The organism is Saccharothrix sp. AJ9571 (assembly GCF_021725495.1).
GTDB lineage: Bacteria > Actinomycetota > Actinomycetes > Mycobacteriales > Pseudonocardiaceae > Amycolatopsis > Amycolatopsis magusensis.
The window spans coordinates 5,560,896-5,618,566 of sequence record NZ_CP091382.1; the positions used below are offsets into that span (position 1 = coordinate 5,560,896).

53 protein-coding genes (2 of these 53 cut by a window edge) are annotated in these 57,671 nt (G+C 66.8%); 17 read left to right on the forward strand and 36 right to left on the reverse strand.

Translation table 11 applies throughout. The annotated features are described in order from the left end of the window. The 4 genes from L3Q67_RS25775 to L3Q67_RS25790 all read right to left on the reverse strand — a co-directional run. Positions 1-2,505, reverse strand: the 5' portion of a protein-coding gene (locus L3Q67_RS25775) for a hypothetical protein (RefSeq protein WP_499184043.1). It extends 762 nt beyond the left edge of the window; the window shows 2,505 of its 3,267 coding nt (coding positions 1-2,505); its start codon is at positions 2,503-2,505; its stop codon lies beyond the left edge, outside the window. Continuing rightward, positions 2,502-4,763: a hypothetical protein gene (locus tag L3Q67_RS25780; protein ID WP_499184044.1), complete on the reverse strand. Its 2,262-nt coding sequence runs from the start codon at positions 4,761-4,763 to the stop codon at positions 2,502-2,504. Before L3Q67_RS25780 ends, L3Q67_RS25775 begins: the two co-directional genes overlap by 4 nt. A gap of 43 nt (positions 4,764-4,806) precedes the next feature. Continuing rightward, positions 4,807-5,706: a hypothetical protein gene (locus L3Q67_RS25785; protein ID WP_499184045.1), complete on the reverse strand. Its 900-nt coding sequence runs from the start codon at positions 5,704-5,706 to the stop codon at positions 4,807-4,809. 183 nt (positions 5,707-5,889) lie between these two features. Then, positions 5,890-8,253, reverse strand: coding sequence for a type IA DNA topoisomerase (locus tag L3Q67_RS25790; RefSeq protein ID WP_499184046.1), 2,364 nt, complete (start codon positions 8,251-8,253; stop codon positions 5,890-5,892). Positions 8,254-8,348: 95 nt separating this feature from the next. Between L3Q67_RS25790 and L3Q67_RS25795 the strand changes: the two genes are divergently transcribed. Beyond that, complete coding sequence (locus L3Q67_RS25795; RefSeq protein ID WP_499184047.1) at positions 8,349-8,516, forward strand: hypothetical protein; 168 nt, start codon at positions 8,349-8,351, stop codon at positions 8,514-8,516. Between the two features lie 260 nt (positions 8,517-8,776). Here the strand turns inward: L3Q67_RS25795 and L3Q67_RS25800 are convergent, their stop codons facing one another. Next, complete coding sequence (locus tag L3Q67_RS25800; protein ID WP_499184048.1) at positions 8,777-10,018, reverse strand: IS110 family RNA-guided transposase; 1,242 nt, start codon at positions 10,016-10,018, stop codon at positions 8,777-8,779. 426 nt (positions 10,019-10,444) lie between these two features. Between L3Q67_RS25800 and L3Q67_RS25805 the strand changes: the two genes are divergently transcribed. Next, positions 10,445-10,660, forward strand: a complete 216-nt coding sequence (locus L3Q67_RS25805) for a hypothetical protein (RefSeq protein ID WP_499184049.1) — start codon at positions 10,445-10,447, stop codon at positions 10,658-10,660. Between the two features lie 945 nt (positions 10,661-11,605). On the opposite strand, the gene L3Q67_RS25810 is transcribed toward L3Q67_RS25805, so the two are convergent. The 9 genes from L3Q67_RS25810 to L3Q67_RS25850 form a co-directional block, all read right to left on the reverse strand. Then, positions 11,606-12,835 carry an MFS transporter gene (locus L3Q67_RS25810; RefSeq protein ID WP_499184050.1) on the reverse strand — a complete coding sequence of 410 codons (1,230 nt, stop codon included), beginning with the start codon at positions 12,833-12,835 and terminating at the stop codon, positions 11,606-11,608. After that, positions 12,832-13,911, reverse strand: coding sequence for a pyridoxal phosphate-dependent aminotransferase (locus L3Q67_RS25815; protein WP_499184051.1), 1,080 nt, complete (start codon positions 13,909-13,911; stop codon positions 12,832-12,834). Before L3Q67_RS25815 ends, L3Q67_RS25810 begins: the two co-directional genes overlap by 4 nt. 376 nt (positions 13,912-14,287) lie before the next feature. Beyond that, positions 14,288-14,815, reverse strand: a complete 528-nt coding sequence (locus tag L3Q67_RS25820) for a hypothetical protein (RefSeq protein WP_499184052.1) — start codon at positions 14,813-14,815, stop codon at positions 14,288-14,290. 107 nt (positions 14,816-14,922) lie between these two features. Continuing rightward, a complete protein-coding gene (locus tag L3Q67_RS25825) occupies positions 14,923-15,285 on the reverse strand; it encodes a hypothetical protein (protein WP_499184053.1) in 363 nt (120 codons plus the stop codon). A gap of 313 nt (positions 15,286-15,598) precedes the next feature. Then, positions 15,599-16,594, reverse strand: a complete 996-nt coding sequence (locus L3Q67_RS25830; RefSeq protein WP_499184054.1) for a L,D-transpeptidase — start codon at positions 16,592-16,594, stop codon at positions 15,599-15,601. A gap of 693 nt (positions 16,595-17,287) precedes the next feature. Then, on the reverse strand, positions 17,288-17,830 hold the full coding sequence (locus tag L3Q67_RS25835; protein ID WP_499184055.1) for a cupin domain-containing protein: 543 nt from the start codon (positions 17,828-17,830) through the stop codon (positions 17,288-17,290). 43 nt (positions 17,831-17,873) lie between these two features. After that, positions 17,874-18,932, reverse strand: coding sequence for an alpha/beta hydrolase (locus L3Q67_RS25840; protein ID WP_499184056.1), 1,059 nt, complete (start codon positions 18,930-18,932; stop codon positions 17,874-17,876). Positions 18,933-18,988: 56 nt separating this feature from the next. Further along, entirely contained in the window at positions 18,989-20,152 is a 1,164-nt protein-coding gene (locus tag L3Q67_RS25845; protein WP_499184057.1) for a hypothetical protein, read from the reverse strand. Then, a complete protein-coding gene (locus L3Q67_RS25850; protein WP_499184058.1) occupies positions 20,152-21,108 on the reverse strand; it encodes a hypothetical protein in 957 nt (318 codons plus the stop codon). Before L3Q67_RS25850 ends, L3Q67_RS25845 begins: the two co-directional genes overlap by 1 nt. A gap of 981 nt (positions 21,109-22,089) precedes the next feature. Here L3Q67_RS25850 and L3Q67_RS25855 point away from each other — a divergent pair. After that, positions 22,090-23,304 carry a cytochrome P450 family protein gene (locus tag L3Q67_RS25855; protein WP_499184059.1) on the forward strand — a complete coding sequence of 405 codons (1,215 nt, stop codon included), beginning with the start codon at positions 22,090-22,092 and terminating at the stop codon, positions 23,302-23,304. A 54-nt stretch (positions 23,305-23,358) separates the two neighbouring features. Then, positions 23,359-23,748 carry a hypothetical protein gene (locus L3Q67_RS25860; protein ID WP_499184060.1) on the forward strand — a complete coding sequence of 130 codons (390 nt, stop codon included), beginning with the start codon at positions 23,359-23,361 and terminating at the stop codon, positions 23,746-23,748. A gap of 39 nt (positions 23,749-23,787) precedes the next feature. Here L3Q67_RS25860 and L3Q67_RS25865 read toward each other — a convergent pair whose 3' ends face one another. The 3 genes from L3Q67_RS25865 to L3Q67_RS25875 form a co-directional block, all read right to left on the reverse strand. Continuing rightward, positions 23,788-24,243 carry a helix-turn-helix transcriptional regulator gene (locus L3Q67_RS25865; protein WP_499184061.1) on the reverse strand — a complete coding sequence of 152 codons (456 nt, stop codon included), beginning with the start codon at positions 24,241-24,243 and terminating at the stop codon, positions 23,788-23,790. Positions 24,244-24,261: 18 nt separating this feature from the next. After that, positions 24,262-25,383, reverse strand: coding sequence for an IS630 family transposase (locus L3Q67_RS25870; protein ID WP_499184062.1), 1,122 nt, complete (start codon positions 25,381-25,383; stop codon positions 24,262-24,264). A gap of 71 nt (positions 25,384-25,454) precedes the next feature. Next, positions 25,455-27,473, reverse strand: a complete 2,019-nt coding sequence (locus L3Q67_RS25875) for an ATP-binding protein (RefSeq protein ID WP_499184063.1) — start codon at positions 27,471-27,473, stop codon at positions 25,455-25,457. An 862-nt stretch (positions 27,474-28,335) separates the two neighbouring features. Between L3Q67_RS25875 and L3Q67_RS25880 the strand changes: the two genes are divergently transcribed. Beyond that, the gene (locus tag L3Q67_RS25880) at positions 28,336-29,397 is read left to right on the forward strand and encodes a hypothetical protein (protein WP_499184064.1); all 1,062 of its coding nucleotides are present in this window, start codon (positions 28,336-28,338) and stop codon (positions 29,395-29,397) included. Positions 29,398-30,030: 633 nt separating this feature from the next. On the opposite strand, the gene L3Q67_RS25885 is transcribed toward L3Q67_RS25880, so the two are convergent. Beyond that, positions 30,031-30,222, reverse strand: a complete 192-nt coding sequence (locus L3Q67_RS25885; protein WP_499184065.1) for a hypothetical protein — start codon at positions 30,220-30,222, stop codon at positions 30,031-30,033. A 183-nt stretch (positions 30,223-30,405) separates the two neighbouring features. Here L3Q67_RS25885 and L3Q67_RS25890 point away from each other — a divergent pair, with 183 nt between their 5' ends. Continuing rightward, entirely contained in the window at positions 30,406-30,846 is a 441-nt protein-coding gene (locus tag L3Q67_RS25890) for a phage terminase small subunit (protein WP_499184066.1), read from the forward strand. 405 nt (positions 30,847-31,251) lie between these two features. On the opposite strand, the gene L3Q67_RS25895 is transcribed toward L3Q67_RS25890, so the two are convergent. The 3 genes from L3Q67_RS25895 to L3Q67_RS25905 all read right to left on the reverse strand — a co-directional run bounded on the left by L3Q67_RS25895 (position 31,252) and on the right by L3Q67_RS25905 (position 33,202). After that, a complete protein-coding gene (locus L3Q67_RS25895) occupies positions 31,252-31,572 on the reverse strand; it encodes a hypothetical protein (protein WP_499184067.1) in 321 nt (106 codons plus the stop codon). A 563-nt stretch (positions 31,573-32,135) separates the two neighbouring features. Further along, a complete protein-coding gene (locus tag L3Q67_RS25900) occupies positions 32,136-32,927 on the reverse strand; it encodes a hypothetical protein (protein WP_499184068.1) in 792 nt (263 codons plus the stop codon). Continuing rightward, complete coding sequence (locus L3Q67_RS25905) at positions 32,924-33,202, reverse strand: hypothetical protein (RefSeq protein ID WP_499184069.1); 279 nt, start codon at positions 33,200-33,202, stop codon at positions 32,924-32,926. Before L3Q67_RS25905 ends, L3Q67_RS25900 begins: the two co-directional genes overlap by 4 nt. Positions 33,203-33,836: 634 nt before the next feature. Here L3Q67_RS25905 and L3Q67_RS25910 point away from each other — a divergent pair. Next, a complete protein-coding gene (locus tag L3Q67_RS25910; protein ID WP_499184070.1) occupies positions 33,837-34,046 on the forward strand; it encodes a hypothetical protein in 210 nt (69 codons plus the stop codon). Between the two features lie 236 nt (positions 34,047-34,282). Beyond that, a complete protein-coding gene (locus L3Q67_RS25915) occupies positions 34,283-34,555 on the forward strand; it encodes a hypothetical protein (RefSeq protein WP_499184071.1) in 273 nt (90 codons plus the stop codon). Positions 34,556-34,695: 140 nt separating this feature from the next. On the opposite strand, the gene L3Q67_RS25920 is transcribed toward L3Q67_RS25915, so the two are convergent. Both L3Q67_RS25920 and L3Q67_RS25925 read right to left on the reverse strand, forming a co-directional pair. Further along, positions 34,696-34,863 (reverse strand): hypothetical protein, encoded by a 168-nt coding sequence (locus tag L3Q67_RS25920; protein ID WP_499184072.1) that lies wholly within the window; start codon positions 34,861-34,863, stop codon positions 34,696-34,698. 277 nt (positions 34,864-35,140) lie between these two features. Next, a complete protein-coding gene (locus L3Q67_RS25925; protein ID WP_499191642.1) occupies positions 35,141-35,317 on the reverse strand; it encodes a DUF2188 domain-containing protein in 177 nt (58 codons plus the stop codon). Positions 35,318-35,533: 216 nt separating this feature from the next. On the opposite strand from L3Q67_RS25925, the gene L3Q67_RS25930 reads away from it, so the two are divergent. Then, positions 35,534-36,394 (forward strand): hypothetical protein, encoded by an 861-nt coding sequence (locus tag L3Q67_RS25930; RefSeq protein WP_499184073.1) that lies wholly within the window; start codon positions 35,534-35,536, stop codon positions 36,392-36,394. 23 nt (positions 36,395-36,417) lie between these two features. Beyond that, positions 36,418-38,490, forward strand: coding sequence for a tetratricopeptide repeat protein (locus L3Q67_RS25935; RefSeq protein WP_499184074.1), 2,073 nt, complete (start codon positions 36,418-36,420; stop codon positions 38,488-38,490). Positions 38,491-38,746: 256 nt separating this feature from the next. Here the strand turns inward: L3Q67_RS25935 and L3Q67_RS25940 are convergent, their stop codons facing one another. Then, the gene (locus L3Q67_RS25940; RefSeq protein ID WP_499184075.1) at positions 38,747-39,130 is read right to left on the reverse strand and encodes a hypothetical protein; all 384 of its coding nucleotides are present in this window, start codon (positions 39,128-39,130) and stop codon (positions 38,747-38,749) included. 386 nt (positions 39,131-39,516) lie between these two features. On the opposite strand from L3Q67_RS25940, the gene L3Q67_RS25945 reads away from it, so the two are divergent. From L3Q67_RS25945 to L3Q67_RS25970, 6 genes are all read left to right on the forward strand, one after another. Next, positions 39,517-39,678, forward strand: a complete 162-nt coding sequence (locus L3Q67_RS25945; RefSeq protein WP_499184076.1) for a hypothetical protein — start codon at positions 39,517-39,519, stop codon at positions 39,676-39,678. A 310-nt stretch (positions 39,679-39,988) separates the two neighbouring features. Next, entirely contained in the window at positions 39,989-40,648 is a 660-nt protein-coding gene (locus L3Q67_RS25950; RefSeq protein ID WP_499191643.1) for a hypothetical protein, read from the forward strand. A gap of 106 nt (positions 40,649-40,754) precedes the next feature. Then, on the forward strand, positions 40,755-40,913 hold the full coding sequence (locus L3Q67_RS25955) for a hypothetical protein (RefSeq protein WP_499184077.1): 159 nt from the start codon (positions 40,755-40,757) through the stop codon (positions 40,911-40,913). A 439-nt stretch (positions 40,914-41,352) separates the two neighbouring features. Further along, the gene (locus L3Q67_RS25960) at positions 41,353-41,484 is read left to right on the forward strand and encodes a hypothetical protein (protein ID WP_499184078.1); all 132 of its coding nucleotides are present in this window, start codon (positions 41,353-41,355) and stop codon (positions 41,482-41,484) included. Beyond that, positions 41,485-42,648, forward strand: coding sequence for a methyltransferase domain-containing protein (locus L3Q67_RS25965; RefSeq protein ID WP_499184079.1), 1,164 nt, complete (start codon positions 41,485-41,487; stop codon positions 42,646-42,648). 247 nt (positions 42,649-42,895) lie between these two features. After that, positions 42,896-43,138 (forward strand): DUF3558 domain-containing protein, encoded by a 243-nt coding sequence (locus L3Q67_RS25970; protein WP_499184080.1) that lies wholly within the window; start codon positions 42,896-42,898, stop codon positions 43,136-43,138. Here the strand turns inward: L3Q67_RS25970 and L3Q67_RS25975 are convergent. From L3Q67_RS25975 to L3Q67_RS25995, 5 genes are all read right to left on the reverse strand, one after another. After that, the gene (locus L3Q67_RS25975; protein ID WP_499184081.1) at positions 43,135-43,680 is read right to left on the reverse strand and encodes a DUF4360 domain-containing protein; all 546 of its coding nucleotides are present in this window, start codon (positions 43,678-43,680) and stop codon (positions 43,135-43,137) included. The genes L3Q67_RS25970 and L3Q67_RS25975 overlap by 4 nt on opposite strands. A 1,117-nt stretch (positions 43,681-44,797) precedes the next feature. Continuing rightward, entirely contained in the window at positions 44,798-45,121 is a 324-nt protein-coding gene (locus tag L3Q67_RS25980) for a hypothetical protein (protein WP_499184082.1), read from the reverse strand. Positions 45,122-46,375: 1,254 nt separating this feature from the next. Further along, a complete protein-coding gene (locus L3Q67_RS25985) occupies positions 46,376-46,819 on the reverse strand; it encodes a hypothetical protein (RefSeq protein ID WP_499184083.1) in 444 nt (147 codons plus the stop codon). A 384-nt stretch (positions 46,820-47,203) separates the two neighbouring features. Then, positions 47,204-47,749 (reverse strand): DUF3558 domain-containing protein, encoded by a 546-nt coding sequence (locus tag L3Q67_RS25990; RefSeq protein ID WP_499184084.1) that lies wholly within the window; start codon positions 47,747-47,749, stop codon positions 47,204-47,206. A 621-nt stretch (positions 47,750-48,370) separates the two neighbouring features. Further along, positions 48,371-48,787, reverse strand: coding sequence for a histone-like nucleoid-structuring protein Lsr2 (locus L3Q67_RS25995; RefSeq protein ID WP_499191644.1), 417 nt, complete (start codon positions 48,785-48,787; stop codon positions 48,371-48,373). 1,132 nt (positions 48,788-49,919) lie between these two features. Between L3Q67_RS25995 and L3Q67_RS26000 the strand changes: the two genes are divergently transcribed. Further along, on the forward strand, positions 49,920-50,321 hold the full coding sequence (locus tag L3Q67_RS26000) for a nuclear transport factor 2 family protein (protein ID WP_499184085.1): 402 nt from the start codon (positions 49,920-49,922) through the stop codon (positions 50,319-50,321). 280 nt (positions 50,322-50,601) lie between these two features. On the opposite strand, the gene L3Q67_RS26005 is transcribed toward L3Q67_RS26000, so the two are convergent. The 7 genes from L3Q67_RS26005 to L3Q67_RS26035 form a co-directional block, all read right to left on the reverse strand. After that, a complete protein-coding gene (locus L3Q67_RS26005) occupies positions 50,602-51,801 on the reverse strand; it encodes an NB-ARC domain-containing protein (RefSeq protein ID WP_499184086.1) in 1,200 nt (399 codons plus the stop codon). Continuing rightward, positions 51,798-52,943 (reverse strand): protein-L-isoaspartate O-methyltransferase family protein, encoded by a 1,146-nt coding sequence (locus tag L3Q67_RS26010; protein WP_499184087.1) that lies wholly within the window; start codon positions 52,941-52,943, stop codon positions 51,798-51,800. The genes L3Q67_RS26005 and L3Q67_RS26010 overlap by 4 nt, the downstream gene beginning before the upstream one ends. Positions 52,944-53,007: 64 nt before the next feature. After that, on the reverse strand, positions 53,008-53,460 hold the full coding sequence (locus L3Q67_RS26015; RefSeq protein WP_499184088.1) for a hypothetical protein: 453 nt from the start codon (positions 53,458-53,460) through the stop codon (positions 53,008-53,010). 122 nt (positions 53,461-53,582) lie between these two features. Then, positions 53,583-54,014 carry a hypothetical protein gene (locus L3Q67_RS26020; RefSeq protein ID WP_499184089.1) on the reverse strand — a complete coding sequence of 144 codons (432 nt, stop codon included), beginning with the start codon at positions 54,012-54,014 and terminating at the stop codon, positions 53,583-53,585. Positions 54,015-54,300: 286 nt separating this feature from the next. After that, complete coding sequence (locus L3Q67_RS26025) at positions 54,301-55,593, reverse strand: hypothetical protein (RefSeq protein WP_499184090.1); 1,293 nt, start codon at positions 55,591-55,593, stop codon at positions 54,301-54,303. Between the two features lie 29 nt (positions 55,594-55,622). Then, positions 55,623-56,573: a hypothetical protein gene (locus tag L3Q67_RS26030; protein ID WP_499184091.1), complete on the reverse strand. Its 951-nt coding sequence runs from the start codon at positions 56,571-56,573 to the stop codon at positions 55,623-55,625. Positions 56,574-57,006: 433 nt separating this feature from the next. Beyond that, on the reverse strand, positions 57,007-57,671 hold the 3' portion of the coding sequence (locus tag L3Q67_RS26035; RefSeq protein WP_499184092.1) for a hypothetical protein. It continues 73 nt past the right edge of the window; 665 of the gene's 738 nt are visible here — the last part of the coding sequence; the start codon falls outside the window, past its right edge — the gene reads right to left on this strand; its stop codon occupies positions 57,007-57,009.

Sequence of the window (57,671 nt, forward strand, 5' to 3'; positions counted from 1 at the left end):
GCCTTCCAGGGCGAGCGTCTGGGTCCCTGCCGTGAGGGATTTGGGGTCGCCGTTGGTGCCACCCGCGTTCGGTGACATCGTCGTGCCACCAGGCTTGGGGCCGCCTGGGGTCCGGGAACCGCCGCCGAGCTTGCCGCCGAGGCCCGAGGCGAGTTTGTTGCCCATGGCCATCCCCGCGCCCGCGCCGACACCCGAGGCCAGGGCAGGGAGTATCCCGCCCTGGTTCGGCGCCGGGGCAGTGTTCGTGTCGAGGAACTTGTCCACGAGCTTGGTGAACACCTCGTCCAGCGCCTGCAGCACCACCTTACGCACCCGGAGAAGCGCGAAGGTGACGCCCATGACCAGCAGCGAGGAGATCAGGGTCAGGATCACCACGACGATCCCGCCGAGTACCGCGCTGCCGAAGAGCCCGTCCGGGGACATCAGGCTCGATATGGGCCCGGCGATGAGGTCGGGGATCGAGATCAGGAACTCCGAGACGAACTGGTAGATGAACAGCGTCACCAGCACCTCGAGGATCAGCGCGGCCGAGTAGATGATCACCTTGCTGATCGCGGCGAGTGCGCCCAGTGTGGCAAACGGGATGGCTGCGACGAGGCTGAAGGTGCGCTTGACCGCGCCCACCAGCATGCCGATGGCGTACCAGAAGCCGAGCAGGGCGATGGAACCGAGCACGGTGGCCGCGTTGTGCCAGTACATGAACTTCGCCGGTCCGGTGCCTACCTGGCTCACGGTCATGTGGTTCTCGCGGGTGAAGCCGCTGGTGGCGTTGTTCGAGGAGTACATGGTCATCGAATCGGGGCCGAAGCCGGTGTTGAGGTAGTTGTACATCGACAGCGCCGAGAGGTTGCAGGAGGCGGGCGCCTCGTTGGTCCAGACCGTGAACCCGCACCCGCTTTTCGTACCCGGTGTCGTGTAGGTCTTCGCAGGGCCACCTGGACTGTTCGAGGTCAGGCCGCCGTCGCCGACGGAGAGCACCGGGTGGTTGGTGGGGCCGTAGTCGGTCTCCTCACCGAAGTCATCCAGGTCGCCGTAGCCGTCCTCTTCGATGAACCACTCCTTTTTGTCCTCGGTGTCCACGCCGAGCTTGGTGATCGAGTTCTTGATCCCGGACTCGAAGTCCGAGGCCGCGACCTCGCTACTGGTGATGTAGTCGCCGATGATCCCGAAGGTCGTGAACACCGCGGTGGCGTCGTCGGTCGCCGTGCGGCCGACCCCGGTGGTGCCGTCACGCCAGGCTGCTTCTGCGTCCGTGGCCTTCTGCCCGACGTGGAGGCCGGCGTAGGTGTCTCCGTGCGACTGCTTGTTAATCGCCAGTGCGCTGGTGCGTACCGACATCAGTGCCTCGGAGCTGGCCTGCCCGTTGTTCCACGCGATCGATGCCGCATCGGGGATCCCCAGCCGGTCGCGCATCGCCCAGGCCTCGAAGTCGACGTAGGTCGAGAGCACCACGCGGGTGGGGCCGGAGTGCTGGCCCAGCAGCGAGTCGTCGAACTTGTCGAGCACACCGGTGTACAGCGAGCCGAGCAGCGGCAGGCCCACGCCGATGAAGACGAGGCGCACGACGAGTTTCTTGATCGCCGCGCCCCGGTCCATCTTCTTGAACAGCACCAAGGCGATGACGGTGAAGGCGAGGAACAGCGGGACCAGCACTTCCCAGGCGATACTGGTGAGTACCCCGTACCAGTCGCTGATCCAGGTCTGCAGGCCTGCGAGAGCTCCGCCGCCGGTGTGGCAGGTCTCAGCGCCGGTACTGTCGGTCGCGCAGACCATTCCCTGGCCGAAGGTCTCGTTGACCGCGGAGACAGCCTGGTAGAACCACATGAACGGGTTGACGAGCTTGAGCAGTTGGATGATCAGGTAAAACAGCGTGCCCGCGGCCAGTGCCAGGGCGTAGAGCACCCAGATACCTGATCCGCCGATCATGCTGACGATCAGGCCGCCGATGCCCGAGGACATGGTGTCCAGCCCGAGGTCGGCGTTCGTCGCGCCGAAGTGGGCGTAGTCGAGCATGCCCGCGTAGATGTCCGCACCGTCACCGTCGCCGTCGGCAGCGGTGAGCGTCCCGTACCCGATGGTCTGCGAGGACCCTGACATCTCAGCGAAGAGCCAGCCGACGACGTCGCCCAGGCTGAACTCCGGGTCGGCGTAGCCGAGCATGTCGCCGCCTGTGGCGGGGCTGCTCGTGACCTTCTGCCAGTCCTCAGTCATCCGGTCCGCGGGATCGGCTTGGCCCTCCGGGGAGTTCTCCTGGCTGAAATACGACGATGCGTTCGATGCCAGCTGGTAGAGCGAGTAGTTGTCGCGCTCATCCTCGTCGTCGGCGGCTGACGTCGCTGGCGCGAGCGCCGTCGCCAGTAGCGGGACGGTCAGCACCGCGAGCAGCCCGAGAACGAGCACACGCGCGAGGACGATCCGGGCGTGCGCGCCGCTGCGCGATCGGGCCCGCCTTCCGCGTGCGATGCCCGTGTCCTCACGGTCTCGTGGTGCTGCGATCCGGCTCATCGCTTCGCCGGCTTCCGTGGGGCCTTCCGCGTGCCGGCGGGCTTGTCGGCGGTGATCGTGCCGGTGCCGCCTGCTGGTTGTTCCGGGACCTGCGCGTGGCTGGCCGTGCGCCGCGGCCGGCTTTCCTGGAGGTCACCGTCGGCCTCGGCCATCCGGACGCTGGTGAGGTTCGCACCCGCCACCGGCGTGTCGTCCATGATCGCGTCCATCCGCGCGGCCTCCTCGGCCTTGGCCGCCTCGAGCCGTACCTGCCTGCGCTGGGCTTCACGGTGGGGGTTGATCCCCAGCGCGAGGTCGAGGTGGAACACGACGTTGGACACGTCACGGCGCAGAAACGTGAGGTTCTCGCCCTTCGTGGTGATCAGCTGGGCAAGGTCCGGCGGGATCTGCTGGTGCAACTGCTTCTGGTACTCGGCCACTGTCCGGTCGCGCATCGGGCCGAAGAGCGTGTAGTCCGCGGCGTCGAACTTGTTGAAATCGGAGTCCTCGAGCATCGTGTCGACATCGTTGTAGCTGTAGACCACGCGGCCGCCGCGCTCGTGTAGATGGTCGAACTGGGTACGCAGGTAGTTCTTCACCCGGTCGTCGATCAGCTCGGTGCCATGGATGATCACGGTGTCACCCAGGCCCACCTTGCCGACGGCGAACCCGACGATGTTGACCAGCTGTGCCATGGCCACGCCCTTGCCGCGGCGCATCAGCCGCGAGAAGTCGTAGATCACGCGTGGGGAGTCCCGGACGCCGTCGACCGCACTGGCGGTGTGGTTGTTGAACAGGTCGCCGTTCGTGCTCAGCATGGTGTTCGCGATGCCCCGCAGCACGTTGTACGCCCGTAGCTGATCCGGATCCGTCTTCGACGAGTGGAGCAGCGTCTTGTGGGCTGTGGCCAGGTAGGAGACGAACATCTGCAGGCGGGGGGCCTGTTCGTGCGGGATGTTCACCACGCGCAGGCGGTGGCGCTGTTCTGTGGCGTTGTGCCGCCACATTCCCTGTTCGACGTAGAAGTCCGTCGCGGTGTCCTCGAGCGCACTGCGGATGATCGAGCCGATCGCGCCATCAGTGGTCTCGTAGAGCTGCTCGAACATCAGCTTGAGCTTCTCCATCTGCGCGGCGAAGACGGTCAGCTCCTCGGCCTCGTCGCCGAACATCTCGAACATGTTCACGTCGCCGGCGTTGAGGTCGACGCGCGAGGTGAGCCGGGCGAACGTCGGGCCGAGCTTGTCGAGATCCACCCCGTCGAGAACGAGATGGACAACGTTGCCGTTGCCGAGCAGGCAGGCTTGCGAGAGTTTCGAGCACCACATGTTCGCGACCCGCTGGCGGTCGAGATAGTCGCTGAGCGTCGCGTCCGCCACGACAAGATGGTGGGCGTAGGTGTTGACGTCCATGAGCACGGCGGAGTTGTTGACGTCACCGACCATGTAACCGACGTACTCGCCGGCCTTATCGTTGAGACCGTTGGTCACCAGCGAGTACGAACCGGCCAGCTCGGTCGAGGTGAAGTGAAAGCCCCTGCCGCGCTTCTTGTCGTTGTTCTTCCAGAGGCTCGACAGCTCCTGGCGTTGCTCACCGGCGTATGCGGCTGTCGTGAGCGTGCCGAACCGGTCGATGTACAGGCGCGTGATCCGATCGATCGAGTCATCCAGGGTCTCCAGGTCGGGTGCCTTGAGGAAGAGCCGGTTGTGCACCGAGAGGTAGCTCGCACCGTCCTGGATCTCGCCGATGGTGATCTCCAGGTCGGAGGAGATCTTCGCGGCCTTGCGCCTGGAGGAGGTCGTGCCCGTTTCCTCCTGCTCGGTCGCGTCGAGCCTGTCGAGCTTCTCGGACTGCTTGGTGAACGAGTCGATCCACTTGTCGTCTCGACGCCGCACCTGCTCCAAGACCACCGCGGTGACCCGATCGTCGAGGCCATCCGGGATCCGGTCGATGCCCCAGAAGGCAGCGAAGTTGTCATGTGCCGCGTCGTCGTGGAAATACGCCAGCACACAGGCGACTGAGCCGTCGACCTCGAAGTAGTCGGAGCGGAAGAGGTACTTCTCCTTCGGCTTGAGCGCCAGCAGGTGCGGGTGCGCCTCGAAGCCGCCCGCGAGCGTCTTTTTCTCCTGGCGTCGCCGCCACCAGTTCTTCGTGGACTCGGCCGCGTCGTCAGGTTTCGCGGCAGCCGGGGAACTACCCGGTGATGCCCTGGAAGGCGTTGCGTCGTGCGTGTTCTGCCCCGGGATGCCCAGTTGCGCCCGGGCCTTTGTCCTCAGCGCCATGGTGTCCTTCGTCTGCTCGTCGTTCGCGCTGTCGTCCGCGTGGTTAGCGCAGCGATGCTGTGAGGGACAACGGCTCGTCGTCGATGCCCTGGTAGAAGACCCGCAGCATCGGCTCGGCCTCCGCGCGATCGAGGACCGTCGCTTCCTTGATCATCAGGGAGGATCCTTCGACTTCGGCCTGGAGAACCATGCGTCCCCGGCGCAGTGCGTCCGCGCTCTTGCCTTTGAGTAGCAGGTACTGGTGGATGGAGGTGAACTTCCCGCCCACGTGCTGGGTCAGGATGTCGTACTGCTCGTTCTGCAGCTCGACCAGATCGGGGTCGCGGACCGCCAGCGCCTGGTTGCGCTTCTCCAGAATCGCCACCTGGTGGTAGATCCGCTGTGGCTCCTTGGTGGTGATCGTCAGCCACTCGCAGCTGGTGTCGACCTTGCGCCAGAACGAGTCGGCCCGGTCGAGGATCCCGATCCGGTCGGCGTCGAAGAGCAGGTAGCTCGCCGAGCCGACGACCAGGAAAATCTGCCCCTCGCTGTGATCGGAGAAGTGGATCCGCCCGTCGGCGTCGATAGCGTCGATGCCGACGATCGAGTGGAAGTCCGAGGGGGCCGAGCTGCGGCGGGTGTAGACATGCCGTGCCTTCACCGGTGCGTACGCCAGGAGCGCGGGCAGGGTCATCGCTCGCAGCTGCTTGGTCTTCGTCATCCCGCCGAAGTAGATGATCACCGCCAGCCCCCAGATCACGAACAGCGTGATGAAGACGGGGGATGCGCTCGAGATGAACGTCGAGGTCGTCACCCACAGGAGGATGAGACCGCCGCCGCCGAAGAAGAACAGCTGCTTGATGGGTGAGGGTTTCGCCGCCCATCCGCCTTTGCTCAGCGTGATCTCGTGATCCAGGAATGACCTGTTGATGCTCGTCGGCACCTTGTAGGACATCTTCGCCATCGGTGTCTCCCCGTGAGTACGCCTCTCGTCGTGCCGCTTGTCCGAACGCCCTCCTTCGTGAGGAGCACCTGAAATGGCCTGTGGGGTATGGGGGCGCGTGACAGGTCAGCCGGTGCGGATCTGGCGCGGTCATCCCCAGCCCGTCCAGGTCACCTGCACGGGGCGGCGTCGGGCGCGCCGGCATCAGTCGAACGACGGAACAAGCTTCTTCGTCCCGTTCTCGTCCTTCCACGTCAGCCGCGCATTGAACTTCCTGCCCTTCCTCGACACGAACCCTGTGCCCTCGATCGTCTTGCCCGCTGCCAGGTCCTGACGCTGCGCGTCAGTGAAGGTCACCCGGCACCAGGACGACGGCGGCATCCCAACGTCGGGCACGATCTTGTTCGCCGTCGGGTCCCAGCGCACCGAGCAGCCGAAGTTGTTGCCGGTCCTGGGACTGACGAAGTTGTCGATCGTGAGCGACTGCCCGGCTTCGAGCGCTGTGATCTCGGCCGCGGTGAAGGTCCGCCCGCACCACGTCGTCGGGCCGCCCGGAGCGTCGAGCTGGAAGCCAACGTACGTGCGTCCTTTGAACGTGCCTATGCCGAGCTTGCCGTGGGCGGTGAAGGGCGTGCCTGAGTGGCTTGTGGCCTGGAACGAAACCTGCTTACCGGCAAGCAGCCTCGTGACCTCGTCGTCCGAAAATTCGTGGTCCGACCAGATCTTCTTGAACGCGACCTTCTTCGGACCGCCGGGCGCGGTCTGCCACACACCTTCGGCGCGGGTGGATACCTGGGTCTTGCTCAGTCCCAGTGCCGAGCGCATCGTCGCCGCGTTCGTCTGCATCGTGGCGATGTCCTCGACGACCCAGCCGGCGACGACCTTGAGGCACTGCTCGGCCGTGGTCCTTCCCGCGGCGATGTCGCGCATGTCGGCGTAGACCTTCTCGGTGAGTCCGAGGTCACCGATCCGCGTGCCCGGCAGCAGGTGCCAGCTAATCTCACCGGCCTTGGCCAGCAGGAGCTTGCGCCCCTTTTCCACGAGCAGCGGATACTTCGCCGTCGTCGAGGTCACGTCGGAGTATGTCGAGGTGCGTGTCGCGCCGGTCCCGACATCGCGCCGCTCCAGTTGCTTCATCAGCCACCGCATGCTCGGATGCTCAGGGCGTTTGTTCGCGCCTTCGAAGACGAACGGTTCGGCCTGGCAGCCCAGGCCTTTCGCCGACTCGTTCTCGTCGTCGGCGGCGTCGCCCGCGTCGGGATCGAAGACCTGCTTCCATCCCAGCGACAGCGGTACGTGGGCGACGCCGAGGAAGGCCGGGTACTTCTCGACGTGGCCCTTCTGCTGTTCGTAGAGGTGATCCTCGGCGATCATCGCCAGGTAGTTCTTCGCCAGTGTCTCGTAGATCAGCCGTCCCGCCTTGCCGTACTTCTGCTCGACCGCGTCGAGCGACGCGGGCACCGCCGGGCCTGGGCGGTTCGCGCCGTGTGCGCCCTTCGGCTTCACATGCGTGGATCGGGGCGCGCGATGCGTCAGAAGTTTCGGGTCGACGCCCACCACGCCCGCAATCCTGTCGACCAAGGGAGCGAGTTCGTCGAACTGCCCGGGCGTGATGGTCTTGTCCTCCGTACGCGGGTACGAGACGACCTGGTCCTCGTACATCTTCTGATAGGTCGCGAGCACGAGCTTCGCCTTGACGTTCTTGCCGGCCAGTAGCGCGGACAGCGCGGCCAGGTCCAGCAGCCTCGGGGGAGCGGTCCGCTTCACGGCCTTGTCGTCGAGCACCACGGGCGAGGGCCCGTACTGCCGCGGGACCTGCTCCTTGCGGCCGAACCGCGGCTCGTCGGGGTTGGTGTACATCACGTCGTTCTCGTCACGAAACCGGTTCTGGAAGAACGGCTTCTTCACATAGTCGTTGTAGGCCTTGAGCTGGTCGCCGACGAGCTTGATCATCGCCGACTTCAGCCGTCCCTGGCGCAGCACGGTGTTCTGCCCGGACGACCGCGCCATGGTGGTGGCGATCCGCGTGAACTGCATCGAGAGCAAGTCGAACTGTGAGCGGTAGCGCGCCTTCTTGTACTCGTCGAAATCCCGCAGTGACGGGACTACCGTGCGACTCGTGAACGCCCTGCGCAGCGAGGCCACGGTCTCGTCGGTGAAGTACATCCGTGACCAGATCCTGGGCTTCAACCCCAGCTCCAGGAAAGTGTTCACGGCGATCATGCCGCCCTCCCCGGTGGGATCCACGTCGGTGGCGATGACAATCTCGTCGCAGCCACCCAGCGCGCGCTGCACGTCCCGCGCGACCGGGCCCGCGTCCTTGATGAGCTCGAGCTTCCAGTCGAGGTCATCCGGGTCCCACGGCAGATTGCCCAGGTCCCACTGCTGATACTTCTGCGCCAAGCCCCGGCCACCGACCATCTTGTGCGGCTCGGCGAACTCGTACAGATGGCCCCGGGCATGGGCGATGACGAACGGTTCGCCGGAGTACGTACCACTCATCCCCCCGAGGGCCGCGGCGACGTGCCGCGCCGCGCTCGGCTTCTCCGTGAGGATCCCGACAACCATCGTGACTCCTTCTCGCCGGCTACTCGGAAGCGAGTACCAGCCTACCCTATAAGCCTATCGAAAAGGTATTCGAATAGTAGTCGAAAGGAGGTTGGGTGCTGGTGCCGGGACAGGTGCTGGGCCTCGATGAGGACGAGGTGCTCGCAGTCGTGCATGCGCCTCCATTGCAGGATGCCTGCGTGAGACTGTCGTTCTGGGTCTCCGGCGCCGGACACGACAGTTCACGCGCGGAGGCGCGAATCGGCTGCCACCTGTCGTGGTAGCTGGACTTCCTCAGGGTGCGGGTCTGCAGCGGTGATGCAGTACAGCCCGCAGGCATCGCGCCGAAGCCCAGTTCGTCATAGCAGGTCCGCGCGACCGCACCCCCCGGCGTCAGCGGTCCCTGCGTGAGTTCGCCCACGAGGCCGGTGCAGTGGCGCGGCGGCCGGGCAGGGGATCGCCGGCACCGCTCCCGCTCAAGGGCTCATTGGCCCGGGGTGGTTCCAGGTGTGTTCCGGCGATCTCCTGCCCGGCCGCCAGACGATCATCCCAGTGTTGTCTGGCCGGGGTGTTCCCAGGCAGTGCGTTCGTCGTAGTGACGGCCGTGGAGCAGACAGTGGTGCAGGCACGAGAGCAGCCGACCGGACAGCTTGCGCAATGCGGCGGCGTGGGTGTCACCGCACTGCCGGCGACGATCGTAGTAGTCCCGGCAGCCTGGTGATTGCCGCAGCGTCGCGAACGCCCAGAGGAACGCGGTATCTTTCAGCGTGCGGTTGGCGACGTGGCGGTGGGTGACCTGCCGGGCGCTCCCGCTGGCCCATGTCAGTGGCGCGGCGCCGGCGTAACCTCGCAGGCCCCGCGCGGTGGCGAACCGCGAGGGATCGTCCCCGATTTCGCCGAGGAGTCGAGCGCCGGTCAGCGGGCCGACCCCGGGGAAGGACAGGTAGATCGGGGCGTGCGGATGTTCGGCGAACGCGGCGGTCGCCGCGACGGTCAGGTCGGTGATTGTGCCCGCGCGATGCCGCAATTCGGCGACAGCGGCACGGACCTGCGTTCCCAGCGCGGCCTCAGTCGCGGATTTCTGGCGTAGCCAGGGTTGACGGACCAGGGCATGCAAGCGCGCTGCCTGCTGGTCCAAGCAGCGGGTGCGCCCGGCTTGGGCGAGGAGGTGACGCCATCGGACTACGGTCAGCTTGGTCGCTTCGGCCGGGGTGGCGGCGCAGGCCAGGACGGCGAGGGCTTCTGGTCGCAGCAGGCCGCCGCGATAACCCTGCCAGGCCTGGACCATGGCCGGGTGGAACTGCCGCAACAGCGACCGCAGTCGTAGTCCCTGCCTGCGCTGCGTGCGGGCCTCGAAGTCCTGGGCATGAGCGAGAACGCGGATCGCGGCGGCAGAGTCGCTGTTGGCCGGCGGAAGACGGTGGTGGTGGCGGTCGGTACGCAGGATATTCGCGAGCACAACAGCGTCGCCTTTATCGCTTTTCCGCTTGGTGGGGTGGAGTCGTCCGCGGTAGCCCGCCACGACCGCGGGGTTGAGGGTATAGACAGGCTGGCCAGCCTGCCGCAACGCTGTGACCAGAAGACTACCGCTGGCCTCGATAGCGACTGGCACCCCCTTGCGTCGATGTCGCGAACTGGTGCTGACACCGGACAACAGGCTGAGTATGTCTCGCACACCCTGTGGCGACTCGGGAACACGCAATCGCGCAACGACGGTACCGCTGTCGTCGACCACGGCAACGTCGTTGAGCTTCTCGGACCAGTCGATTCCGGCGTAGAACCTCACCGTGCTCCCGCCGCGGTGGGACGGCCTGCAGCGGGCAAGCTGGGGCGATAGGACATTGATTTCACTCCTGGCGCGTCGACGTAGGCAGGCTGGCGTGCCCGGCACTGACCTCGGAGGCCGGGTAGCCGCACAACCCCCGCTGGCGCAGGGAAAACGAGGTCCCTGCCACGGTATCGGTGTCGATGGACGGTGATCAAGGCGGTCCGGAGCCACGGCGATCAGCCGGTCCGGCGGCACGGCACATGCCCGGTTCATCGGCCAGTCAGGACTCGCTCCGTCCAAAGCCAGGATCGCCGGGGCGTCATTGCTACTGTTGGAACATTGGCGACAAGTCAGGAGCTTTGGCCCTGGCAGCCCTGATGACCCTCTCTCGGAAATCCGGCGCTTGAAGTGAGGAACGATGACCAGTCCCTCGAGGAGAACACGATGAACGAGCCTGGTGCCAACCACCTGGCTCGGAAACGCGATGAGTCGATCGATACCGGCCAGCCGACTGCGAGGTTCGCCGCGAGCGGTGAGCGCATTCGCGCTGCGGAGGTCTACGTGGTGGCGCCCGACGGCACACCGAATCTCAACAGGCCGCAGGAGTACCTGTTCATTCAGCCTGATCATCTCTGGCGTGCGAGTTGGCTTCCTGAGTGAGCTGGCTGGGTCAGCCTGATTCGTGATGACGAAAATGGTCTCTTACCATCCGGCGTGGTCACCCGCGCCCGGGCTATTGGGCGTGTGCGCATATGCGGACGGCGAGATTCTCCTCGGGCGCGGGAAGGATCTACTGGCAGCGACAGCGAACACTGCCGCCACGTTGAACAACTCGTCGCCCGCCTCCATGGCCGCCGTGTCTGTGCCAGCCGGTTTCATCGTGAACTGGTCCACAGCACGCTCGGCGAGCACCGGCGCGTCGCGCTGGGTTTGGACTCCGATCCGGGCGCATGATCTTCCGGACACTACTCGGAGTCTTCCGAGAATCCGCCGTTGCAAGTGAGCAATGTTGAGCGTTGGTGATGCCACTGTCCCCATCGGGCCGCGGGCCAGCACGGATCAACGCCACCCAATCCGTGAGGGCCGACACGCTTGTGACCGGATTGGCGGAATCCCGGGTCGAGCCTTACCGCCCGGAATTTGTGGACGACTGGGCCAGGCCTTTACGCGTCCCCCCGAAGTGAAGCGCCACAGTTGCCGCGAGGTTGTTGAGTTCATGCGTACGGGCCCGCACTGCTCAGTGAACTGGTGAGTGGACCGCTACACCTTTCACGAAGGCGTCCCACTCCGACGGCGTGCAGATGAAGATCGCGCCGTCGGGGTTCGAAGGCTGCCACAGCGCGGTGTACGTGACACCGTCGGAGTGCGGAACATGGGCATACGCGATCACCGCTCCGGGGGTTGGGCCGATGTCGGGGTCAGCACTCAGCCACGTCACGCTCCGCGGCTTAGGTGGCTGACGAACGTTGGGTTTCTGGTCTCGTTGATCTTCTTGCATCGACTCGTCTGCTCCTTTCGGCCAGTCCGCTCACGTGGTCATCGGACTTCGGCGACGGTGAGGACCTCCTGCAGGGGCATGCGTCCTGGTGCGGCTTCGGTTTCGACCTAGCGGATATCATTACTGGTTGGTGGTTGAACGCGGCCGGGGGTGGAAGTCGCGTGGCTGCCGACGTGTGGTGCTCGCTGGCGCGGCGCGCGTCCCGCCGCTGCCACCCCGCAGGCTGCTATCGCGAGCGCTGCGGCAGCCGGGGCGAGGACGGCGACGCCGGCTTCGGCGACGAGGACTCCACCGAAGATGCCACCAGCGGCGTTGCCGAGCTGGATCGCGGATCCGCCGAACGGCAGAAGCAGGCCAGGGTGTGCAGGTGGTGCCAGGTCGAGAAGCCACCGGGCCACCGGCGGATTGAGCGCCCAGTACGCGGAGCCCCACACCGCTGCGATAACGGCAGCGGCGCCGATCGCACCGTCGAACAGCGGTAATGCGGCGAGCGCCACTGCGCACACCGCGGTGCACACCAAAACGGAGCGGCGTCCGCCGTAGCGATCCGCGGCACGGCCACCCAGCAGAGTGCCGAGGACGCCACCGAGGCCGAACACGGCTAGCAGCACGGTGACGGTGTTCGCGTCAGCGTGGAACAGTTCGTCCAGCACGGGGGACAGGTAGGTGTAGAGAGTGCTGGTTGCCATGCAGGCCAGCACGGTGGCCAAGAGGCTTGCTGCGACACGGCGGTCCGCGACCGCCGCGCGACGTTCCCGTGGGGGCATCGGTACGGGCACGGCCACGCTCGGCACGATCACCGCGATCGTGGCGGCGATCGCCACGCACAGCCCGCTGACCAACCAGAATGCCCCGCGGAAGCCGATGCGCTCGCCCAGCTGCCCCGATAACGGGACACCGATCAGGACCGCCAGCGCAAGCCCGACGAACACCACGGCGCTGGCCCGCGCGCGGTCCGCCGGCCGGTTCAGCGCCGCCGCCACCGCGGTGGCGGCGGGAATGAACGCCGCCGCGCCCAGCGCGGTGATGACGCGGCCGGCGACCAACACCGGATACGCCGGGGCCAGCGCCGCCACGGCGTTACCGACCGCGGTCAGGGCCAGTGTGCCTGCCAAGAGCCGGCGTCGTCCCCACCGACTCGTCACCGCCGCGGTCGCCGGCGCTGCCAGGCCGCACACGAGCGCGAACACGGTGGCCAGCTGCCCGGCGGCGGCCGGGCTGACATGCAGTTCGGCAGTCACCGACGGGAGAAGCCCGGTCATGATGTAGCCACTGGTGCCCACGGCGATCGTGCCCAGCCCCAGCGGGTAGGTCCGTGCATCCAGCCGCTCGGTCATGATTGGCCCCCGCGTGGCCCGGGCACGTATCCGACCGTCGGTGTGCTGGCTCTGTGGTTGGCCCAACTGGCCGCGGCGGCCAGCAATCGCTCTGCTCCATGCCGGGAGCCAGCGGTGACACGCACCCCGTGCCCGGGAAAGAGCGCGACCGTCAACCGGAAGGCACGGCAATGCCGCGCGAACGACGCGGCTTCCTCCCGTAGCGGCAGCCACAGAAAGTTCGCGCCCGACACCGGGTAGCGCACACCGAGGTCGGCCATGCCGGCATGCATCTGCTCGCGCACGGACCGGACATTCTGGATCTGGCTCTGGAGCTGGCGGGGAGCGGCGAGACTGGCCAGTGCTGCCACAACAGCGGCTGAACTGACCTCGTAGGGCACGGCGAGCGAGGCCGCGCGCGCAGCTATGCTCTCGTGAGCCAGGGCGTATCCGACCCGAAGGCCAGCCAGTCCGTACGCCTTGGAGAACGTCCGGGTGACCACCGTCCGAGACGTCCAGCGGGCCCGCTCTCCGGCGTTCTCGATCAGCTCGGGCTCGAACTCGCTGTACGCCTCGTCGAGTACCAACCTCACCGGTTCGGGCAACCGCAGGCCGAACTCCCGCAGCCGCGCGAGTGGCGTGACGGATCCGGTGGGATTGTGGGGATTGGCGACGATGACCGCGGAGGTGGACGAGCCGACCGCCGCCCGCATCGCGGACAGGTCGCAGCTACCGTCGGGGGCCAGCGGCACGGCCACCGGCACTCCTCTGGAAAGCCTGATGATGTGCGGGAACGCTGTGAAACCGGGTTCGGCGTAGACCACCTCACGCCGGTCGCCGACCGGCCGCGGCTCGTCGGTATGCAGCAGCGACAGCAACCGGACCAGCACGCTGGCGGAGCCGGCGCCGAGCACTACAGATGTCTGCGGCACCTGATGGCGGTCAGCGAGCGCCTCGCTCAAATCGGTAGCTGTAATCGCGGGGTAGCGCTGAATGCGGCTGGACAGGTCGGCTACCGCATCGGCCGCCGCGTCGAGCGGCTCGGGCAGCTCGGCTGCGGACAAGTCCAGCCACGGGGCGCCGTCCGGGCCGTTCATGACGTCCTCCGACGCGGAGTCGGACGTGCCGGGCGACACGACGACGGCTGTGCGGGAGCACGCTGGTCGACCGACCGCCCGGCGCCGACCGCAGTGGGCAGGAGGGCAATCGACGTGCCGGGTAGGTGCTGGAGTACCCGTATCCGAGACACCGGGCGGTCCGCGTCGACCGCGCGGGATTCCCGTCTGCATGGGAACCCCGCGCGGCCACACGGGGTCTCGGCTGCCCCTGACGACACGCGTAGCGGCCAGATCAGGATGTCGGCGCGCTGACCTGTGGCGTCGTTGACGGCGGGAATGGGCATGACCGAGACCACGGTTTCTCCTCAAGACGTGGAGCGGATGTCGGATCAGGTGTTACGAGCGCTCAGCCGGATCAGCACCACGGGACCGTCGGCGTCCCGCCGCCCCCCGGCGCCGTGTTCTGGACCACGTGCCACAGGTCCGAACGGACCCAGCCGTAGCGGCCGGCGTGCGAGGCCCAGCCCCAGGCCCATCCGTCGCTGGCGACGCGCTTGCAGCCGACCCAGTAGTACGCGCCGTAGGGGATGGTCCCGATGACGGTGCCGGAGACGGGGCTGCTGCGGATCCGCGCACCGGCGGCGACTCCGCGAACTTCGATCCAGCCCTGCGCGGAGAACGCCGGAGCGGCCGGAGTGGTCGGCCCCGCAGCGCGTACCCCAGGGTCTGAGGTGATCCGTGTACCGTCCGGTGCGATCGCGGGCACGTTTTCGTTGCCGGTACCTTCACCGGGCGCGCCGACGTCCGGGGTCGTCGTCGCGGCCGGAGCGTGGACGTGCGTGACCGGTGCCGCGTTCGCGGCGGCTCCACCAGTCACCATGGCAGCCAGAGCCAGGCCGGCGATCGTGGCGGTGCGCAGGTGGGTCTTCGTGATGATGCCCATGGCGTTCCTCTCATGTGTGTGTTTGTGGTGTAGCCCCGGGCGCTTGCGTCCTGGGAAGGGAAGCGGGCGCACCGGGCGTCGGCGCAGAGCACCGGACGTGTGATGGGTCAGCCGGTCACCGGGTGGTGGCCCACGCGTGGAGTGGGCTTGGGTGCGGGCTGGTCGGACGTGCCGCCGGGGGTGTCCGAGCTGAGCTGGTTGTCAGCGGGTGAGGTGGCGGGCGGTCGTCCCGGGGGAGCCGTCGGCCCGGTGGCCGGCGGCGTGTTCGGGCCGTGCTCCGCGGTGGCGACAGCGATCGTCTCCGCGGCTACGGTGCCCGCGTCGACGGTCCGGACGGTGATCTGGGGACTGCCGCGGTAGGAGAACTGGGTGTCGGGAGGCGGCGATGTGCTGCGTGAGTGGTCGTAGCGGGCCTTTCCCTCGACGCACTGATCGCTGATCGGCTTGTCCCTGAGGGGCAGCGCGCCCACGGGCGCTTCTGCGTGTGCGGCGCTGTCCCGGCTCGAAGCTGAACTCGGAGCGGTCCGTACTGCGTGGTCAATGGACGCCAACGGTGTGGCACTGACGGGGTCGTCCGCGGTCGCCGATATGTGGCAAGCCGACGATGTAGTCGCGGCGGTACGCGCCGTCGGGTTGGCGCTGAGCTCCGGGCCGATGATGCCGGTGACCGCAAGGCCGATGGCGCCAGCGCTGGCCAGGGCGGTGTGCGTTGTTCGAGTAGCGGTTCGGGTCACTGGTCCTCCTGGGTTTCGCTGCCGCCCCGGCGGAGTCGGACGTGGCTGGTCACCTGATCAGCACGGGAGATCCGATGGGCACTTCTGTGCTGAGCAACCGCAGTGCGTCCGGTGGGATCCGGATGCAGCCGTCAGAACTGGGTCGGCCGTAGCTGGTGCGGCCGAAGGAATCGGGGTTCGGCCAGGTGTGAATGCCGAGGGTGCCGGGCCCACCGCCGTAGGAGTCGAAGACCTCGCTGTGGGCTCCGAGGGGGAGCACGATCGGCGACACCGTAGCCTGACTGTCCTTAATGGATGCAAGGATGAATGTTCGGGTCGCCGGGGTGGGTGTGCTCGGCTTTCCTATACCCACCGGCCACTGGGCGACGATGGTGCCGTTGTTGACCAAGGTCATGGTGAACGTCGCGCGGTCGACTTCAATCCGGTATGGACTGTGTGCCGTGACGATCCTGGAGTCGAGATAGATCCAGCCGGTGGAGTCGTTGGGACGGCTGGGAACAAGTACCTCGACCCAGCCCGGCCGTTCGGCAACGATCGGCAGCCACGTGTCGCTGACGAGTTGAGTCGGGGGAACCGCCGCGATTGCGAGACCTCCCGGCGAGCTGTAGAGCGGCACCGTTGTGGTCGGGTGCACCAGCCGGCCGCTGGGTGTGCCATCAGGTTGCGGATCCGTGGTCGCGTTGAGCACGGTGCCGAAAACCGTGGCCGCTGGAAGCGCGTCGAGTTGCTGCTGGCTGACCGGCCGCGGCGCCGCGACTGAGGGAGTGTCGTCGGCGTCCGCGGCGGCCGGCGAGGCGGTCGAGGTGCCCGAATTCCGCGCCACTGAGTGCCAGTCGCCGGAAACGGCCCATCCCGCTACGCCGAGAGCGGCGGCGACCAGCGCAACGACGGTCCACGGCACGATTCGACGGCGGCGCGTTGCCGTGGGCGGCTGTTCGAGATCGCGCCGCGCACCCGAGGGGGTGGTCGGGCCGGTCGCACCGTCCTGCCGTGGTTCGTGCTGGTGATCCCGGTGAGCGCGTCGGTCGTCGTCGCCATCGATCACAATGAACCTCCTTTCAACTCGGTGGGGAGTCCTGTGGATGTGTTACGGCCATCGTGCGTGTTGCGATTGAATCGACGTGTACCGACAGTGTTTAACTGCGGAGAATCTGGCACCCTCGGAACGATTCCGGCGCGGGGATACCGACTCTCGGCGTCTAGTGCGGTGCCCGCGTTTGCTGGCTCTGTGAACAGCGATTGTGCTTCGCTATTCCCACTGTGCAGCGCCTTGAATGGCCATGTCAACAGCTTTCCGTTCGGGAGAGAACATGTCTATGGCTGGGACATTTTGGTCGCGACAATCTCCCCTGGTGCGATGTGAGCCAGGGTTGCGAATGGGTCTCAGATCGTGGTTGGGCTAACTTCTCGTGAGTGCTACCCATCTGCGATGAATTGTCGTTTCGATCTGCATGGCGACGTGTCGGCCCGGGTGTATGGCCGATTGCTCGGACATGTTGCTGAACGGGCATGGTGCTCGATCGTGCCTCGCTGAGGCATTTCTTGGGTGCTGGGCGGCCCAGGTGACCTCCTGGTCGCCGCCGGTGCACGACGCGGCAGGGATGACTCGGAGCCCAGGCTGCTTACCCTGAGCCGTGAGCGCCGATCCCACCGTCATTGTGCGCGCTCGGGGAGGTCCCGACGCCGCACCGTCTCGTGCAGACAGTGCGGCGCCGGGTGGCAGAGCACACGGTCATCGTCACCGGGTGCTCGTGTAATCGGGCAGCAGACGCTCGATGAGCAGATCCGCCACGGTTTCCTGGCCGTCCTCAGGTTCGTGGAACTTCTCGCGCAAGTGCTGGCTGAGTTGTCTGGCCGAGTTGTCCCACTCCTCGTGCCGGATGACGTCGTGGTGAAAATGCTCGCTGGTGCCGATCTCGCTGACCACAACCGGTTCGGAATCAGACAAGTTGGCGGCCAGGTGCAGTACCCCGCGGTCGATGATGATCACGTCTCCGGGGCCGTGTGGCTCCGGCATCAGCTCGAGCGTGGGTGACACGGCGAGCGTGGTCGCGTGCCCGCGCACGACGCTGACCACGATGACGCTGTCCGGATGACGATGCATCACTGTGATGTGTCCGGGCGGCATGACCACCCACCGGGCGGTCACGCCGGCATGGGAACCGCCGTGGACGAAAGTCTGACGCTGCAGCCCCACCTCCCTCACATCGAGGTGGTCGTTCAGCGCGGTAGCCAGCCAGCCTGCCTGAGCTGTGGCGGCGATGTCCTCAAGTTCTTTCACGGGCTATTGCTCCTGTTCGGGCCCAGGCGGGCTTACGGTCGGGTCAGTCGGTGGCTGGCACGCGCGCGGAGAGCCACTGAAGAATCTGCGCGGTGGTCGACGGTGCAGTGGTGGACAAGGCGATGTCGTGTCCCGTGGCGGGCACGACGATTCCGTCGACCGTGGAGCGGGGGCCGTAGAAGTGGCGTTCGTCGGCGGCCAGAGCCGCGCCGCTGCTGCACGGGCCTCCCAGCGGCGGTATGCCGCACATGGTCTGGTCGGAGTCGCCGTTGACGACCAGGACCGGGCCGTTGTAGCCACGCGAGGTCGCCACCAGGAACTCCGGCAGGAAAGTCGCCAGGTCGGTCAGCGAGTAGGTGTCTTTGAGCTGTTCATCCTTCTCGACCACCGCGGGATCGGCGGTCCGGGCGTCGTAGAACACGGCCCGTTGCCCTGGGCTGGTTGTCAGGTAGCCGGGGTCGAAAATCTTCCCGGCGAACCGGGGATCGAGCGCGGCCAGCCTGCCGGGCAGGAGCAGCTGGGCCACGTTCGTCACGAGCTTGAGGCGGTGGCTGATCCCGGTGGTCACGATCGCGTCGACGTCGTGATGGATCCCGGCTTCGGCGTGGGCGATGATCGAACCGTAGGAGTGGCCCACCGCTACCACCTTCGGGTACTGCTGGCCGAGGCGGCCTGCGCGCAGCGCCTGCACCACCTGGTGGAGGTTGTCGATGTTGACGTGCAGGGAAACCCGCGTGCTCGCCGGGCGGGTGCTGGCCCCGGTGCCGATTTTGTCGATCGCGAGGGTGGCATATCCGGCTCGGTTCGCCGCGCGGGCGAACGAGTATCTCTCGGGCTGGTAGGGAAAATCCCAGTACGCGCGGGTGTAGGTGATCCCGGGGATCAGTACGGCCACGGTCTGTGCGCCGGAGGGTTCGCACAGTGTCCCGGCCAGGTTCGCGGCGGTGGAGTCGGCCAGGGTGACGGGCAGGCGAACGTCCCGACAGGTCGTGTGCGGAGGGGCGTCGGCGTCGGCGGGGCTGGCGGGCCCGGTGAGCAGCGCGCCGCACGTGGTGAGGATCGTCAGTACATGGGAGATCCGGCGGTAGGCGGTAGGTGGCATCCGTGATGTCCTTCCTTCCCGCGGCGGGGGAGTGGTGGTGTTCAGTGCCGTGCGGGTCATGTCGGAGTCCTGCCGGGGCGGGGAAGCCGTGTGAGGCGCCAGGTGAGGGCGACGTTGGACGCCGCGTCCTCAGGCGTGCGTCGGCCCAGGCCGCAGGCGGCGCCGACGCCGGAGACTGGGCGGCCGAGGGCGTGCTCGATCAGCCGCAGAGCGGTGGTCGAAGCCTCCGGGTGGGTCTCGTCGGCGACGCCGGCGAGCAACTGGATGTCGTCTCGTAGGGAGCTCAGCGGGTGGTACTTCGCTGGGCTGGTCGACGGGGCGGTGCGCCCGTCGCAGAACGCCACGTGCGCGGCGGGTACCGGGCGTCCGGCGTGGACCAGGCGGGCGGCGACTGCGTTGTGGACAGCGACCATGGGGCGCAGGTCGGTCAGCGTGGACATCGGCTCGTGGGCGAGGTCGCCCCGGCACCAGATGTGAAGCGCCAGCCCCACGTCGCGAGGTGTCTGGCAGATCAGGGCGGCGGTCTGCTGTGCCATCCATGCGGTGACCGCGGGCCACCACGGGCGCGGCACCTTCTCGAACCCGTGCATCACCGCCGGACTTTCCAGCTGAACGACGACCTCGTCCGCTGCGTCTCGGGCCAACTGCGCGATCTGCTCGATTTCCTCAGCTACGGCCCCGGTGAACACCGGCAAGGCCCGCACGGCGCGTCGGAGCACCCGAAACCGGTCCAGAGGCGAAGTGCGACCCCGGAGCGCGGCAGGTACGCCGAAGGCAACCAGCGCGAGATCGAGCGGGGCCGGCATCGACACCTGGTACGGCGGGAGTTCGGGTGCGCTGAGTTGCCTGCGTGCGGCAAAAGCGGCCGCGGCCTCGTTGACGCGGTGCGGTGCCACGTCGGCCGCCGTGAGCCTGTAGCCATGGCGGACCCGGTAGATGGGCATACGGTCGTAGCCCGAGCAGTCGCCGTCGACGATCAGCTCCCAGGCCCCGCGCGCCCGCAGGCCCACCAGCCAATCGGTGATCCAGCGTGGGTCCCGGTCGCTCGGTAGCGCGGTCACAGCGGCTGTGCCCGCGTGATCGAGAATCCACTGCATCCCTGCGCGTGCGGTGGGGCACAGTGCTGCGGGCAGGGATCCGACGAAATGCATCCCTCGTCGGATTGGATCGCTCTTGTGCTCGTCGGTGGCAGGGTGGTCATGGTGGTCGAGTGACGACATCAGGACTCCCCCTCTGCGCCGAGGGCGCTGCGCGTGAGGTCGTCAGTCGCGGCCGAGTCGTTGTTGCCCCGTCGCGCCGCGGCCTGGGCCTGGTGAGTACGCGGTGCTGGCGGGTACAGCTGCCCCGAGGCTGGCAAGGACCGGACGGCGTGCACTGACTCGGCCGCCAGAATGAGCGAGTTCGGCTCGCGCATGCGCCATTCGATGCTGCCCAGCAGCGTGTGCGCCTGCGCAACGTCCTCGAACCGGGAACCCAGCAGCCACACCTGCCCTGGCAGGTAGCCGCTGCGCCGGACCGCGTAGATCTCGGCGGTGCGCGGGAGGTACCCGACGGTCCATGGGCCAGCTCGGTCGAGGGGGTCGATGTCGTCCTCGTCGCCATCGCGCCGCCACTGTTCCCCGAATTCGTCACCCATGACCCGCGTGAAGCCGCGAGCCCCATCTCCACGACGTGAATCTGCCGCGAGAAACGTGGACTCGTCGTCAAAGACGGTCACGGACCCCGGCACCGCTGGTGATCGCCGCCACCCCCTGGCCGCTTCGGCCAGCAGGCCGTACGGGGCATCCAGTTCGATGACGAACCTGCGCAGGAGCCGCTGCAGCACCCAGGCTTCGTTCAAAGAGGACAGCGCGTCCTCGTGGAGCGTGTTCGCATCGGCGAGGATGCGGTCGACGTCGTCGCGTCGGCGCCGTGCGGAGGTCGACCACCACGTTCCCGCAGCGTCCTCGCGCTCCGACCGCAGCTTGTGAACCCGCCTTTGCGCTTGATCAACTTGTTGCGTCAGGCTGGCGATCACACGGCTGAAGCGGCCGTCCAAAGCCAGCAAGTCAGCGGCGGCGTTCACCGAGATGCCGGAACCGGCCGGCCCGATCAGCCACGTGCGAACTTGCGACGGCAATCGATCCGGGCTGTGTCCTATCCGGAACTCGAGCCCGTCCTTGGTGTAGTGCCACATCGGGTGTTGCTGCGACCTCATCCATCTCCTCCCCGAGATGCTGTGACCGGAGTCGGGGTGCCGTCGTGCTCAGGTGACAAGCGCGAAGAACGCGGCACACCGACGCTGGCCTCCCTCGAATGCCGACTGTGGTGTGCTGACCCGCGGCTGGACGACGGCGTCCTCCCCAACCCGTCGGTCCAGCCGCCAGCCGCCTCTGTTGCCAGAGGCGCAGCGAGAGGCATACGGCGTATGGTGCTGGTGGTCAGATCACGAGCCGTGCGCTCGAGGGCCGGACCGCCCGGTCCGCCTCCGATGTACGCACCCTCAACACCACTAGCCCGTATGCCTCCCGCAGTCGATGGCACCCACGCCACAAGATCTCGCCGATCTGCATCGCCGAAGTCCCCCGACTGGGTGATTGCCGCCCCGGTTCGTATAGCGATTGGGAGTGCAAACCAGGGCCTCATCGATGTGCTTACGATAGGGCTGGAAACGGTGTTGTCAAAGCATCAGCCGCACGTATTTGGCCCTTTCTCCACGGGATTTTCCAAGGATTGTCAGGGGAAGCACGTAGCGTCTTCACGCTGCCCCACCTGGCGCTGCACTCTGCGTGATACTGGCTGATCAGAGCGTCAACGGGCCGTGTTGTCGGAGCCTGAGTGCAGGCTCATGCTCTGGCCATGTCGACCGCGAATTGCGTCAAAAAGTGTCGTATTATCGCGGGATCACAATGTGCAGCGGTGGATCTATACGTGGATGCTTGCGGAAAACTTGAATTAGCGATTCGTGGTGTGACGGGTCGCGTTACGTGGCCCTAGAGCTCGGAGTACGTGGTCGCTAAGCCGAATTTACGTGGTTCCCCTGATGGTGCTCGTACTCGTGATCACTGATGCTGAACAGCGGTACGCGTGCCCTGCCGGGGTGCATACGAGAACCCGACGTCGGCAGCAGAGCCGTCACCGGGGCACGCTGGCGCCGCGCACGAGGAGGAATCCCACGATGACAACCACGGAAGCCGCGCTGTTCAGCCCCGGGTACTGGAACGAGTCACTACGGATCGGCGACGCGGTCCGAGAGGCTACCCCGGCCTGCGAGGTGACGCTGCAGAACGGTCTTAGGGTCTGGATCATCACCCGCTACCACGACGCACGGGCCGCGCTGGCCGACTCCCGGCTGAGCAAGGACGTAGACGGGCTCCTAAACCTCATCGAGCGGCAGTTGGCAGCCTTGGGTCTTGGCACCGACATGTCGGTGATGTTCAAGCCGAGCATGATCTTCCGCAACGATCCCGAGCATGCCCGCCTCAAGCGGCTGGCCGCCGCGGGATTCACCCGCGGTCGTGTGGAGAGTTTGCGCCCACGAATTGAGCGCCTGACGGCGGAGACTGTGGCGAAACTCCCTCGCGATCGGCCGATCGACCTGATGGACACCGTGGCGGTTCCGCTACCGCTGACAGTGATCTGCGAGCTGCTCGGCGTGCCGGCGGGAGAACGAACCCCGCTGCGCGGATGGGTCGCGGCGATGAACGAGGACCTTCAGGACGTCGTGGTCCGCGCATCACACGAACTGGAGGTGTACTTCGACACCCTGATCGAACAGAAACGGCGGAAGCCAGAGGACGACTTGCTGTCCGCGCTCGTGCACATCGGGGACGACGAATCCGATCAGCTCACCCACGATGAGCTGATCGGGACCATCGCCCTGCTGCTCAACGCCGGGCACGACACCACCGCGAACACCATCGGTAACGGTGTGCGCTGGCTGCTGAAAGACGACCGTGACTACTGGCGCCTGCTCGGGCAGCAACCTGAGCTGGTGCCCAACGCGATAGAGGAGGTGTTGCGCTACGACTCACCGGTGCGAGCCGCCACTCACCGATACACCACGACGGACGTCGAGGTCGGGGGAGTCCAGATCCCTGCCGGCGCGATCGTCTTGGTCTTGCTTCAAACGGCCAACCGCGACCGCCGCCGGTTTGAAGACGCCGATCGCCTCGACATCCTCCGCGACACCGGTGGCCACCTCGGCTTCGGCCACGGCATTCACTACTGCCTGGGAGCACCTCTGGCGCGCATGGAAACTCAGATCGTGTTCACGGCGCTCACCAGTACCTTCCCCGATGCCCGCCTCGTGGAGGCCTCCCACGAGACGCAGCGAATCCCCTCCGCGATCATGAACGGCTACACGCGGCTCCTGGTGTCACTCGGAGGTTAGGCATCTCGTGAACGCTCGGCACAAACACCCGGGGACAGGCGGTCAGGATGGAACGTGGTGAACCCGGATCCGCCGGACGACCGATGGTCTGCGGCCGCGATTCTGGCGTTCGCCGCGGCTGCCACAGCGACGGCACACCGGGTCCATGTGCCGGCTTGCCTCGATTCGCCGCCGCTGCATGACTACCTCGCCCGGCGATTCCCAGAGCTGCAGTACGCCAGCGCCGTGATCGAGCCGGATATGGAAACTCGGCACGTGTGGCTCGACCCGGCCAGCTGCTCATGGACGGAGATAACCCTCCGCGACGGGATGAACTCGGCGATGCGCGGCAGTGGCCCGCGCATGCTGCTCTACGACGAACTCATCTCCGCCGCGGATGCCTGGCGCAGGCACAATTCCTACGGCCAGACGGCTGACAACCTCGGGTCGGATGACAGTACCTGACAGTCACGGAGCTCCATGCTGCCTCACTCGGCCAGGAGATCACCGGGCAGTCTCCTCCTTGAGATACCACGCTGCGATCTCGACACGATTGGCCAACCCGAGTCTCCGGTTGATTCTGCGGATGTGCTCTTCCACTGTCCGGAAGCTGATGCCAAGTTGCTTGGCGATCTCGCGATTGCGCATTCCCTTGGCGATCAAGCCCGACACTTCGTATTCTCTCTCGGACAGGCCACCAGGCCGCATCTCCTGCACCGCTGCCTTCCGCGGCGACGACAAGGGAGCCGACGTGGCCAGCGTGTAGACCTCTGCGGGTCCGAGCGATTCACCTTCAACTACAACGTTCTCAAACTCGTCGTCGCCGAGTTCACGCCGTATCAGGGCCTCCGCCTGCTGCTGCACACGCAGGAATGACAGCAGGCCCAGAACACTGGCCTCGGTGATCCGCTGGCCCGCCTTCGCCCCGCCGAGCAGTTTACTGGCTAGTGCTGTGACCACATAGGTTGGCGGGGTTGGTCAGGCGGCGTGTGTGGCGCGTTGTCCCCACCGGTGACGGCGTTCGCTGCGGATACGGGCTCGTTCACGGCGTTGGGAGGCGAGGACGTCGGGGTGGCGTGCGTTGGCGTTGCGCCATCGCAGGTAGGCGTGCAGGGCGCGGGTGGCGACGGTGTGATTCGGGTGGTTCGATCCGGCGACTGCGAACATCTTCAACGGCCCGAAGTGTGCTTCGATCGGGTTGGCCCAGGAGCTGTAGGTGGGGGTGAAGCACAGTTCGACGTTGCTGCGGTGGGCCCACGCTCTGATCGCGTTGCCTTTGTGGGCGGAGAGGTTGTCCAGGATGATGTAGATCGGTGCGCCGTCCGGGCGTGCGGCGCGGATGGACTTCAGTGCGGCCAGGGTGTTCGCCGCGGATTTTCGTGCTCGGACGACGCCCCAGAGGGTGTCGTCTCCCAGCGAGTAGCAGCCGTGGAACTGTCGGACACCGCAGAGTTTGTGATAGTTGGCAGGCAGCCTGCCGGGATGGTTCTTCTTCGTCCAGCCGGCGCCGGGGTGCGGTCGGATGGTCAGTGGCCCGAACTCGTCGAACGCGAACACCCGGTCGGTGAAGTGGCTGCTCACGTGCTCGATGCGGGCCAGTTTGGTGTCCCGGTCGGGGTCGTTGGTCTCCTTCCAGGTCTTGGTCCGCTGGAAAGTGATGTCGTGCTTGCGCAGGAACTGCCGCAACCGTTCGCGGCCTATCGTGACCCGTCGGTTTCCGTGGTTGCGGGTCAGGTAGGCGCAGAGTTTGCGCAGGCTCCAGCGGGTGAAGGGCTGCTCGAGTGCTTCGGGTCGCGTGGTGGCCGTCGCGATGATGAAGGCTTCGTCCTCAGGGCTGATCAGGCGGGGACGGCCACCCGCCCACTGAGGGTCCAGGCAAGCCAGGCCCATCTCGTTGAACCGGTGGATCACCCCGCGGATTGCGTCCTCGTCGCCTTGGACCAGGCGGGCGATGGCGGGGACGGTGTTTCCGCTGGCCGAGGCCATGATCACCATCGCCCGCCGCAACCGGATCGATGATCCGGTGCCTCTGCGGACGATCTTCTGCAGACGCTGACCCTCCTGATCGGTCAGCCGACGCGCTCGTACTGAATCTGCCATCCGCCCAGACTGGGGCGCGGACGATCAGCAGCCGCGAACGTTGACCGGTGTGTCGCCAACCCGGCCAACGTTCATGGACACAGCACTAGCTCATAGAGGCCCAGCTTGGCAGCGATGATGGCGAGGAGCCACTCGCTCCATATCCTGCCCCAGGTCTCCCCAGTCGCCTGTTGAATACGGAGCCCCTCTTGCGCCAGCCGGCCGGCTTCGCCAGGATCTCCGAACTGCAGCTCCGCCAGCGCGTAATTCCACAGAGCCCACGAAATGCACCACTGAGCGCCCGCCGCGCGTGCGGTCCTGAGCACGCGTTGAGCGGCCGCGAAGGCCGTATCGCGATCGCCATGGAAGCCTGACATCATCCCATCGAACAGGATCACCATGAATGTGTCGCCGTCCGTACCGTGGTCCTGGAACGCACGCTCGGCACGGGCGAAGAGGGTTCCTGCCTCACGTGCCTTGGCCTGATCGGGCTCGGTGAGCCAGAGTTGAGTGGCACGACTGTACAGCAGCGGACCGAACGAGTCGGAGATCCCTAGTTCGCACGCGATTTCCTCCGCCTGGGCCATCAGCGGCTCTGCCGACTCTTGGTTGCCCTGGATCAACGCGACCCAGGCGGCCATCGATAGTCCGGCGACCTGTTGCGCGGTCGGGGTATCAGCTCGTCCGTCGAGCCCGAGTGCCAGCATGCGGCGCGCTTCGTTGAGCAGGCCGCTGAACACGAAGAAGCGAGTGCGGCTCAGCCGGATCGCGAGTTCCAGACCGCGCTCTCCACTGGCCGGATCAGCCAAGAAGAACTCCTGCGCCGCCCGCAAGTTGGGCACTTCCGCGCGCAACCTATGCATCCACTCGATCTCGGCTGGCCCGAACCACTCCCTGGTGCACCTCGCCGCCAGCTTATCGAAGTACTCGGCGTGAGCTTGGCGCAGCGCTGCTTCCTCACCTGCGGCTTCAACCAGTTCTTGGCCGTAGTGCCGGATGGGGTTGAGCATCCGGTACCGCGTCCGGCCGGCGTGTTCATCCGCCACCAGCAACGATTTGCGCACCAAGCCGCTGAGCAGTTCATGCACCTCGGAGTCCTCGATACTCCGGCTGTGACAGATAGCCTGCGCGCCCTCGATGTCGAATCCGCCGTCGAACACCGAGATCGCGGCGAGTACCTGACGCTCGGCTTCGGGAAGCCGCTTATAGGACCAGTCCAGCGCCGCGCGCATCGTCCGGTGATGGCGTTGTTCCGAATCTCCGTCCACCAGCAGGCGAAGCGGACGCCGGTTCTTGCGGTAGTAGTCTACGACCTCCTGCAGGGTCATGGTGTCCAGGCGGCGCGCGGCCAGCTCGATGGCCAGCGGAATGCCGGCCAACTGCTTGCAGAGCCGGTCCGCGAGAAGGTGGTCCTGCTCCGCTAGGTGGACGCTGATTTCGGCGGCACGGTCCAGCAGGAGACGTCGGGCCTCGTGTCCCTCACCCTGGCAGTCACACGGGCGTTGTGGCCGGGCAGCATGCTGTTGCCGCGCATCCCGGTCACCGCCGCTTCGTGGCCTGGACCGCGGCACGACCTGCTCGTCCAATCCGGTGCACATGGGCTCGACCTTCAACGTGTTCTCGCCCTGGATACCAAGCCGGACCCGGCTGGTGGTCACGACGTGCAGCGACGGCGCGGACGTGAGAAGCCTGTTAAGCAACTGCGACACTGGGCCCGATCCGGCTGAAGGTCCAATCAAATGCTCGCAGCTGTCCAGCGCCAGCAGAATGTGCTTGTGCCGCAGATGCTCGATAAGCCGGGCCAGGCCAGGCGTCGCCGAGTTGTCCCCGATGCCGAGCGCCTCGGTGATCGTCGACTCCAGCCGATCGTCATCCTCCTTGATATCGGTCAGCCGGACTACCACCACACCATGCTTGAAGGTGCTTGTCTCGGTCAGCTTGTGGGCCAATCTGAGCAGCAGGCGAGTCTTTCCCACACCTCCGGTACCGATCAAGGTGACCAAGCGAGCGGTCGAGACCAACCGCATGCCCTGTTCAAGCAAGCCGGCGCGGCCGATGAAGCTGTTTCTCTCCGCCGGAACCATGGATTGGGCGATCGGCGGAACGGGCACGATTGGCCCGTCTCCCGCCGCGCTGTGGCGATCAGGTTCAGTGTGGCTAGCCATGCGTGTCCCCCCGACACGTCTCGTCGCTCGCAACTGCGCAGAGCGTGCAGTTCTACTCGCCGACACGGGCCGGGATCACACGGCTTAGGGCCGCTTCTGGCCTAACCTCCTCGCTCGGCCAGCCCTTCTCGCGTTGAGAAGATGATCACGCTCCCGCGTCAGAGTGCAGTGCTATTGCGACCCGGTAACGGGTTTCGCTGCGAGCTCTTCAAGGGACCGGCCACGCCCGGCGACCAACGGGAACGAGCCTCTGGATGGCACTCTTGCATGCTTGTGATCGTTTAACAAACCGTGACGCCCGGGTTTCGGGACTTTTCTTACTCACCGCAATGTTGACCACCCGTTTGGCTTAACGTTCCTGCACTGGGTGCACCTTTGGACGCCGGGGGGTGGGGTCTGACCTGCAGTGATGGTCGCGTATGCGATAGTGATGCGAGGCGTCCGCGTTCTGTGGTTTCGGACCGTCGGTTATTCTGTCACATATTTCGATGCGGTGTCATTTGTTGCGTATCTCTGGTTGCCCTTTTTGGGGGGTTGTTTCGAGGTAGCTCATTAAATTGTGGCCCCTATGGTGGTCTGGTCGGCGCGGACTGCTCGGGCAAGCGCTGCGGCGCGGAGTTCAGAGCAGGCTGGCTGTCTGCGCGTCCGCCAATTAGGGTGCGGGTGTGGGCAGTGATCAATGGCAATGTGGGCGCGACTTCGCGGCCCGACTTGAGGTGATGGTCCAGGGCCGGGCGCGATCCGGCACGTTCGGTGGGGGAGCGCGCGCGCTCAGGCTGTCCTCAGCGGCGCGTGCGGGCTACGTCGAATGAGCGCCTCGAATGTCGAGGTGCAGCGTCGGCAGCGCGCAGGACACTGGGTCCTGCTCGACGCGCGCTTTCACCTACTTGCCATTGGGCGGGCTCTGTATCAGGGGACCTCGCCGAGGTCCTCTCTGGATGTCACCGCGCGCCGGATTCTCCTGCCCCGGATGCGTGCAGCGTGCCTCGACGGACTACCTCATGCGCAGGTCCAGGAGGATTTCGGTCACCGGTGGTCCACCGCTGTGCGGCCGATTCTCGGACCGGTCAGCGGCCAGCCGCTCGCTGTGCTCGGCTGCTACGGACCGGCGGACGCTCCGTTGCCCAAGCCTCCGCTGGTCGGTGGTTGGGAATGGCAGGTGACCCCACCGGGCCCCGAGCAGCAGTTGCGCAGCTACTGGTCACCGGAGCTGTTCGAGGTGTACGGCAATGCTGTACCGGCGGGCCCAGGTCCTCACTGGCGGGAAGCCGTCCAATGGCTCGACGAAGTCGTCGAGAGCACGCACCGCACCGGGATCCAGCGCGTGTTGCAGACCCTCCGCACGGCGACGTCGGATGCCCTGATCATCCACAGCTACGCTGCACGCAACTCCAGCGGTGCCCGGGTGCACCTGCGCATGGCCGGCCGCCGGGACGTCATCGCGCCCGGGCCGGACACCTGGTTGCGCGGGGTCACGATGCGGCTGAAATCCCCGGGTGGTACCAGCTCCGACTCGGACAAGACGCCGAGCTATCTCGACGCCGCCTTTGCGCTTTCGCGGGACGCCCTGTGTGCTATCGACGTTTTGTACGAGCACGTCTACCTGACTTCAACCCATTTCGCGGACCTCGGCGTCGCGCTACCCGCCCACCGGCATCTGCCCGAGATGTGCCATCCCGACGATCTCCCGACGCTGCGCGCGATGCTGGCGCAAGCCGCGGCCGACACCAGTGTTCCCGCCGCCGCGGTGCGGGTCCGGCTCGCCGGTGTCGATGGCATTTGGAGAGAGGTTGAGATGCAAGGCAGTGGCGTCCAGTTGACCACCGAGCCGCCACATCACGTGCTGTGCCGCGTCACTTCCGTGTCTTAAGCAGGGCGGGGATGGTGCGAAGGGCGGCTCCATCGCTGCAGAACCTCTGCATCTCCGCAGCCCAGATCGACGCTCTCGTAGAGCGGGTGGCCCCTTCGCCATCGGCATGGCTGAGGGGAGCGAGGACGATGACGCGATCGTCTACGCCGCCGTCGCGGTGCCGGCTGCGCGCCCCGCAGTGTGTCGCCGCGATTCTCATTCCCGCCGACGGCGCGTTGTCCCGTTCGTGCGGTGTCGACTGGCCACACGCCCCGGATGCGGCACCAGAGCGAGGAACGATCTGTTCAACCGCGTCGTCGCCGCGAATCTGGGACAGCACCGGCATACCGGGCCGGTCACGATCAGGCCGGTGGTTTCCGGCCTCAGTACGCACAAGTTGCCAGAGCTGGGCAGCGGAGATGCCGTCTTCGCCGAACGTCTCCGTGCTGCCGTTTTGTGGCATGTCGGCATTGGACAGGCTAGCGCGAGAACTTAATACCGTTATGCCTGGTCCCCAGGGGGTGTACCCCTTCGGGGCCTCCCAGATCGGACAGTAATGCGGCTGCCCCACCTTGTACGGGTTGAGGCCCGTGAGCGGCGACGATCCATACGGCCGCCCACGGGATTCCCATTCTACTGGCTACTCGCAGCCCTCTACTTGCGGTCGACCTCCTGGCCGGCCCCGCTTGAGCGCCGAACATCCCCTCGGCTCGTCTTTTTGAAGGCAGCCTCAGCGATCCGCGGCACGTCTTCCGGCTTCGCCTTCGTGACGAGTGCTTTGACGATCAACCACTTGAAGAACCATCCAGCCGTGGCGCCAACCATGGTGACGGCGACGACATCCACTACAGGCATTAGACCTCGACTCCCTGACCGGTGCGGCTTTGCCGTACCGAAAACCGACCTGCTTTTCAGCGGGTTCGCGCCTTGGCCAGTTGAGTGAGATGTCGCGACTGCCATCCCGGTCTGGAAGGCATCAATCTACTCGCTCCGCTCAGTCGGGGTTCACCGACCGCCCAAGGGGGCTCAATGGGCACACGTGGCTCCGTACCAAAGCGCGCCGATCAGCGCATCCGCCGCAACAAAGACGAGCAGCCGGTTGAGACCGTCACCGCGGCCGGCGCGGTCGATGTTCCCGAGCTGGGCTTCCCCGAGCCGCACCCGATGATCGTCGACTTCGACGAGAGCCTGGCGAACTCGGCGCAGGCTCAGTTCTACGAACCAAGCGACTGGCAGTTCGCCTGCTTCACGCTGCACTTCGCCGATCGCCTAGTGAAGTCCGGCAAGCCGTCGAGCCAGATGCGACGTCAGGCCTACGCCAACGACTTGGACGAGGCGCAAGCGCTGTGGGCGGTGACGGCGCGCTCGAACCGATCGAAGGCGGACCAAGACCCCGCCGAATGGTTGCCTCCGTATCAGCCCAGCGTCTGCCGATACCTCACCGAGTGGGTGACGGTGAAGGTGACCTAGGGGTTGACAGTCGATGAGCGGGAGAGGGCCAAGCTGACGGAGTTAGCTCCGGCGTGTCCGAATGTGCCGGTGGCGGCGCGTAAGCGCACATGACGAGGCCGATACTTCGGCTTCGACGATCCCGTCGATGACCTGATCAAAAACGGCGTTGAGTGTGTTTCCACACCGAGATCCGCCGAGCGGTTTTTGCTCACCCCAGACCGGCACTGCGCCGTCCTTGTTGATGTTCGGCCCTCGCCTGTCGCGTTCGGTGCTTGCCTGGCGTGTCAGGTGCCGGTGTCGATATTCAGGGTGACGGCACAGTCGCGCGGTGCGCGGCCGTGGCGTCTCTCGGCGATCATCATGCCGCGGAGGCTGCCGATTCCGGCGTTCTTTGGCAGGCCGCGTCTGGTTCGCGCGCAGCGATCAGTCTCGTTCGATCAGCGCGTTGAGGACCTGCTGGCGGAAGTTCTCGAACGCCGGAGCCTGCTGGTGTTCGAACCCGATTCCCACAGCACCGCCCGCGGTTGTGACGCCGAAGTGACCGGGCGGCCAGTACCCGTGCCGTTCGTCGCCGCCTTCACGCAGTTTGAACGAGACGCCGATGATGTGCCGCGCGAGAATGGTATTGACGACCGCGCCTGGAACGAACTGTTTCCCCTCGGACATCTGGGTGCTGTGGATGGCCAGGACCTCGCCGTCGAACTCGGCTCGGCCGTGCCAGCCTTCCACCTCGATGCGTTCCATGACGTGATCCTAGCGTCGAAAGCGGGCGTGTCAGGGGCCGGTTCTCCGCACCTACCTGCCGGATGGTCACCCCTGGAGCGGGAGGCCTCGATCGCCGAGCAGGCCCGACCGAGACCAGGGCGTTGACCAGCATGGTGGTGGTCGCGTCGCCGGCGGCCAAGTCGACGATGCCCGACAGCGGCCCGGACAGCACGCGCAGCTCACCTCGCGCGTGCGGCACCAGTCGCGGACGGCGAGGATGTCGGCGAGGTCGCGGCGGCCGGTAGAGCTCCCGGCCGTCGCGCAGCGCGCAGGTGCTGACGAGGGCTGCACAAGACACCGCCTCCTAATCGGTCGGCATCAGTAACCCCAACTTCATTCCTTTCGAGCCCTGCCCGCGCACGTTGCGCACATGTGTGCAACGTGCAACCGCTGGTCCGCAAGCACAGGTATCCGATCACGGTCGGAAAGCGAGACCAGCGCCAGCCCGCGGCCGCGGGCGGGGCGTACACCTTGGGCGATCGAGGTCTTGCCCGCGCCGGACGGGCCTCGCAGCACGACCAGGCGGCTGGCCTCGGTCCCGGTCATGCCGACGGCCCGTCCCCGCGTTCGGCGCGGTGGGTGGTCAGGTCGACCGCGTCGGCGTCGGGCAGTTGCGCGCGGAGTTCGGTCACGGTGCGGCGGGCCTGCTCGGCGGCGTCGCGGGCGGTGCGCGAGCGCGGGCTGTCGGCGGCGATCTGCTGCCACAGCTGCCACGTGCGCTCGGCGATGGCCAGCCGCTGCTGCAGCGGCGGCAGGCGTTCGGTGGCCTTCCACAGCTGGTGGGACAGCTCGGACAGCTGCGCCAGCTCGGCGTGGGGGTTCATCCGGGCCAGGCCGCCGGAGACCGGGTGCGGGTCCGGCTCGCCGGCGTGGTCCTGGTGATGGTGGTGCACCCACAGGTCCAGTTCGGCGGCGGTCACGTCCGGCTCGCGCGCGGCGCGGTCGAGCCGGACCTGCTCGAATTCCCCGATGTAGTCCGGGTTCTGCGGCAGCGCCAGGTGCCCACGGAACTCCTGCTCCGCCGTGCCGAAGCGGTCCTGCGCGGACTGGCGGGTGATGCCGAGGACGTCGCCGAGCTGCTGCCAGCTGGCCCCGCCCATCCGCTCGGCGATCGCGGCCGCGGTGAACAGCTCCCGGGCCTGGGCCAGCACACCGGCCGCGGTCGAGAGCAGCTCGCCCGGGTAGGCGGTCTTGCCGTCTTCGCTGAGTTCGTTGCCCGAGATCGGCACCAAGCCGGCGGCGCGCTCGGCCAGCTCGCGCGCGGCGTCGGCGACGACGAGGCGGGCGAGGCTCGCTGTGGTGTAGGGCGGCTGCGCGGGCTGCAGATCGCTCACTGGTCCCCTCCGAGCACGTCACCGGGACCGAGTTCATGCCAGCTGCGCCCGGACAGGTCATTGAGCAGGTCGGGGTCGTCGATCGACATCGCCGTGCGCAGGGCCATGCCACGCAGCGAGGAGGCCAGGTGTGTCAGGTCGTCGGGGGAGTAGCCCTCGACCCGGCGGTTCAGCGCGGTCATCCGCTCGGCGAGCAGGTGCAGGTTCCCGCCGGTGGTGAATGCCTGCCGGGCGAACACCGTGAGATCGTCGGTTCCGGGCTGTTGCTCGGTCATGCGGCACCTTCCGTGAAGTACGGCGAAACGAACCTGACGTCCGCTCAGGCAGACTACCTCTGCGAATGTGCTTATGTCAGGTTTACTCTGACAAATGCCTGATTGGCTGAGTCGGTGGGTCCGCGATCGGCAGTCGGCAGCACTGGCGCCGCTCGTCTCCCCGGTGTCCGCGGCGCCGACCGTGCGACTTTCTGATTCAAGTCTCCGGAAAGAGCGGGTTGCCGTTGGGCTGCAGCCGTTCGCTGTAGCTGGTGCGGATCTCCTCGTCAGGAAATTTCCGAGGATCGTACAAGTCGAGCTGTTGAGAAAGTCACCTACGCATCGCGCATGAACTCGTGGGTAAGTCTGCTGGTCAGATGGCATACGGTCAAGCAATCATGCTTGTCGAAAGCGCGCGGTCCCTGAGTTAATCACCAATCTTCACCCATGGCCGAACATGGAAATTATTCGCCTATTCTCATGTCCATCTTTTGTTGCACCGAGATCAGTAGTTACTCTTAGCGACGCCTTTTTTGTGACCTTCAAGTCCATTGTGGAATTCCCCGCTGGTGGCGGTGATCACACTCCGGCGCCTGCGGCCCATCCACACCGGGGCGGGCTGCCTGCCCGCCCCGCACTCCCGTTGGAGGTCATCATGACAATCCGCCGCCGAGCCATCCAGGCCCTGATCATCGGCGCCCTGGCCGTCCTGCCCGGCATGGCCCTGGGCCCTCCTGCCTACGCTCAAGACCCGGTGAAGGACGTATGCAAGTCCGTGGACTCCCTGACCCCGGTGGCCAACCAGGAGACGGGCCAGGTATGCCGCGAATCCTCGGACATCACGAAGCCCAACACGGACATCTAGGAGCGCCCTGACGACCGAGATCACCCGGCCCTGTGGATGCGGTGAGGGTGGCCGAATCTGCTCGGCGGCCGGGGCGGACCCACAACCACACCTGGGCCCGCCCCGGTCACCTGCACCCACCGCGACGGCCAGGACTGCGTGTCGCCTTTCGAGTGGTCGAAGGTGCGATCGGGTTGCCTCGCCATGCTGGCGGGCACCCGCCTGCAAGCGGACATTCGAGGCGAAGGGAAGACGCGATGTTCAAGAAATTCGCTTTCACCGCCGCAGCTGTGGCCGGGTTCATGATGATCGGCAGTCCCGCCTTCGCCGATGAACCGGACGACACCGCCGGCCTCGTCAACACCGGGGACATTCTCTCCGACAACGCCATCAGCCTGTGTACTCATTCGGTACAAGTACTGGGTGTGCAGGTCACTGACGTCCTCAACGGCTTAAGCGCCAGCGTGCCGATCCTCACCACAGCACCCGACGACGATAACGGCCACGACGAATCGTGCCTCATCGACTGACACTCGCTCGATAAAGCTTTCCGCAAGGAACGGCGTACGGGCGCCGACCGATATTGGGCCTGTCCCTTCCAGCCGCTGGGCGGCGCGTTTCGGGGTCGCCATAGGACTCGCCGAAATCGGCGGATATGGCTGACCTAGGTCTACCCGTTGTTCGAGGACGTGAACCGATCGCGGACGCGGACGGCGAGCATCTCGATGCGTGGGCCGACGTCTTCACCGCGGCGGATGCCGCTGACCAGCCAGGCGACGGGTTTGCTGGTTTCGTAAAGCATGACGAGCGCCGCGCCGGTGGGCAGTTCGCCGGGCATGTGGGCCGCGGGCTACACCGGCCCGCAGGTGTCGATGGCCCGATGGAGTTATGAACCGGACCACTGGAGTGAACTTCTCACCGGCCACGGCTACAGCGACACCCACGCGCGCGTGGGTGTCGGCACCGGATCCGGGCAACGTGGGCACCCTCCTGGTCGAAACCCGCCGCCCGCGATGACCCCTTTTCTGATCTCCGGCCCCCGTGGCCTGCCCGCTGGGTCGAGCCAGGGAGGTGGCCGGGCCGGTTGTGACGCGGCCTGGTGCGTCTCTGTGGAGCTAGCCGGGGATGTTGCGGGGGTCGTGCCCGGTGTAGGTGTTGCGTTCGCCGATCGTGCCGTCCAGTTTGCGGATGAAGTGCTCCACCTTGCGCTCGATGGCCAGATCCCGGCCCACCGCGACGGCTTCGTCCTTGGTGGCGAAGGTTCCTTCTTCCGGCGATGAGCTGCCCTCGATCTTGTTCTTCCACTGGCCATTCTCGTGGTAGGTCTCTTAACTGGACTAGGAGTTGTTCGTTCTCAGGTGCTGGCACAGACCGGATGACTGGAACCGGAACTCCGGGGCGTCGGCGAGTACCCGATCGGGTGGTTCGTGGGCCCTGGCAGCCCTGTGCGTCATCTGACACACAGGACGCAGCCACGCGACGGTATAAACGTCTGATCAATACAACACGTGATCTTCTTCCAACAGAGAGGTGACATTGCGGAGATGGCCCAGCACCCAGTCCACCGCACCATGATCCTCATCGACGTGGCGAGCTTCGGCTCGCCGGACCGGACGCTACCCCACCAGGTGGACACTCGGGCCGGTCTGTACACGGTGGTCTCCGAGTCCATGGCGGCAGCCGGAGTGCAGGGTGACGTCGGCCATCAGGAGGACCGCGGCGATGGGCTGTTCGTCCTTGTGCCGCCCGAGATCCCGAAAGCACCGCTGGTGGAGGTACTACCTGACGCCCTGACCCGTGCGGTGCGCCGACATAACAATACCAGCCACCAAGCCGCCCGGATGCGCCTGCGATTGGCTGTACACGCGGGAGAAGTGGCCATTGACGAGCATGGGGCTACCTCTACCGCCCTCACCACGGCCTTCCGGCTACTCGACGCTGCTCCGCTGAAAGCGGCACTGGCCAGTTCGCCGGGCGTCGTCGCGATGATCGTGTCGGCGCACTTTTTCGATGAGGTCGTACGGCACTCCGCAACCGTGGACCCCGCGACATTCCGGCCGGTCGAGATCGCGGTGAAGGAATTCCGGAATACCGCGTGGATCGCACTACCTGACTATCCCTACCCTCCCGACCGCAGCATCGTCGACCGGCTCCCACAGCACAATGTGTCCGACAGCCAGGCGCCGGACGGTACCGATACGCACGGACCGGCTACCGATGGCGTCGGTCTGCGCGGAGTGACCATCCTCGGAGGTGTGCATGGCGCCGGGTCAGGCGTCACGATCGGCGCGGCTACCGGCGATCACCTCATCATCGGCCCGCCTTCGCTACTAGCCCCGACGACAGCGGTGCCGCCGGACCCCCGCTAGCCGACACGGACCGTGGGCACACCGTGTCGGCGCCCGACCCCACCCACGACGACATCAGCTCTGAAACGCTGTTGCAGACCGGAACTGACGCATCGGTACGAGTGGACAGCGTCTTCGCGACTGCGGGCGGAAACGCTGTCGGCTATCTCGCTGGCCCCGCGCACTTCCACCAGTCAGGCCCCCAGCCGCCGGTGCCCATTCCGCGTCAATTGCCACCGGCACCTGCCGGGTTTGTCGGCCGGGCCGATCATCTAGCAGCCCTCGACAACGCCCTGATTACCCCCGAAGCCTCGTCAGGCGAGAACGGCGTGAGTCCGCTGGTGGTGATCTCCGCGATTGGCGGCGCCGCTGGTATCGGCAAAACCTGGCTTGCCCACACCTGGGCGAACCACAACAAGCATCGATTCCCCGACGGGCAGTTGGCCGCAGACCTACATGGCTTCAGTTCCACAGGCGAACCGAGACAGGCAGCCGAGGTGTTGGGCGAGTTCCTCACCGCCTTGGGCGTTGACCACCGCCGACAGCCCGAGGATCTCGACGCCCGTGCTGCGCTTTTCCGTACCCACACATCCGGAAAACGCATGCTGATCATGCTGGACAACGCCGCTAACGCCAATCAGGTTGTTCCCCTGCTGCCTGGCGGCGCCACCTGCACCGTCCTGGTTACCAGCCGCAACCGACTCCCTGCACTGATTACTCGCCACGGCGCGCGCCCACTCAACGTCGATGTATTCACGGACGACGAAGCCCACGCGCTCCTTCGTCAGGCGCTCGGCGATGCTCCCATCACCGCAGCGATGGACAGAGCCGTCAATGAGTTGGCCGACCTTTGTGGCCATTTTCCAATGGCACTTGGCCTCGTCGCCGCCCGTTTCCGGAATCAGCCAGATCTTGCCAGTGTCATCGTTACTGAACTGCGCGGTCTTGGGCTAGAGGCTTTGGAATGCGATGATCCTGGCGTCAGCCTTCCCGTCGTCTTGTCGTGGTCTTATAAGGCTTTGCCCCGTGTCCAGCGAGATGTGTACTGGTGGATAGGGTTGGCGGACCTACATCACATCACCGAAACCGCGATCGCGGTAAGCAGCCTGTCGCGACCCGCGGTCCGGCGGGCGTTACGCGCCCTGGAGCAGATGTCGTTGCTCAATCGCCGTGCCTGCGGCCACTACGTAATGCACGACCTTGTCCGTGCGTACGCTCGTGATGTCGCTCGGCGTGAACTGGGCGACGGTGCGCCACGAGGCGTCATGCTCCGCCTCGTCACCTTCTATGCCAAGTTCGCGGAGATCGGTGACGACGCTCTTCCCCCAGACCTCGCTCACTGCAAGCTTCCGTCGTTGGTGGTCACGGCCGATGCGGCACCGGTGAGTCGCGAAATGGCAGGTGCCACATGCCTCGCGGATCTCCTTGGCGACTCGGCCAGTGTGGATGCGGCATTGGCGGCCGCGACTGAGGAACGCTGGCACGAACATGGTTGGCGGTTGTTCTGGTTGCGTCAAGCGTTGAGCTCCCAATATGACGCTCGACGTAATGCGCTGTCCTGTTGGATGGATGGCCTGGCTGTCACGCATGAATTGCTGGGGCGCGTGTTAGGGAACGGTCACGCAGACGACCGCAATGCGTTGGCGCACTACACGTGCGCGAGGGATCTCAACCGAGCGCTGGACAGGCCATTGAAGCAGGCGCAGGCGCTCGCCGAGATGGCCTTCCGGGCCGCACGAGTCGGCGATTGCGACTACGCCCGCGAGTGCGGTCACGGGGCGCTCGGTATGTTCCATGATAAGACGGAGGTCGCCGCACCCCATGAGGCTAGAGCACTGACAGCTCTGGGTAACGTGGAGTATGGCGAGCGTAATCATCAGGCTGCGCTGAACTACTACCAGCAGGTGCTCGTTCTGTATGACCAAGTGCCCCCCAATCCCCTACACGACATCATCCCGGTCTATTGTCACGTTGGTCATTGCTATATGGCGTTGGGTCAGAACGATCAAGCGCGAGCCATCTGGAAACGCGCATTGAACGTTGCCTGCACCCACTATGGGACTCACATTCGGGAGAACCTCGACCGACTAGATCACCTCGAAACCAAGAAGTTGTGATGGACAGGTCGTCGCCAGAGGCAGGAGGCATTAGGAGGTAGCGGCGGTCGTGCTTCCTGCCCGAGCGGTGATCACGTGCATTCCGATGGCGGGTCCAGCGGGTTGTGGTGCGCGTTCGGTCGCCGCCCACGAGCGCGTTCCAGCGGCACCGGATTCACGAGCGGCCCTCACCCCGGCCGATCCAGAACCCATAGAACGCACGGATTATCGCATTGCTGTGCCGGACCGTCCGGGGCTGATATCGGTCGTCGAGATACTACTTGCCGGTAATCGCGTTGACCGTGCCCGCAGTGGCGGCCGAGCTTGTACGAGCTGCGTGGCGCGGCTTGGCGGTGCGCTGCAACCACAGCACGAACTCCCGCGCCTCGGCCGACGTCGCCTGCTCCCACACCACCTCGATCACAGTCAGCCACCGCCACCGCCACCACCGCAACAGCGCATACGCATAGCTGCGGCCACTGCCCGACCGTCGACCGCGGGCGACGAAATCACGCAGGAACCGCGCGATCGGCTCCACCGGAACTCCGTCCGCGTCGAGCACGGTGAACGGCACGACAGCGTCGGACATCGGAGCGACCCGCCCCCACCGCGGCAGCCGTATCACATCCATCTCGCGCTCGGTCCGGACCAGCACCGCCATGCAGCCACCTCCAACTCGACTGCATGACTCCTACCGGGCGCCGCCCGCACACCGATGTCGACACGCAGGTGTGTCGCGCCTTAGTCCGGTCAACATGTCGACGTCGCCCTTCACAGCGGTGTCCCTCCTTCGGCAGGTACGACTGTCGGTTACCCGGCGTGTGGCATGTCGAACATCAACATCTCGGGTCACCTGTACAGGCGGGCCCAGCGCGGCGGGCAGGCCACGGCGATGACCGCACCGGCCGACGTGGTCCGCCGATGGTGGCTGTGGTGACCCGCCCGGTACGGCCCGCTCGGCGAGCTCCAGAGGGGAACCGGCGGCGCCAGCAGGGGCGGGTCCTGGGCCGGGGCGGCCTTCGGGTTGACCCGGGCCAATTGCCGCGTGTGGAGCAGATTCACGCCAACCTCCTCGACCGCTTGGAGGAGGCCAAGGAGCAAGGCTGGCTGGGCGAGGTCGCCGCGATCGAGACCACCATGGCCGCAGCGGTCCAGAAGCTGGAGGCCATGCGCCACCCGCAGCGCGCCGGTCGGCCTCGGCATGCCTGAGATCCGCCGCCCTGCGGGGCGGTCGAGCGATTTGACATCGTGACTGGATACTCCTGTCGACGCAGCCTGTTCGAGTTGACCTTCTTCCGCTGCCACGGCGCGCTCATCCTCACCCCGGCCAGCCCGGGGTGAGGCAAGATCACTGCGTTCGGCGCGGACTGCCGCCCGCCCTGGACCTGCTCGGCAAGTTCAGGTCATCGATCAGCGAGCACACACCAGGCAGCGGCCAGGCATGACGGGGAGCAGTGGCGCACAACGTAATGGGGAGGCAGGACGGTTGGGGTTGCGCGACACTGTCCAGGTGATCACGATGCAGCCTGTCGTGGAGGTCTACGCGCCTGACGGCTTTGTCCTTTGGCCAGTTGCTGAGGTCGAGTCGTTCGGCTATCTGGCGCTCAGCGGCGAGCTCACGCCCCGTGAGATCGGGACAGTGGTGATGCGCATCGCCAGTTGCAACGACATCGATCCTGGGGATGGCGGCCGCCCGCCCCGCCCCGCCGACCCACTGGGGTCGTTCTTGCACGGTCTGCTCACCTTCGACACCCTCTTCGCAGCCGGCGGCCTGCGGGTGACCGACAGCGCCACGGGCGTGGCGTTCCTACCGGGCTGCTGCAACGGCCTGGAGGACTGGCGCGAGTGGCACCAGGTCCTCGATGGCAGCGGGCAAGCCTGGTTCGGGCACGATCCCGATCCGCGCGCCGAACGCCACGGCGAGATCGTCCGGCTGACTGTCGACGCTGAGCAGAACGACAGTCCGGTGATCGAGTTGCTTGCCACCGATCTCCGGCGCCTTCTCGCCGAAGCCGAGCACGACCTCACCAGCTTCCTCGCGCTGGCAGCCGACTGGGCCGCGCAGAACCTGGCCCGCCACGCCGCCCCGGTCACTGCAGCCCTCGCCCGCGCACTGGACCTCCCGGCACCGACCGAACCATCGGCTCGGAACCCCGAGGCGCACGCCGACACCCCTTGACTTGGAGCTCAGAGATACCGAGCTGCAAGGCCGCTGCGTTGGAACTGCGGACGGGACCACCGAATCCCTTGATCGCGGTCACGAGTCGAATTCGTAGTCTCTCCTCATGATCGCCTGGCTGTGGACCGGGCCCGGGCAGGCCTACCACCCACACGGTCCGTTGCGCGAGGTCTACGACGAAGAACTGGCGCTCGTGCAGGAGGTGGTTCCCTGCACCCGCACCCAGCTACGGCGCCTGTGCCGCGATACCTCGGCCCTCCGTTAGCCCGACACCCGGACTGATGGCACATCGACAACTCAGCCTTGGCGCAGGCAGACGGCTCGATGCCTGGGGTGAGGCCGATCGAGCTGCGCCACCGCGGTCAGCCCACCCACGCCCAGCGGCGCCACACGCCCGCGAGCTGGCCGAGGTCGAACAGCCAGCGCAGCCGATCGCGAGCAGTTCGCCCAGCACCACCACACCGAACCAACGGCCCACTTTCCGAGCCCGAGCAGGGTTCGCACCCCGGCACGGTGCGCCAGCGCGCGTGTCCAGGAGCACGCCGTTCGGCTCGGTGAGGGCGAACGCTGTCCTCACCGTCACCCTTCTCGGTCCGCCCGCTGGTGGGGTTCGCTCGGTCGGATCTTGCGCCGGTCTGCCCGACCCGCCCAGTGGGGAGGGGGATCGAGGCGGCATCGATCAGGACGGGGAGGAGCTGGCCGGCATGGCCAAGCACGAGAACAAGGCCGAAGGCGACGGACAGGGCACGTTCGACCCGTCGAAGACGAAAGACGTCAACGACGCGGGTGGCGGCCGCCACGACTCCGACGACAAGGGCAAGGACGAGGACAAGTAGATGACCGCCGACACCGTCCCGACCTGGAAGGTCCTGTGTGAGCAGGTCCCGCGAGCCGGGTTCATCCCGGACACCATCTGGGTCGACGACCCCGACGGTCCCGGGTTCACCGCGGTGTCCCGCCACGCCAACCCCACCGCCTGGGAGGCCGCGGTCGCGGCGAACGCACCGGTGATCACCCAGATCAATCTCGGGCAACCCCACCGCCACGACGGCGAGAACTTCCCGTCGAGCTCGTCCTCGCAGCCGAGCATCGTCGCGGACATGCTCGACGCCCTCGACCCGCAGCCGGGTGACCGAGTGCTGGAGATCGGCACGGGCACCGGCTGGAACGCCGCTCTGCTGCGGCATCGGGTCGGCCCGACTGGGCACGTCACCACCATCGAGGTCGATCCCGGCGTGGCCGAGTCCGCGCGCCGCGCGCTCGCCGCGGCCGACACCGCGGCGGAGGTCGTGACCGGGGACGGCGCCGCGGGCTGGCCCGCGGCCGCACCGTACGACCGGATCATCGCGACCGCGTCCGTGCGGGAGACCGTGCCGCCGGCATGGCTGGCGCAGCTGCGCCCCGGCGGGCGGCTGGTCACCCCGTGGGGGACCGACTACGGCAACGGCGCCCTGCTCACCCTCGACCTCGCCTCCGCCGGCACCGCGACCGGCCGGTTCTCCGGCGCTCTCGCGTTCATGCGATTACGGAGCCACCAGCGCAGCCTCTTCGGCTGGGAACCCGACCAGGCGACCGTCGCCTCCGCCGAGGTCAGCACGACCGACATCCGAGGCAAGGATCTCGACATGATGCTCAACCCCGCCCAAGGGCGCTTCGCGATCGGTGCCCGGCTGCCAGATGCCGCACTGGTCATCGACTGGGACGCAGGCGGTCCCAGACGGCACGTGATCGAGCTCGACGACCTGACCACCCACTCCTACGCCCGGCTTGACGCCGACCTGACCGACCCCGCGCCGTTCACCGCCCGCCAGCTCGGGCCGCGCCGGCTGTGGGACGAAGCCCTCGCCGCCTACGGCTGGTGGTACGAACACGGCAAACCCGGCCCCGACCAGCTCGGCCTCACCATCACCCGCGACACCCAAACCTTGTGGCTCGACACTCCCGAAACCACCGTGCGAAGCTGGCCCCTCACCGGCGACCGGAATGCCCTTCCTGCGTGATCGAGCTCGGCTACACTTTGCATGCGCCCCAACGGGCTGCTCTCGGATCACCCGTGGGCGGTGACCGAGCGCACTCGCCGGCGGCCGGTCACGACTTCGCGGTCCTGACGCGGCTGCGCATGTTCAGTGACCACGTCGAGTGCGCTCACCTCAGGCAGGTCGACGACGCCACCGCCAGCCGCATGGAGACTACGCTCGCCGAACTGATAATGCCGTCTCAAGCAAGGGCTCCGGCTGCATCTGGAACGTGGGCGACGGTTCGACCAATCCCGGTGTCTCCTACCTGACCAGCGTGGACACCGGTCTGAGCAACCTGTACGCGCTGAACGACATCGGCTGGTGGGACCGCGGTTACTTCGAACCCACCGAGGTCGATGGTTATCCGGCCGTCTACGTGGACCTCGCCGACCTACGGGCGCAGGGCGACTGCGGCCTCGCCGTGGCGCTCAGCGACCGCCTCTTCTTCGATGTCTCGATTCGCACGACCTAGGACAACGACGCAGCCCACTCGGCGACCGCGGCCGCGCTGTACAGCAGCTCACCCGGGTAAGCGGTCTTGTCGTCCTCGCTGAGCTCGTTGCCAGAGATCGGCACCAGCCGGGCGGCGCGCTTGGACAGTTCACGCGCGGCGTCAGCGACCACCATGCGGGCGAGGCTGGCCGTGGTGTACGGCGTCTGCTCGGGCTGGAGGTCGTGACGCGTCGGAGAGGGGCACGCCTGGGTGGCAGCCGAGTTTCCCTGGAAGTAGTAGTAGTTGGCGCGATGGGAAGCCCGTGCGCCCCTTTCGGTCAGGCTGGAGGACCCGCGGTGATTGGCCTGCGCGATGCCGAAGGTGAATCCTTGCAGGTAGTTCACCCGCAGACTCAGCTGGCAGTTTTTCCGGAATTCGGCCGGACTGGAACCGGTGCACGTCTGCACGTAGGGAATTGTCGTCGTAGGTGACGGTGAATTTGGGGCTGTCGGGAGCCATCGCGACCGCGGATGCCCGAGCTGACAACCCGATCCGTTCACCGTAACGATGCTGATCGTCACCTGGCCCGGAGACCTTCGCCGGTGCCGCGGAACTGGGAATGGCTATTGCCGACAGGGCAATGGCACTGGCAGCCAGCGCAGTGAACATGATGCACCCTTCTGATGCATCGTGAACAACTAATCGTGGCGGCGGTGGTTCAGGGTATCCGGACGGGTTGGCGGGGCACTCCGCTGACCTGCATTGAACTTGAACCGGCGGTACGTAGTGGACCCGTACATTACGTAATGGGCTTACTAATGCATTGTTCGGCTTGTGAGTAATGGCTGCGCAGTCTAGGGTGATGCCGTCTCAACGAGAGGAGAACAAACTGCAATCGCCATGCTCGTCTAGGCGGCGTCCCGGACGTTCGGCTGCTGCTGAGGTGCGGGACCGGCCGGGGCGTGCGTGACCAGTGGTATCGCTGTGGACTGCAGCCGGGCCGTAGAGCGACTGGCCCGCCGGTGGCCACCAGCCCCGCGCCGGGTTCGACAGCGCCATTCATACATGCCTGCTCGCCATGTCCCCGCCGTACCACGGCGGCGGTCGCTGCTGTCCGCGCCCGCACAACCTGGTGTGGGCACGAAAAGCGAGAGCGGGCGCCCCCTGTTGGAGCAGGAGGCGCCCTGTTGTCCGACCACATACCTGTACGCACTGCAAAGCACACGAGGATGAGGTGATGACTTGCCCACGGTAAGTCCTGAGGCAGGAGAGTGCAGCCCCCGAACGTGTCCCGCCCCACGGGACGGTGGGGTGTGAACCGCTATGAACTGCTGTTGAGGATCTTGGAGAGCAAGCGGACGTGGCGACGCTTTCTCACGCTGGTCGTGCTGTTCATCGTGGCTGCTCTGGTGACGCTTTCGCAGCCTGGTGGCCTCGTGCGCGCCTGGCTGTCGTCTGCCTCCGCGGCCGTATGCGGCTGGCACGGCGCACCGATCTCGCCGGCGGTTGATTGCGCACGTTCGGCACCTCTCCTGGAGGGATCAGGGTAGTGAATAGACTCCGTCCCGATTCACGGCGCGGCCCGCGGTTCGGGTTCCAGCGGCGGGGGACCGGGTCGAGCAGGCGGTAGGCGGCCGCCAGAGCGTGCTGACGTGCCGCCGGGCCCGGATTCGTGGGGTCCGGCGGCAGGTCGTGCTGCTACGCGGCGGCTGGCGTGCTCAGTTCTGGCCGCACGTTGAGCAGGGAGCCGCCACTGGGCACCCTCAACACGGAAACCGCCGGCTCCCAGACCCACGGGCCGGTTTCGGTGGTGCACGAAACCCGGCAGTAGGTGGCCACCACGCGGTAGCTGCGGCCGCCGGTGTCCCAGCACTGCGCCTCCGCGATCGTGGTGTTGTTGGTGCTGGTCACGCACCCGCCCTGCGCACCGGCAGTCGCTTCCCCGGCGAAAGCCGTGCTCGGCAGGCTGAACAGCGAGGCCGCGATACCCGCGACGGCAAGCACCTTTGCGCCTTTGCGCATGAATTCCTCCCATGGTGACGACCGGGCAACCCGGCCAGAACCACCAAATGGCAACATAGTTCCCTATTCCGGGGAAGGATCGTCAACGCAGGCTGAAACCTGCCTGCTGCGTCGAAGACGCCTGGCTGCCCCCGGTGTGCCGGGCCCGCGACTGGTCCGCACGCCAGAAGCGGTCGAAGACGTAAGTGGGTCGGCGGAGCGATGCCGTAGCCCGGTCGTTCACCGTGATCACGGCTTCGCTGCCATCTGTGGACGCGTGCACGGTCACCTGGCCGGTGGCCGGTGTGGCGCAGGGCGTTCGACACCAGGTTGCCGAGGGTCTGTCGCAGGCGCGCCGCGTCCGTGACGACCTGGCCGACGAAGTCGGCGATGTCCTGCAGATCGCTCACCGTTCGTTGCATCAGCGGGGTTTGCTCAGAACGACCGACGCGAGCGCGCACGGAGACGACAAACCCGGTCCCGGAGTGCCCTTGTCCTCGGTCGCCAGTGCCGACGTGGGCGGAACCGGCTCGGAGTCAGGCCGCCACGGACCGGACGGCGGCGTGCTTGGCGGTGAACGGGACCGGGGCGCTCAGCCCCTAAGCGGCCGGCCCAATGCTTGCGATGCAGCACACCGCTGTGATGGCCAGCGCTCCACCCCTGGCCAGGCCTGGTTCTGATCCGCGGCTGCCACGCTCGAAGACTGGTGAGCCGACTTCGATGCCTTGACCTGCGAGCTGATCAACACTCCGCTGGAGTTTGAGACCCGGGATCCGCGCCTACAGGAAGACGCTGGGCCTGGCATACGCGGCACTGGTGCAGTGGCGCGACCGCGCCGCCGAGCTCGGGGACACACTTACCGACCTCGGTAAGCTCACCGATCCTGCCTGGAGGGCCGCCATCCACGCGGTCCCGCGACACCATTTCGTGCCCCGCTTCTTCACCCAGGACGCCGCCGGTGCCTGGACCGAGTCCAACACTGGCACTGAGGACGGCCGGACGGCATGGCTGGACGCGGTCTGCGCCTCGACACTACCCCGGTGCGGCAGCCTGCAGATCCGGGGGCGAGGGGCAGGTCATCGAGCTGGGCGCGGCGCGCGGTCCGATCCGGAAGCTGATGACCCGCGTCATCAGCGACCTACTGGGTGCCGGTTCAGCGGATCAGCGGGAGTGCCCGCGCCCTCACCGGCGCCTCCGTGTACAGGCACGCCAGCGTGCCGTGCCGGGCCGGTCACGTTCGCGGTGCGGACCGGACGGTTCACCCTGCCGACGCGTCTACGGAAGTTGTGGTTCGATCGCTTCCGCGGTGGACAGGGCCTCCGCGCAGGCTTGATCGGTGTCGCCGCGCGATCCGAAGGTGACCGTCACCATGGCCCGGGACTCCGTGCTCACCTCGAGCATGATTTGACACATTCCCTCGGTGCCGCCGTTCTCCTTCACCTGGAGGATACGACGCCCGTTGATGCTACCGTCGTGGATTCTGGCGGGGGCGGCCCGGACGTCGTCCACGCCCTGCTGATCGTCGAGGTCCAATGCTGTGGAGTTGCCCATTTTGTTGGAGCGGCATCCATTGTTGGACCCGATGTCTGAGTCCTCCGCACGCGGGAAGTCTTTGCCTTCCAACGCGTTGTCGAGGATCGAGCAGGCGTTGAGATCACGCAGGCTCGCAGGCGGTGTCACATTCGACGTCGCTGCCGCCGTAACTTCGGACGGCGTCATCGGCCGCGGCCGATGACGCCGTCTTCGGGCGAGCAGCCAGCCAGCAACGTCGATGCCGAAGCCGAAATGAAGGCCACAGTGATAGCCCGCATCGTCCCCCTCTCGCCCGTCACGAGTAAACCGCCTGCCGCACTGTCCTGCGTGCCGAGACTCTACCGTCGAGCTCCACAGGGCGGGCGAGGCACCGGCCATTTCAATCGGCGCTGATTCCGTCGGTTCCAGCGCCCTGAGCAGGGGGAGATGTACTCTGCCGCCAGCCACCACTGGCGTGCAGCAACCCTGATGATCGTGGGCTGCACGGTCGGCAGGCGACGCCTGACTGTGAGCGGTGCTGTCGTGTTTCCCTGTTCGGTGGCTCTGCCTGCCGGCGCAGTGTCTGCCCGCTTACCGGGCTGGGAGTTGAGGTTCGGCAGCTTGCGCAACAGAGAAGACGTCTTTGCAGGCCTGGTCTGTGCTTCCTTGTGTGCCCAGTGTTACCGACACCATCGCCCGAGACTTCGCGGTGACCTCAAGCAAGATGAGGCAGGTGGCCTCGTCGCCGTCGATTTCCTGCACTTGGCGGATACGGCGCCCGTTGATTTTGCCGTCATGGACCTTGCCGGGATCGGCATCGAGATCGTCCACCCCTTGCCTGTCGTCGAGGTTCAAGGAGGTCGCCGATCCGAACTTGCTGGCACCGCAGCCGTTGGTGCTGCCGATGTTGTCGGCCTCGCCCGGGGGAAATCCCCGGCCCTGCAACGCTGTGTCCAGCACTGCGCAGGCCTTGAGGTCGCCGAACCCCTGAGGCGACGCTGCGACCTCGGATGAGGCAGGCACCTCCGGCGGGGTCAACACCGGCTGCGCCTGACCTCCTTGCTCGCTCGAACACCCGGCCAGAACAATCAATGCCGACACCACGACACCGGCCGCTTTCAGAGCCCCCACGGTCATTCCCCCTCACTCTCCCGCGGCGCACCGAGCCCCACTCGAGTTCTTGTGCGGTGCGGTGAACGCACCACCTCACCTCGAGGCTAGACCGCCACCGGTGGCCCAGTTCCGCTCGCGTTCCTCGAGCACTTTAGCCCTCGGTTGTTTCCGGCTCACGCAGGTTCTTGCCGCCGGCAGGCACCCGGGCCGTGATGAGCCCGAGTGGCCGGCCGAAGCCACCTGGCGGCCACGCTGCGGCCGCGGTGGCCACACCGACAGCGAATGCGCAGCGGGCGGCGTCGAGCCCGAGCCACGATCGCGACGGCCTGCTCGCTGGTGATCAGTACCGGCCAGGGCTCTGCGTCGATGTCGGCTTGCCACCGCCTCAGCATGTGATCGATGGGATCGTGCTCGGTCATGGCCACCCTCGTTGTCAGCGTTCGCCTCATGGTCGAAGTCGTTGTGGCTCATGCCGCTGTTACGCCACCAGGCCCACTATCACCACACTCGGCACTGCAGCAGTGCTGGCAGCGTCCACGGAGTCGACGAGAGCGCGGTTTCCTGGGTTGACCGATCACGGGTGGGGCATAGCGAAGGCCGGGCACGAGAGGAAACTGCCATGCCCGGCCTTCATACGACGGTGTGTTACTTCTTGGCCGCCGCCACTTTCTTGCGGCCGCCACGGCTGCGCGCAGGCGTGGTTTTGGCCGGCTTCGGAGTCTGAGCCTCGTCGTAGGCGTTCGTGATCTCGGCCGAGATGCGGCCACGGTCCGACACCGTGTAACCGTTTTCCCGTGCCCAGTCCCGGATCGCTCGGGCGCGTTCACGGTCGGCACTGCTGGTCGCCGAGGGGACCGATTCGCCGGTGGCTACCCGGACCTTGCGGCCGCCGGTGCGGCGGCCGGCGGCGACGTACCGGGCGAGTTCGTCACGCAGGTTCGCGGCGTTGTCATCGGACAGGTCGATCGTGTACTCCACACCGTCCAAACCGAAGGGTACGGTCTGGGTCGCGGTCTCGCCGCTGATGTCGTCGATCATCTCGACGAGGACTTTCTGAGCCATCTCAAGTTCTTTCTGTTTTACGGCGGGGCGGTTGGGCAACCGTATCGCAATGCTAAACGTTTCCGCAACGCCACCGTCGTATTCTCGCGGGTATTCAAGTAGTTCACGACCCCAGGGTTACGCATACTTTGTGCCGCCGATCACCTGGTCGAGCACGGTGTGTGTGGCCGTTTGTGATCAGCTCGTCGCCACTGGCGACTGCGCCCACCCCTGAACCGCGATGGTCAATGGCGGCGCACAGGCGCCCCGCGTGTGCAGGAATGGCGGCTAGCCCGAAGCCGTCTGGTCGCCCATGGCGTCGCTTCAACTTGCACCGCGGCGGAGCGGTCTGGCCGCAGCACGTGTGGCGCCGCAGGGCCGCAGAAGTGCGTTGCAACTGCGGCTGGGCTTGTGCCGTGTCTCTGGGTGGACAGGCGATCTGAGCAGGGCACCTGACGTGCCGTGTCCTCAATGGCCGGGCCTGCACCTTGAGCGCGCAGGAGAAGGCTCAGCGGATACGCGTGCAAGCACCCGAGGTCATGCGCTCCCGTTAGCCTGAAGGGGCGCGATGCCCTGTCGAATATGCCGTGGAGGTAGCCCTCGAGGCCACTGCCTCGACGTTCATTCCAGGCGGTGTGGCTTGGATTTCGCTGCCTGGGGCGAGCGTCGTCCTACAGGCGTCACCAGGTCGACGCTCGTGTACGACTGGCGCGCACGGCTGGGCGCTTAGGCCAGTTTCGACAGGCGACGGTGGTCCCGCCACCGTGGGCCTTCGCCGCCGCGCCAAGCGCGATTGGATGAGGGTGACCGATGTGCTCAAGGACTTGCTGAGCGGTGCAGACAAAAATCACATCGCCGTGAACTGGCGGGGGCGGCCTTATCGAGGGCCCTCGAGGGCTGCGCCGGTGCTGCGTGGTGTGGGGACGGTCCGCGATGTCGGTCACGCTGCTGTCATCGCGAGGGTCCTACACGAGACTGCGCCGACTGCGACTGACGTACTCCTGGTCACCCGATACCGTGTAGCCGACGGCCATGCTCAAAGGCTCGGCACCGGCACAGACGGCGTCAAAGAGAGACCACCTCTACGCCTTCTGGCCTGGTTGTAGGCGCATGTGTCGCCGACCAGGACCGAACGAGTGAAGAGGAGCGGGGTATGGCCGACGATGTGGCCAGCCAGGTGATCAAGGCTGAGCAGGATCGGATCCACTGTCTCCTCCACGTGGATCGCGGCACCTACGACCGCTTGCACGCCGCGGAGTACCGGTTGTGCAACCCGACCGGCACCGTGTGGACGAAGGCCGAATACCTGGATCTCCTCACCACCGGGCGGGTCGCCTACCGGGAACTGGGGCTGACCGGCGACCTGGACGCCATCGTCGGCACCGACGTCGTCGTCCTCCGCTACCGGTGCGTTATCGAACTCACCGTCGACGGCGCGGACATCCCGCGGCACGAGGCCTGGCACACCGACGTCTACACCGATGCCAGCGGCACGTGGCGTTGTGTCTGGTCGCAAGCCACCGGCATCATGGACCTTCCGCTGGCCGCACCCTGACCCAGCACGAGGAAGGCGCGGACCCGACGGCCAGGCGGTGTCGCAGTTACTCAGCGCATGCGTGGCGGCTATCCGCAGTGACGGTGGCACAGGATTTTGAGCCGCCCGTCGATGGCCGGTTGCTTCTGGACGCAAAGCAGCGCCACGCCGTGGAGTGCGGGATCAACCGACTCGAACGCGACCGTCCAGCCGCGACAAGGTAGGACAAGCTCGCCGTCCGCTACGAGGCCACCGACACAGTCGCAGCGATCAACGAGTGGCTGGGACTTCGAGACACGGCCTAGTTCTCGGTCAGTTCAACGAACCCGCCGATCCACTGCGGCGGCGGCCCGATCACCACAGTCGGGCCGTACTCCGCGCCGTCCGCAGCGAACGGAAACTGCTGGAACCGTACGGCGCGCACCACCTCGGCCCCGCGCTTGAACACCACGATGCCGCCGTGCTCACCACCGTCGATCTCGTACATGTCCAACGGCTCGCCGACGCGCTTCTCGACATACCTGCGGGTATGTTCCCCTGGGAACAGGAAGACGCGATCCCAGCCCGCACCGGTGATCTCGACCAACGGCACCGTGCGGCGCTCCGCGATCACCCGTTCCAAGCGCCGCCCCAGCTCCGCGTCCTCCGTCACCGGGAAGCCGCCACCACAACCGGAGAACAGTAGGAGCAGCGTCGTCGTCAGGCGGCAGCGATCGTCCTGGATGCCATAGGTTTCCGCGTCCTCGTCATAGTTTGTCCGCTTGTGTCGCCGTTCTTTTCGGCTCTTGGTGTCGCGCAGGGCCGAGGTGAGGCCAGTGGCAGGTCGCCGAGCTTCCCGGCGAGGTCGCCGGCGCCCGCGGCGGTGATCTCGGGGCCCCTGCGGCCCAGCAGCTCGATGCTCTCCTCCCGGGTGAACGGCGGCAGCAGCCGCGCGGTGCCAGCCCAGTCGGCGTAGCGGGAGGTGATCAGGACATGCCCGCCCCCGGTGCGGGGGGAGGTGGGGCAGCACGGTCGCCGGGTCGTCCGCGCCGTCGAAGACCAGCAGCCAGCGGCGGAACGGGCGCCCGGTGCGCAGCACCTCGACCGCGGACACCGCGAGGTCGGTCTCGCGGGCCTGCGGCGCACCGAGTGTGCGGGCCAGGTCGGCGAGCCCGGTGTGGATCCGGCTGGTGTGGGCGGCGTCGATCCACCAGATGAGGTCGTAGTCCTCAAGGTGGCGGTAGATGTACTCGGTGGCCAGCTGGGTTTTGCCGATGCCGCCGAGCCCGTGCACCGCGACCGGGACCACGGCGGCCGTGGTGCTGTGGAGGCGGTCCGGCAGGCGTTCGAGCAGGTCCGCTCGGCCGGTGAAGTCCAGGTTCCGCGCAGGGATGCGGCCCCAGACCTCCGGTGGCGCGTCGGGCCGGTGCGGGGCGTGAGGAGCAGGCCCGGCCGCTGCAGGCACGGAGCCGGGGCCGAGCGTCCGCATCGGCCGGGGCGTGGTCGTGGTTGTGCTGGTCATGTGCCCGCGCTCCGGTGCTGGTCGATGTGGGGGGCGGGCTCGGGCAAGGTCACGGGTTGGCCGTCGCGGTGCAGGGTCAGGGTCAGGGTGGGTCGGGCGGGGTCGAACGTCGCGGTGAAGACGCGGGGCTGCGGGCGACCGCTGGTGTGCCAGTGCCCGGTGATGCGCCGCATGTGGGTCCAGAGCTCGACGGGGCCGCTCTGCTCGTGGTGTCCGTGCGGGTCGCTGCAGCTGATGATCGCGTGTGATTGTGTCGCCGGGTCGGCGAGGATGACGTGCGGTCCCCGCCGGGGAGCGCGGTCGAGTGTCCACTGCACGCCCGGGAGCAGGCAGCGCAGCATCAGGCGCAGTCCGGGGTGATCCGGGCGCACCCCCACGGGGAGCATGGCCAGCTCATCCCAGGTCGGGCGGGGGTGCAGCCCCGGGGCGGCGTCCAGCGCCGTGACGACGGCGGGCTGGTGGAACGTGGCGTGTCCGTGGCCGTGCTCGTCGACCGTCAGCACCGTGATGACCCCGCCGTAGACGGTGACGATCCGCCCGCCCGGGGTGAGCCGGGCGAGCCAGCCGACCGGGATGTGGTCCGGCTCGCGCCAGGTGATGATCCGGTCCACGCACGGCCCGTCGTCGTGGCTGAGCGTGAGGTCGGTGGTGTGCACGGTCTCAGCGCGGCCGGCGAGTGCGACCGTCGCGTGGGCGTGCCAGTCGGGGTGTGGATCGAGGGAGCGCACCGGTCCGGTTCCGGTGAGGCGCCGGATGAGGCCCGCGGTGTAGCCGGAGCCGGTCCCGATCTCCAGCACCGCGTGCCCGGGGTGGATGCCCGCCAGGGTGAGCACGGTCGCCATCGTCGTCAGCGATGGCGCGGCCACCGGCGACGCCGGGCGCCGGCACGGGATGAGTTCCAGGGCGGTGTCCGGATGGTAGAGATCCCGCAGCCACTGCGCGGGGTGGTCTTCGGGGTCGCGGCGGAGGGGTTGCGTGCGCGTGGGGATGTTGTAGTCGCCGGTGTAGAAGTCGCGGGGTTCGGCCTCGAAGGCGTCCAGCACGGCTTGGGCGATGTCTCGTTCGGCCAGGGCTGCGCGCAGCGCACGCCGCTCTCGTCCGCAATGGTCGTCCACTAGGGATGGTGGTGTGGTGGTTGGCATGACGTCCTCGGGGTTGTGGGCAAGGCGGGAGCGCGCCGCACGGCGGTGCGCGTGGTCGGCGCGGTCATGGGCTCAAGGCGCGCAGATGCTGGACCACTGCGAGGAGGTAGTTCTGGGCGGTGGCGCACGTGTCTGCGACGCGCGACGGCGCCCCATCTTGGGCCACGACACCGACGCCGTGACCGGGCCCGAGGTCGGCCACGATCACGCAGGTGGTGCCCGTGGCGGGATCGTCGGTGGGCACCGGGAACTGGACCATGTCGAGGTCGGCGAGGTGGATCGCGTGGGCGGTCGGCTGCAGTGCCTGCAGTTCCCGCGTCGGGGCGTAATCGCGGTACAGCATCAGAGACCAGGAACGTGAATCACCAGGAGTCCAGAGCGCACAGCTCGGTTGCCACGGCTTGTTCAGCAGCGCACCGGAGGAGGTGGCCGCTGTGGCGATATTGCCGGGCGCCTTGATGGACGGTGGTACGGCCTCGCACGGCGAGTGCACCACGTCACTGATTTCGGTGTCCACAGTGGTCTTGGTTGTGGCGGGTAGTGGCTGCGCGCTGGGGGGTTGTGGCTCGGGGGATGTACAACCGCACACCGCTGCGGTGACCATGGCCAGGGCACCCAGCCTCGAACGAGCCGTCATGCTCATCGCGGCGCCTGCGACATCGTCGGCTTCACCGGAGCGGGCAGGGGATCGGCGCCGGGGTTGATCACTTGATCCTGGGCAGCGCAGCTGAGAAGAAACAGAAGAACGAAGAACACTGTGGTCCAGCTGACCGCGTCCACCAGATTGCTGGTCTTGCGGCGTTGCCACCACCGCACCGCGAGACCGGCCAGGATGGCGCCGATCGCCGCCCCCAGCGGCGCTAGCAGGACCAGCCACTCCTGCGCGCCGGAGAGTTTTGGTGTGCGATGCGTACTGCCAGCATCGAGACGCACGCGTGCGACAAGCATCGTGCCGCCACTGACAATGAGGTATAGCACCGAAATAGCGGCGAAGCCACCCCAGGACCAGTGACGGCCTTCCGATGGTGTAGCCGAATCGCCGCTGGCCCGATCTTCGGAAGCGTCTGACATGTTGCCTTCCTGCTGTCGATGTCTGGTCGTCGTCGGCGGCCACGGACCGCGTCAGTTCCGAGTGGACTCGGTGGCTGTCGGGCCGATTCGCTGGCCTGATGGGTGGTGATGGGCGGCAAGGGCGGGGAAGGGGACTGCAGCTGCCGAAGCGCTCTTGGCCGCAGTGGCCGCCCACCGTTCAGCGGCTTCGGAGACTGGACCTCAGATTCCTTCAGAGGGAATGAGTTGTATGCAGTGGCCCGCCAACCACGCTGATCACGCCCTGAGCAGCGGGTCAACACCGTGTTCATGTGCGCCTCCGGCGCACGATCAGCAGGATCAGGGCCAGCACGGCGGCACCGGCGGCTGGCCAGGGGTGGCGCCGCAGTCGTTCGGCTACCCGCGGGGCGTGCGTGGCCAGCAGGCGCCCCGCAGACGTCCCGGGGGCGGGATGGCGGCCGTGCCCGTGGTCGTCTGGGCTGGGCGCGGTACCGCGCGACGGGGGTGGTGCGCCGGGATCAAGCAGCTGGCGTATCCGCGTGCGCAGCGTGGGGCGTGGTGGGGGCGCCCCGCCGACGAACCTGTAGGTGCACGAGAGCATCCGGTGGTCGTCCTGCGCCGGGTCCGGTTCGGGATCGTCGATGTGCACCCGGTACGTGTCGGGGACCAGGTCGCCGGTGAAGCCGGGGCTGGTCAGGATGTGGTCGATGCGCAGGCCTAGGCCGCCGTCGGTGCGGGAGTTGACGGTGGGAGTGAAGTTTTCGGCTTGGGTCCCCGCATTGCGCCACCCGGCGACGTCTTCGAGGTCACTCAGCGGTCCTGTCATGAGGCGGAGCTGGCCGTCGGGTTCCCTGGCGCATTTGTACAGGATCTTGTGTCTGAGCCCGGCTTTTTTCAGCCGCTGGACGTAGTTAGGGGGTGGTGTGTCCTGGTCGGTGATGGCGTTGCAGTCGCCCAAGGCCAGCACTTGCTTCCTGCCGTCGGCGAGTTCGTTGAGAACGCGCACCTCGCGGTCGAGTGTGGCGAAGCCCTTACTTGTACCAAAATGCAGCGGCTTGATCAGCAGGTGATGCCCGGCGAACGACCCTTCGAGCACTCCCCAGAGGCATTCCCGAGTGGCGAGCGTTCCGTAGCGGTGCCATCGGATGGGTGTGATCTGGCTGCAGTCGATGAACACCCCGGGCCAGTTCCGTGAGCCCGGACGCTCGGTGATGATGTAGCCGCGGTAGCGACTACCGGGCCACAACCGGTTGAGCTCATGCTGGAGTTGGCGGCGTGGGCGGCCCCACCAGCGGTCGTAGCGGGTGCACTCGGGCATGCCGATGACCGCCGGCGCGGCCGGGAAGCGTTTGAGCGCGTGGAGCAGGGGCGTGAAGTCGTGACGCCCGTCCTCGCGCAGGCCCCCGCGCTTGAAGTTCTTCAGCACCACCACCAAGGCGGTGGTCTCTGGCGTGCTCGACATGTCGCCCTCCTGCTGGTGGTTCCTGGTCGATTCCGGCGGCCGCGCGACGACGTCAGTTCCGGGTGGCGCGGCGTGGGCGTCCAGCGCGGCTTGACGATCGCCATGGCCGGGCGCCGTGGACGGTGAGGTGCTGGGCATCGGGTTTCCCTGTGGCGGCGGCGATGTGGTCACCGATGCCCCCGGTCTCCGGACAGGCCGATGAGCTCGCGGTCCTCGTGGTAGAGGCGCAGCAACGGGTCGACGGGGTCGAACCGGGCGGCCAGGTCTTCAGGCGTGGGCTTGCCGCGCTTGTGCCACACACGGGTGGCGTCCTGGATCTGCGCCCACGTCGCCGTCGCATCGGTGGGCACCAGGCAGCGCTGTGTCAGCCGCAGGCTTGGCTCTTCGAGCGGCGCGTGGGTGACTGCACGCCAGACGGCGCCGCCCACTGCGGTGTGGGCGGGCGGGAGGGTGACGGTCGCGGAACGATGGAAGGTGGCGTGACCGTGGCCGTTGTCGGCGGTCAGCACGGTGATCACGCCGCCGTAGACCGTGACGATCCGGCCGCCGGGCTCAAGGTGGTCAACCCAGCCTCGGGGAATGCGCTCGGGTTCGCGCCAGCACACGATCCGGTCCACCACGGGTCCGCGGTAGTGCTCGAGGGCGAAGTCGGGCGCCGCCGCCAGGTCGGCGGCCTTCGGCGCCGTAGTGGGACCCTCGTGGCGCCGCCCCGGGTCACCTCCCACGGTGAGCACCGTGCCGAAGCTGGTCAGTCGCTCGAGCAGCGCCGTGGTGACTCCTGCCGTTCCGGCGAGTTCGAGCACGGTCTGACCATCGTGGACGTCGAGGTAGTGCAGTGTGCAGGCGATCGTCAGCAGCGACGGTTCCAAGCCGTCGCGATCCTGCTCCAGCGCCAGCCGCTCCACCGGGAACAGCCCGTCGAGCCACCACCGGTGGCCGCCGCCCGCCCCCGGATCATCGGCGAGGTACTCGGCGACTTCGGCATAGGAATCGGGCGGCGCGGCGAGAACGGCCTGCAGGACAGCCGCGCTGAGGCCAGCATCGGCCAGCCGGGCGCCCAGCGAACAACGGCACTGGGCGCGGGGCCCGTTCAGGGCCACAGGGTCTTTCGTGAACACGGCCTTCCTCGTTCTTGTGGCACCCGGTGGTGGCTCGCTGCGAAACGGAGCGCGGCGGGTGACCGAAGCGCGCTCGTCGGCGACCGCGGGCCTACTCCCGGTTTCGCGCTCCCGCTACTTCAGCGGCAGGCGACCGACCGACCTTGTCCTGGCGCGGCACAGCGTCGTGTGGGGACGGGGGTAATCGGAGCGAGCTGCGGTTGGGGCCGCACCGGCGCGTACGGCCCCAACCATGCGGGCTGAGCCCGCGTGCTACGCCTTCGTCGGGTGTTCGATGACGTCGGTCTTCTCGTCTTCGTCACCGAGGCCGCCGGCGAGGCGGGGCTTGGTCGTGAACATGGTTGTCCTCCTCTCGGGGTGTTGTGGATGGAGTGCGGCGTGCGTCATCGGGGAACTCGGCGCGCCGCCTGGCTTAGGCACAGCCGCGGGAGCGTCAGCGGCCGAGTTGGGTGATGCCATCGCGCGGGATCGGTCCGTCGTGGACGATCACCGCGGCGGTCGCGTCGTCGAGGGTGCCCGCGTGCGCGGCGGCCTCGACGAGAGCATGGGCGCAGGCATCCGGGTCGAACCGGTGTTCGTGAAGGATCCCGGTGATCTGCTCGGAGCCGACCTTGCGGTGCACGCCGTCGGACAGCAGCACAACGACGGTGTCGAGGGTTTCGGCGAGCGCGACCGTCGCGTTGGTGGCGCGGGCGAGGGACGCGATGACGATGCGGTCGCTCTTCGCGGCGATCTGCTCGTCGACGCCGGCGGCACGAAGCCGCGCGCCCTTGGTATGCGGGGAGGTGAGCAGGGTCAGCGTCTCACCGTCCCAGCCGTAGGCGGCGACGTCACCGATGTAGCCGATGACGGTGGGTTGCGCGGGCCGGCAGACAGCCAGAGCCATGACGGCGTCGGGGGTGGGCATTTCCTCGCTGGGGTCCTCGAGTAGTCCGGCGGCTTGCATGACACCGGGTACCGCGCCTTTACGGGCGCCGTAGCGCACCGCTACCTCCGCGCACAGGTACGCGGCGGTGGCGACGTCCTCGTCGTTGTGGATGCCGTCGACGACCGAGACGGCGAGCACGCCGCTGCTGCGGAGACGGAACTGCGCGGCGG

Bases quoted from the DNA above. Each gene is read 5' to 3' on its own strand.
- L3Q67_RS25910 (WP_499184070.1), top strand. From the start codon at position 33,837: ATGACAATCCGCCGCCGAGCCATCCAGGCCCTGATCATCGGCGCCCTG.
- L3Q67_RS25880 (WP_499184064.1), top strand. From the start codon at position 28,336: ATGAGCGCCTCGAATGTCGAGGTGCAGCGTCGGCAGCGCGCAGGACAC.
- L3Q67_RS25990 (WP_499184084.1), bottom strand. From the start codon at position 47,749: ATGACCGTGGGGGCTCTGAAAGCGGCCGGTGTCGTGGTGTCGGCATTG.
- L3Q67_RS25920 (WP_499184072.1), bottom strand. From the start codon at position 34,863: ATGCCCGGCGAACTGCCCACCGGCGCGGCGCTCGTCATGCTTTACGAA.
- L3Q67_RS25955 (WP_499184077.1), top strand. From the start codon at position 40,755: ATGATCGCCTGGCTGTGGACCGGGCCCGGGCAGGCCTACCACCCACAC.
- L3Q67_RS25785 (WP_499184045.1), bottom strand. From the start codon at position 5,706: ATGGCGAAGATGTCCTACAAGGTGCCGACGAGCATCAACAGGTCATTC.
- L3Q67_RS25950 (WP_499191643.1), top strand. From the start codon at position 39,989: ATGCAGCCTGTCGTGGAGGTCTACGCGCCTGACGGCTTTGTCCTTTGG.
- L3Q67_RS25985 (WP_499184083.1), bottom strand. From the start codon at position 46,819: ATGACGCCGTCCGAAGTTACGGCGGCAGCGACGTCGAATGTGACACCG.
- L3Q67_RS25790 (WP_499184046.1), bottom strand. From the start codon at position 8,253: ATGGTTGTCGGGATCCTCACGGAGAAGCCGAGCGCGGCGCGGCACGTC.
- L3Q67_RS25995 (WP_499191644.1), bottom strand. From the start codon at position 48,787: ATGGCTCAGAAAGTCCTCGTCGAGATGATCGACGACATCAGCGGCGAG.
- L3Q67_RS25915 (WP_499184071.1), top strand. From the start codon at position 34,283: ATGTTCAAGAAATTCGCTTTCACCGCCGCAGCTGTGGCCGGGTTCATG.
- L3Q67_RS26010 (WP_499184087.1), bottom strand. From the start codon at position 52,943: ATGCCAACCACCACACCACCATCCCTAGTGGACGACCATTGCGGACGA.
- L3Q67_RS26000 (WP_499184085.1), top strand. From the start codon at position 49,920: ATGGCCGACGATGTGGCCAGCCAGGTGATCAAGGCTGAGCAGGATCGG.
- L3Q67_RS25870 (WP_499184062.1), bottom strand. From the start codon at position 25,383: ATGGCAGATTCAGTACGAGCGCGTCGGCTGACCGATCAGGAGGGTCAG.
- L3Q67_RS25940 (WP_499184075.1), bottom strand. From the start codon at position 39,130: ATGGCGGTGCTGGTCCGGACCGAGCGCGAGATGGATGTGATACGGCTG.
- L3Q67_RS25805 (WP_499184049.1), top strand. From the start codon at position 10,445: ATGAACGAGCCTGGTGCCAACCACCTGGCTCGGAAACGCGATGAGTCG.
- L3Q67_RS25815 (WP_499184051.1), bottom strand. From the start codon at position 13,911: ATGAACGGCCCGGACGGCGCCCCGTGGCTGGACTTGTCCGCAGCCGAG.
- L3Q67_RS25780 (WP_499184044.1), bottom strand. From the start codon at position 4,763: ATGGCGCTGAGGACAAAGGCCCGGGCGCAACTGGGCATCCCGGGGCAG.
- L3Q67_RS25890 (WP_499184066.1), top strand. From the start codon at position 30,406: ATGGGCACACGTGGCTCCGTACCAAAGCGCGCCGATCAGCGCATCCGC.
- L3Q67_RS25905 (WP_499184069.1), bottom strand. From the start codon at position 33,202: ATGACCGAGCAACAGCCCGGAACCGACGATCTCACGGTGTTCGCCCGG.
- L3Q67_RS25895 (WP_499184067.1), bottom strand. From the start codon at position 31,572: ATGGAACGCATCGAGGTGGAAGGCTGGCACGGCCGAGCCGAGTTCGAC.
- L3Q67_RS26025 (WP_499184090.1), bottom strand. From the start codon at position 55,593: ATGCCCAGCACCTCACCGTCCACGGCGCCCGGCCATGGCGATCGTCAA.
- L3Q67_RS25840 (WP_499184056.1), bottom strand. From the start codon at position 18,932: ATGCCACCTACCGCCTACCGCCGGATCTCCCATGTACTGACGATCCTC.
- L3Q67_RS25960 (WP_499184078.1), top strand. From the start codon at position 41,353: ATGGCCAAGCACGAGAACAAGGCCGAAGGCGACGGACAGGGCACGTTC.
- L3Q67_RS25980 (WP_499184082.1), bottom strand. From the start codon at position 45,121: ATGCGCAAAGGCGCAAAGGTGCTTGCCGTCGCGGGTATCGCGGCCTCG.
- L3Q67_RS25850 (WP_499184058.1), bottom strand. From the start codon at position 21,108: ATGTGGCACTACACCAAGGACGGGCTCGAGTTCCGGATAGGACACAGC.
- L3Q67_RS25820 (WP_499184052.1), bottom strand. From the start codon at position 14,815: ATGGGCATCATCACGAAGACCCACCTGCGCACCGCCACGATCGCCGGC.
- L3Q67_RS26020 (WP_499184089.1), bottom strand. From the start codon at position 54,014: ATGTCAGACGCTTCCGAAGATCGGGCCAGCGGCGATTCGGCTACACCA.
- L3Q67_RS25965 (WP_499184079.1), top strand. From the start codon at position 41,485: ATGACCGCCGACACCGTCCCGACCTGGAAGGTCCTGTGTGAGCAGGTC.
- L3Q67_RS26005 (WP_499184086.1), bottom strand. From the start codon at position 51,801: ATGACCAGCACAACCACGACCACGCCCCGGCCGATGCGGACGCTCGGC.
- L3Q67_RS25845 (WP_499184057.1), bottom strand. From the start codon at position 20,152: ATGTCGTCACTCGACCACCATGACCACCCTGCCACCGACGAGCACAAG.
- L3Q67_RS25855 (WP_499184059.1), top strand. From the start codon at position 22,090: ATGACAACCACGGAAGCCGCGCTGTTCAGCCCCGGGTACTGGAACGAG.
- L3Q67_RS25810 (WP_499184050.1), bottom strand. From the start codon at position 12,835: ATGACCGAGCGGCTGGATGCACGGACCTACCCGCTGGGGCTGGGCACG.